Source organism: Streptomyces sp. NPDC005728 (assembly GCF_040630895.1).
GTDB lineage: Bacteria > Actinomycetota > Actinomycetes > Streptomycetales > Streptomycetaceae > Streptomyces.
This window is the reverse complement of sequence record NZ_JBEXYL010000010.1, coordinates 1-55,924: the sequence shown is the minus strand read 5'-3', so window position 1 is coordinate 55,924 and position 55,924 is coordinate 1. Positions and strand designations below refer to the sequence as shown.

General features: G+C 71.5%; 53 protein-coding genes (1 of these 53 cut by a window edge). 31 read left to right on the top strand and 22 right to left on the bottom strand.

The annotated features are described in order from the left end of the window. From ABZ471_RS10070 to ABZ471_RS10060, 3 genes are all read right to left on the bottom strand, one after another. Nucleotides 1-434 carry the 5' portion of a nuclear transport factor 2 family protein gene (locus ABZ471_RS10070; protein ID WP_359064433.1) on the bottom strand. It extends 106 nt beyond the left edge of the window, so 434 of the gene's 540 nt are visible here — the first part of the coding sequence; its start codon is at nt 432-434; the stop codon falls past the left edge of the window. Next, the gene (folP, locus tag ABZ471_RS10065) at nt 431-1,351 is read right to left on the bottom strand and encodes a dihydropteroate synthase (protein WP_359064431.1); all 921 of its coding nucleotides are present in this window, start codon (nt 1,349-1,351) and stop codon (nt 431-433) included. Before folP ends, ABZ471_RS10070 begins: the two co-directional genes overlap by 4 nt. 126 nt (nt 1,352-1,477) lie before the next feature. Then, a complete protein-coding gene (locus ABZ471_RS10060) occupies nt 1,478-3,292 on the bottom strand; it encodes a phosphatidylglycerol lysyltransferase domain-containing protein (protein ID WP_359064429.1) in 1,815 nt (604 codons plus the stop codon). 228 nt (nt 3,293-3,520) lie between these two features. On the opposite strand from ABZ471_RS10060, the gene ABZ471_RS10055 reads away from it, so the two are divergent. Then, on the top strand, nt 3,521-4,645 hold the full coding sequence (locus tag ABZ471_RS10055; RefSeq protein WP_359064427.1) for an alpha/beta hydrolase-fold protein: 1,125 nt from the start codon (nt 3,521-3,523) through the stop codon (nt 4,643-4,645). Nucleotides 4,646-4,742: 97 nt separating this feature from the next. Beyond that, a complete protein-coding gene (locus tag ABZ471_RS10050) occupies nt 4,743-6,047 on the top strand; it encodes a hypothetical protein (RefSeq protein ID WP_359064425.1) in 1,305 nt (434 codons plus the stop codon). 55 nt (nt 6,048-6,102) lie between these two features. Here ABZ471_RS10050 and ABZ471_RS10045 read toward each other — a convergent pair whose 3' ends face one another. Continuing rightward, nucleotides 6,103-7,428, bottom strand: a complete 1,326-nt coding sequence (locus tag ABZ471_RS10045) for a PH domain-containing protein (protein ID WP_359064423.1) — start codon at nt 7,426-7,428, stop codon at nt 6,103-6,105. After that, the gene (locus ABZ471_RS10040) at nt 7,425-7,928 is read right to left on the bottom strand and encodes a PH domain-containing protein (RefSeq protein WP_359064421.1); all 504 of its coding nucleotides are present in this window, start codon (nt 7,926-7,928) and stop codon (nt 7,425-7,427) included. Before ABZ471_RS10040 ends, ABZ471_RS10045 begins: the two co-directional genes overlap by 4 nt. Nucleotides 7,929-7,959: 31 nt before the next feature. Between ABZ471_RS10040 and ABZ471_RS10035 the strand changes: the two genes are divergently transcribed. Beyond that, entirely contained in the window at nt 7,960-9,108 is a 1,149-nt protein-coding gene (locus ABZ471_RS10035) for an NADH-quinone oxidoreductase subunit D (RefSeq protein ID WP_359064419.1), read from the top strand. 11 nt (nt 9,109-9,119) lie between these two features. Here ABZ471_RS10035 and ABZ471_RS10030 read toward each other — a convergent pair whose 3' ends face one another. Next, entirely contained in the window at nt 9,120-10,220 is a 1,101-nt protein-coding gene (locus tag ABZ471_RS10030; protein WP_359064417.1) for an SAM-dependent methyltransferase, read from the bottom strand. A 118-nt stretch (nt 10,221-10,338) separates the two neighbouring features. Here ABZ471_RS10030 and ABZ471_RS10025 point away from each other — a divergent pair, with 118 nt between their 5' ends. Continuing rightward, complete coding sequence (locus ABZ471_RS10025) at nt 10,339-11,544, top strand: sensor histidine kinase (protein WP_359064415.1); 1,206 nt, start codon at nt 10,339-10,341, stop codon at nt 11,542-11,544. Nucleotides 11,545-11,639: 95 nt separating this feature from the next. Continuing rightward, a complete protein-coding gene (locus tag ABZ471_RS10020) occupies nt 11,640-12,311 on the top strand; it encodes a response regulator transcription factor (protein ID WP_359064413.1) in 672 nt (223 codons plus the stop codon). A 40-nt stretch (nt 12,312-12,351) separates the two neighbouring features. Here ABZ471_RS10020 and ABZ471_RS10015 read toward each other — a convergent pair whose 3' ends face one another. Beyond that, entirely contained in the window at nt 12,352-13,458 is a 1,107-nt protein-coding gene (locus ABZ471_RS10015) for a DUF5937 family protein (RefSeq protein WP_359064411.1), read from the bottom strand. A gap of 160 nt (nt 13,459-13,618) precedes the next feature. On the opposite strand from ABZ471_RS10015, the gene ABZ471_RS10010 reads away from it, so the two are divergent. Beyond that, nucleotides 13,619-13,825 carry a hypothetical protein gene (locus ABZ471_RS10010; protein ID WP_359064409.1) on the top strand — a complete coding sequence of 69 codons (207 nt, stop codon included), beginning with the start codon at nt 13,619-13,621 and terminating at the stop codon, nt 13,823-13,825. 72 nt (nt 13,826-13,897) lie between these two features. Here ABZ471_RS10010 and ABZ471_RS10005 read toward each other — a convergent pair whose 3' ends face one another. Continuing rightward, nucleotides 13,898-15,070 (bottom strand): beta-eliminating lyase-related protein, encoded by a 1,173-nt coding sequence (locus tag ABZ471_RS10005; RefSeq protein WP_359064407.1) that lies wholly within the window; start codon nt 15,068-15,070, stop codon nt 13,898-13,900. Nucleotides 15,071-15,242: 172 nt separating this feature from the next. Between ABZ471_RS10005 and ABZ471_RS10000 the strand changes: the two genes are divergently transcribed. From ABZ471_RS10000 to ABZ471_RS09955, 10 genes are all read left to right on the top strand, one after another. Continuing rightward, nucleotides 15,243-16,196, top strand: a complete 954-nt coding sequence (locus tag ABZ471_RS10000) for a DUF2520 domain-containing protein (RefSeq protein ID WP_359064405.1) — start codon at nt 15,243-15,245, stop codon at nt 16,194-16,196. After that, on the top strand, nt 16,196-17,197 hold the full coding sequence (panC, locus tag ABZ471_RS09995) for a pantoate--beta-alanine ligase (RefSeq protein WP_359064403.1): 1,002 nt from the start codon (nt 16,196-16,198) through the stop codon (nt 17,195-17,197). The genes ABZ471_RS10000 and panC overlap by 1 nt, the downstream gene beginning before the upstream one ends. After that, nucleotides 17,194-18,924, top strand: coding sequence for an L-aspartate oxidase (locus ABZ471_RS09990; protein WP_359064401.1), 1,731 nt, complete (start codon nt 17,194-17,196; stop codon nt 18,922-18,924). Before panC ends, ABZ471_RS09990 begins: the two co-directional genes overlap by 4 nt. A gap of 4 nt (nt 18,925-18,928) precedes the next feature. Further along, nucleotides 18,929-19,906, top strand: a complete 978-nt coding sequence (gene nadC, locus ABZ471_RS09985) for a carboxylating nicotinate-nucleotide diphosphorylase (RefSeq protein WP_359064399.1) — start codon at nt 18,929-18,931, stop codon at nt 19,904-19,906. A gap of 5 nt (nt 19,907-19,911) precedes the next feature. Continuing rightward, a complete protein-coding gene (locus ABZ471_RS09980) occupies nt 19,912-20,709 on the top strand; it encodes a type III pantothenate kinase (protein WP_359064397.1) in 798 nt (265 codons plus the stop codon). A gap of 167 nt (nt 20,710-20,876) precedes the next feature. Then, a complete protein-coding gene (locus ABZ471_RS09975) occupies nt 20,877-21,548 on the top strand; it encodes a hypothetical protein (RefSeq protein WP_359064586.1) in 672 nt (223 codons plus the stop codon). A 58-nt stretch (nt 21,549-21,606) separates the two neighbouring features. Beyond that, nucleotides 21,607-21,786 carry a hypothetical protein gene (locus tag ABZ471_RS09970; protein WP_270082353.1) on the top strand — a complete coding sequence of 60 codons (180 nt, stop codon included), beginning with the start codon at nt 21,607-21,609 and terminating at the stop codon, nt 21,784-21,786. 155 nt (nt 21,787-21,941) lie between these two features. After that, nucleotides 21,942-22,373, top strand: coding sequence for a BlaI/MecI/CopY family transcriptional regulator (locus tag ABZ471_RS09965; protein ID WP_359064394.1), 432 nt, complete (start codon nt 21,942-21,944; stop codon nt 22,371-22,373). A gap of 9 nt (nt 22,374-22,382) precedes the next feature. Continuing rightward, nucleotides 22,383-22,916: an amino-acid N-acetyltransferase gene (locus ABZ471_RS09960; RefSeq protein ID WP_359064393.1), complete on the top strand. Its 534-nt coding sequence runs from the start codon at nt 22,383-22,385 to the stop codon at nt 22,914-22,916. 202 nt (nt 22,917-23,118) lie between these two features. Then, on the top strand, nt 23,119-23,454 hold the full coding sequence (locus tag ABZ471_RS09955) for an Lsr2 family protein (RefSeq protein ID WP_359064391.1): 336 nt from the start codon (nt 23,119-23,121) through the stop codon (nt 23,452-23,454). Here ABZ471_RS09955 and ABZ471_RS09950 read toward each other — a convergent pair. After that, the gene (locus ABZ471_RS09950) at nt 23,433-24,107 is read right to left on the bottom strand and encodes an SCO3374 family protein (RefSeq protein WP_359064389.1); all 675 of its coding nucleotides are present in this window, start codon (nt 24,105-24,107) and stop codon (nt 23,433-23,435) included. The genes ABZ471_RS09955 and ABZ471_RS09950 overlap by 22 nt on opposite strands. A 430-nt stretch (nt 24,108-24,537) precedes the next feature. Between ABZ471_RS09950 and ABZ471_RS09945 the strand changes: the two genes are divergently transcribed. Beyond that, a complete protein-coding gene (locus ABZ471_RS09945; protein ID WP_359064387.1) occupies nt 24,538-27,063 on the top strand; it encodes an ATP-dependent Clp protease ATP-binding subunit in 2,526 nt (841 codons plus the stop codon). 83 nt (nt 27,064-27,146) lie between these two features. Here ABZ471_RS09945 and ABZ471_RS09940 read toward each other — a convergent pair whose 3' ends face one another. Beyond that, nucleotides 27,147-27,770, bottom strand: a complete 624-nt coding sequence (locus ABZ471_RS09940) for an HAD family acid phosphatase (RefSeq protein WP_359064385.1) — start codon at nt 27,768-27,770, stop codon at nt 27,147-27,149. Between the two features lie 453 nt (nt 27,771-28,223). Here ABZ471_RS09940 and ABZ471_RS09935 point away from each other — a divergent pair, with 453 nt between their 5' ends. Continuing rightward, a complete protein-coding gene (locus ABZ471_RS09935; protein WP_359064383.1) occupies nt 28,224-28,775 on the top strand; it encodes a M23 family metallopeptidase in 552 nt (183 codons plus the stop codon). 13 nt (nt 28,776-28,788) lie between these two features. Here the strand turns inward: ABZ471_RS09935 and ABZ471_RS09930 are convergent, their stop codons facing one another. After that, nucleotides 28,789-29,388 carry a TetR/AcrR family transcriptional regulator gene (locus ABZ471_RS09930; RefSeq protein WP_359064381.1) on the bottom strand — a complete coding sequence of 200 codons (600 nt, stop codon included), beginning with the start codon at nt 29,386-29,388 and terminating at the stop codon, nt 28,789-28,791. A 124-nt stretch (nt 29,389-29,512) separates the two neighbouring features. On the opposite strand from ABZ471_RS09930, the gene ABZ471_RS09925 reads away from it, so the two are divergent. Next, nucleotides 29,513-31,105, top strand: a complete 1,593-nt coding sequence (locus tag ABZ471_RS09925; RefSeq protein ID WP_359064379.1) for an MDR family MFS transporter — start codon at nt 29,513-29,515, stop codon at nt 31,103-31,105. A gap of 165 nt (nt 31,106-31,270) precedes the next feature. On the opposite strand, the gene cseC is transcribed toward ABZ471_RS09925, so the two are convergent. The 5 genes from cseC to ABZ471_RS09900 all read right to left on the bottom strand — a co-directional run bounded on the left by cseC (nt 31,271) and on the right by ABZ471_RS09900 (nt 35,789). After that, nucleotides 31,271-32,674, bottom strand: a complete 1,404-nt coding sequence (gene cseC, locus ABZ471_RS09920; protein WP_359064378.1) for a two-component system sensor histidine kinase CseC — start codon at nt 32,672-32,674, stop codon at nt 31,271-31,273. An 11-nt stretch (nt 32,675-32,685) separates the two neighbouring features. Further along, a complete protein-coding gene (gene cseB, locus ABZ471_RS09915; protein WP_359064376.1) occupies nt 32,686-33,390 on the bottom strand; it encodes a two-component system response regulator CseB in 705 nt (234 codons plus the stop codon). A gap of 69 nt (nt 33,391-33,459) precedes the next feature. Then, nucleotides 33,460-34,113, bottom strand: coding sequence for a hypothetical protein (locus tag ABZ471_RS09910; protein WP_359064374.1), 654 nt, complete (start codon nt 34,111-34,113; stop codon nt 33,460-33,462). Then, a complete protein-coding gene (locus tag ABZ471_RS09905) occupies nt 34,101-34,640 on the bottom strand; it encodes a SigE family RNA polymerase sigma factor (protein ID WP_067006350.1) in 540 nt (179 codons plus the stop codon). The genes ABZ471_RS09910 and ABZ471_RS09905 overlap by 13 nt, the downstream gene beginning before the upstream one ends. A 273-nt stretch (nt 34,641-34,913) precedes the next feature. Further along, nucleotides 34,914-35,789: an A/G-specific adenine glycosylase gene (locus ABZ471_RS09900; RefSeq protein ID WP_359064371.1), complete on the bottom strand. Its 876-nt coding sequence runs from the start codon at nt 35,787-35,789 to the stop codon at nt 34,914-34,916. Nucleotides 35,790-35,979: 190 nt separating this feature from the next. On the opposite strand from ABZ471_RS09900, the gene ABZ471_RS09895 reads away from it, so the two are divergent. Then, nucleotides 35,980-36,789 (top strand): hypothetical protein, encoded by an 810-nt coding sequence (locus ABZ471_RS09895; RefSeq protein ID WP_359064369.1) that lies wholly within the window; start codon nt 35,980-35,982, stop codon nt 36,787-36,789. A 236-nt stretch (nt 36,790-37,025) separates the two neighbouring features. On the opposite strand, the gene disA is transcribed toward ABZ471_RS09895, so the two are convergent. After that, on the bottom strand, nt 37,026-38,150 hold the full coding sequence (gene disA, locus ABZ471_RS09890; RefSeq protein ID WP_359064367.1) for a DNA integrity scanning diadenylate cyclase DisA: 1,125 nt from the start codon (nt 38,148-38,150) through the stop codon (nt 37,026-37,028). 81 nt (nt 38,151-38,231) lie between these two features. Continuing rightward, nucleotides 38,232-39,641, bottom strand: coding sequence for a DNA repair protein RadA (radA, locus tag ABZ471_RS09885; protein WP_359064365.1), 1,410 nt, complete (start codon nt 39,639-39,641; stop codon nt 38,232-38,234). Nucleotides 39,642-39,838: 197 nt separating this feature from the next. Here radA and ABZ471_RS09880 point away from each other — a divergent pair, with 197 nt between their 5' ends. Further along, nucleotides 39,839-41,524, top strand: a complete 1,686-nt coding sequence (locus ABZ471_RS09880) for a hypothetical protein (protein WP_359064363.1) — start codon at nt 39,839-39,841, stop codon at nt 41,522-41,524. Nucleotides 41,525-41,611: 87 nt separating this feature from the next. Here ABZ471_RS09880 and ABZ471_RS09875 read toward each other — a convergent pair whose 3' ends face one another. Then, the gene (locus tag ABZ471_RS09875) at nt 41,612-42,460 is read right to left on the bottom strand and encodes a hypothetical protein (RefSeq protein WP_359064361.1); all 849 of its coding nucleotides are present in this window, start codon (nt 42,458-42,460) and stop codon (nt 41,612-41,614) included. Between the two features lie 71 nt (nt 42,461-42,531). Here ABZ471_RS09875 and ABZ471_RS09870 point away from each other — a divergent pair, with 71 nt between their 5' ends. The 4 genes from ABZ471_RS09870 (at nt 42,532) to ilvD (ending at nt 47,038) form a co-directional block, all read left to right on the top strand. After that, nucleotides 42,532-43,464 carry a Ppx/GppA phosphatase family protein gene (locus ABZ471_RS09870; RefSeq protein WP_359064359.1) on the top strand — a complete coding sequence of 311 codons (933 nt, stop codon included), beginning with the start codon at nt 42,532-42,534 and terminating at the stop codon, nt 43,462-43,464. Between the two features lie 162 nt (nt 43,465-43,626). After that, nucleotides 43,627-44,445 carry a sugar phosphate isomerase/epimerase gene (locus ABZ471_RS09865; RefSeq protein WP_359064357.1) on the top strand — a complete coding sequence of 273 codons (819 nt, stop codon included), beginning with the start codon at nt 43,627-43,629 and terminating at the stop codon, nt 44,443-44,445. Then, entirely contained in the window at nt 44,442-45,047 is a 606-nt protein-coding gene (locus tag ABZ471_RS09860) for a TetR family transcriptional regulator (protein WP_359064355.1), read from the top strand. Before ABZ471_RS09865 ends, ABZ471_RS09860 begins: the two co-directional genes overlap by 4 nt. A gap of 137 nt (nt 45,048-45,184) precedes the next feature. Next, complete coding sequence (gene ilvD, locus ABZ471_RS09855; RefSeq protein ID WP_359064353.1) at nt 45,185-47,038, top strand: dihydroxy-acid dehydratase; 1,854 nt, start codon at nt 45,185-45,187, stop codon at nt 47,036-47,038. A 79-nt stretch (nt 47,039-47,117) separates the two neighbouring features. Here ilvD and ABZ471_RS09850 read toward each other — a convergent pair whose 3' ends face one another. Then, complete coding sequence (locus ABZ471_RS09850; protein WP_359064351.1) at nt 47,118-49,205, bottom strand: serine/threonine-protein kinase; 2,088 nt, start codon at nt 49,203-49,205, stop codon at nt 47,118-47,120. Between the two features lie 182 nt (nt 49,206-49,387). Between ABZ471_RS09850 and ABZ471_RS09845 the strand changes: the two genes are divergently transcribed. After that, complete coding sequence (locus ABZ471_RS09845) at nt 49,388-49,705, top strand: SH3 domain-containing protein (protein ID WP_359064349.1); 318 nt, start codon at nt 49,388-49,390, stop codon at nt 49,703-49,705. Between the two features lie 55 nt (nt 49,706-49,760). Beyond that, entirely contained in the window at nt 49,761-50,285 is a 525-nt protein-coding gene (locus tag ABZ471_RS09840) for an EamA/RhaT family transporter (RefSeq protein WP_359064347.1), read from the top strand. Between the two features lie 10 nt (nt 50,286-50,295). Here the strand turns inward: ABZ471_RS09840 and ABZ471_RS09835 are convergent, their stop codons facing one another. Next, nucleotides 50,296-50,784: an SAM-dependent methyltransferase gene (locus ABZ471_RS09835; protein WP_359064345.1), complete on the bottom strand. Its 489-nt coding sequence runs from the start codon at nt 50,782-50,784 to the stop codon at nt 50,296-50,298. A 130-nt stretch (nt 50,785-50,914) separates the two neighbouring features. On the opposite strand from ABZ471_RS09835, the gene ABZ471_RS09830 reads away from it, so the two are divergent. The 4 genes from ABZ471_RS09830 to proC all read left to right on the top strand — a co-directional run bounded on the left by ABZ471_RS09830 (nt 50,915) and on the right by proC (nt 54,299). After that, complete coding sequence (locus ABZ471_RS09830; protein WP_359064343.1) at nt 50,915-51,694, top strand: class I SAM-dependent methyltransferase; 780 nt, start codon at nt 50,915-50,917, stop codon at nt 51,692-51,694. Nucleotides 51,695-51,810: 116 nt separating this feature from the next. After that, nucleotides 51,811-52,644: an ABC transporter ATP-binding protein gene (locus ABZ471_RS09825; protein WP_359064341.1), complete on the top strand. Its 834-nt coding sequence runs from the start codon at nt 51,811-51,813 to the stop codon at nt 52,642-52,644. Then, nucleotides 52,641-53,423, top strand: coding sequence for an ABC transporter permease (locus ABZ471_RS09820; RefSeq protein WP_359064339.1), 783 nt, complete (start codon nt 52,641-52,643; stop codon nt 53,421-53,423). Before ABZ471_RS09825 ends, ABZ471_RS09820 begins: the two co-directional genes overlap by 4 nt. Nucleotides 53,424-53,486: 63 nt before the next feature. Then, on the top strand, nt 53,487-54,299 hold the full coding sequence (gene proC / locus ABZ471_RS09815; RefSeq protein ID WP_359064337.1) for a pyrroline-5-carboxylate reductase: 813 nt from the start codon (nt 53,487-53,489) through the stop codon (nt 54,297-54,299). A 45-nt stretch (nt 54,300-54,344) separates the two neighbouring features. Here proC and trpS read toward each other — a convergent pair whose 3' ends face one another. Further along, complete coding sequence (gene trpS / locus ABZ471_RS09810; protein ID WP_359064335.1) at nt 54,345-55,370, bottom strand: tryptophan--tRNA ligase; 1,026 nt, start codon at nt 55,368-55,370, stop codon at nt 54,345-54,347. Nucleotides 55,371-55,924 lie beyond the last annotated feature (554 nt).

Genomic DNA, 55,924 nt, shown 5'->3' with positions numbered 1-55,924 from the left:
AGTTTCCAGCCGGTGGGTGTGCGCCGGAACACGTTCGTGGCGACGACGAGCTGGCCGACCAGGGGGCCGAGTTCCGAGCCGTCGTCGGGGGCGGGGCCGCCACTGAGGATGTTCTCGGTGCAGGTGACGAGGGCGGTGTCGCCGGTGACGGAGACGTGCACGTCGGTGAGGAAGAACTGGATGTAGTCGGTGTTCGCCATGATCAGCGCGTATGACCTCAGGACCTCGCTGCGGCCGGTGAGCACCGGCCAGCCGGGGTGGACGCAGGAGATCACGCCGGTGTCCGCCGGGTCGTGGTACTCCTCGTCGACGCCCAGGTCGGAAGGCGTGAGCCAGAGCGAGGACAGTTCCTCGAAGTCGCCGCGTTCCATCGCCTCGTAGAAGGCGGTGTTGGCGGCCTCCACCTGTTCGACGTCGGTGTGGGGGGCGCTCACCGGGTTCCTTCCGCGTGCGCTCCGCGCGTGCCTTCCGCGCCAGGCGCACGCTCCGCTGTGCGCGCCCCCTCCACGGCCCGTGCGACCCGTACCGCGTCCGCGGTGGCGCGTACCTCGTGCACGCGCACCGCCCATGCGCCGGCGTGCGCCGCGAGCGCGGAGACGGCGGCCGTGGCGGCGTCGCGCTCGCGGGCGGGCGGGGGTGCGCCCTCCGGGCCTGCGAGGACGCGGCCGAGGAACCGCTTGCGGGAGGCGGCGACGAGCAGGGGGTGGCCGAGGGTGCGCAGACGGTCGAGGTGGGCGAGGAGGGTCAGGTCGTGCTCGGCCTCCTTGGAGAAGCCGAGGCCGGGGTCGACGACGATGCGGTCGGGGGCGACGCCGCCCGCGAGAACGGCCTCCACGCGCGCGTGCAGTTCGTCCGCGACTTCGGAGACGACGTCCCCATAGACGCCCTTGACGGTGCCGCCTTGGAGGAAGCCGCGCCAGTGCATGACGACGAAGGGGGCGCCGGCGGCGGCGACCACGGGGATCATCGCGGGGTCGGCGAGGCCGCCGCTGACGTCGTTCACCAGGGAGGCGCCGGCCGCGAGGGCCTGTTCGGCGACGGAGGCGCGCATGGTGTCGACGGAGACGACCACGCCTTCGGAGGCGAGGCCGCGGACGACGGGGATGACACGCCTGAGTTCCTCGGCCTCGTCGACGCGGGTGGCGCCGGGGCGGGTGGACTCGCCGCCGACGTCGACCAGGTCCGCGCCCTCGGTGACCAGGTCCAGGCCGCGCTTGACGGCGACGGTCGTGTCGAACCAGCGGCCGCCGTCGGAGAAGGAATCGGGGGTCACGTTGACGACTCCCATGACCGCGCACCGGTCCCACGCCGGAAGGCCTGTCACTCGACCGCGTCCGCTGAGGTTGTTCATACGTTCAGCGTAGGCCCAGGGGGGCGCCCTCAACGCGCCGCGGCCCGGGCGGAAGCCCCGTGCTGGAGGGGGTGGAGCTTCCGCCCGGGCCAGTCGCGGCCGGGCATTGCGCGGGGCAGGACGGGGTCACGCGGCTCGGACGTCGCGTTCCGTGACGGCGTGCGCGCAGGGGCGCCCGGCGAGCGCCCTGCGCCGGCGCAGGAAGCGCGGCAGCGGCAGGGCGAGGTTGACGAAGCCCTCGGCCTGCATGGCCGCGAAGCCGATGCGCGGCAGGTCGGCGGAGGCGCGGTAGACGACGAAGCGCGGCTCCCAGCGCGGCTGGAACTTGGCGTTGAACTTGTACAGCGACTCGATCTGGAACCAGCGGGAGAGGAACACCAGCAGCCCGCGCCAGGCGCGCAGCACCGGCCCTGCTCCGATCTTCTCCCCGCGCGCGAGCGCGGAGCGGAACATGGCGAAGTTCAGCGAGACCCGTGTGATGCCGAACTTCGGGGCGGCCTGCAGGGCGGCGACGATGAGCAGTTCGTTCATGCCGGGGTCGGCGGTGCGGTCGCGGCGCATGAGGTCCAGGGAGACGCCGTCCTCGCCCCAGGGCACGAAGTGCAGGATCGCCTTCAGGTCGCCGTACTCGCCGGGCTGGTCGTCGGTCTTGTGGGCGGTGGCGATCAGACAGTCGGAGTCGGCGAGGTCGCCGATGCGGCCGAGTGCCATGGAGAAGCCGCGCTCGGTGTCGGTGCCGCGCCAGTCCTCCGCCGCCAGGCGGATGCGCTCCAGCTCGGCCTCGCCGAGGTCACGGATACGCCGTACCCGGGTTTCGTAGCCGGCTCGCTCGATGCGCTTGACCATCTGGCGCACGTTGCGCATCGCGCGTCCGGCGAGCGAGAAATCCGCCACGTCGACCACCGCCTCGTCGCCGAGTTCCAGGGCGTCCAGGCCGGTCTCGCGGGTCCACACCTCGCCGCCCGTCTCCGAGCAGCCCATGACGGCCGGGGTCCAGGAGTGTGCCTTGGCCTCGTCCATGAAGCGCTCGATGGCGCCGGGCCAGGCCTCCACGTCGCCGATCGGGTCGCCGCTGGCGAGCATCACACCGGAGACGACGCGGTAGGTGACCGCCGCCTTGCCGCTGGGCGAGAAGACGACCGCCTTGTCGCGGCGCAGCGCGAAGTGGCCGAGGGAGTCGCGGCGGCCGTGCTTGTCCAGCAGGGCGCGCAGGCGGGTCTCGTCGTCCTCGGTGAGGCGGGCGGCCGGGTGCTCGGGGCGGAAGGCGAAGTAGATGGTGGTGACCGCGGTCAGCCAGCCGAGGGCGCCGAGGGAGAAGGCGACCGTCCAGGAGGTGTTGCCGTCGTAGTCCAGGGGGCCCTCGAAGCCGAACAGGCCGTAGACCACGTGCGTCAGCCGGTCGGCCAGGCTCGGGTCGCCGAGCATGCGGTTCGGGTGGGCACTGACGATGACCAGTCCGAGGGCGAGCGAACCGGCGGCCATGAGGACGAAGTTGGCGAGCGCGCGCCAGCGGCTGCGTGGATCGGGCAGCGCCGCGAACTCGTCGCGGTGGCGCAGCAGCGGCACGAGGAGCGCCAGCGAGATGAGCATCCCGATGAGCGAGTGCCGGTACACGAACTGCGCGACGGCGCCGGCCGGCAGCAGCGCGACCGCGGCTCGCCACGCTCGGCGCTTGCGCCGTTTGAGCCCGTGCGCGAGCAGCAGCAACAGCACGCCGGCGCTGAGCGAGAGCGCCGCGGCGAAGGGCCCGAAGGAGCCGGGCAGCACCTCGGCGATGGCGTGCATACGGCTGCGACGGAAGCGAGGGAACACGCCCGCCGCAATGTCCACCACGCCCACGAGGGCACACGCCCTGGCGACCAGAGCGGGAACGGCCTCGGGGCGCGGGCCGCGCAGTATGCGCCGCACCCGGCTTGATCGGCTCGGAACCCCGCCCGACATTTCCCCATCTATCCTGACAGACATCGCATCCCGTAGTTCTGCGAGAGACCTTGAACCCGGTGCCGATCGGGGCATCCGGCGACATTGCGCCCTCTAGGACGGTGTCTCGGGGAGAGAGGTTCACTCCTCTTCGGAAAGTCGGGTCAAAGGCCAAGGAAAGCCCCGGGCAAGACCGCGCGACGATGCGTGAGCGGACCACGGGCAGAAAGCGCAGGCAGGTAACAGCCCATGGGTCTCACGAGCAACAAAGTGCTGGTGCTGGCGGTCGTGTTCGCCGCGATGCTGTTCGTCGCCACGGTATGGCTGTGGCCTCGGCTCGCCCGGCAGAACTGGCGGGCCGTCAGCGGGCGCGTCGGCCTGCTCCTCGCCACCCAGCTGGCGCTCTTCGCCTCCCTGGGCGTCGCCGCCAACCAGGCCTTCGGCTTCTACGCCAGCTGGGCGGACCTGTTCGGCAGGGAGACCGACCAGGGCGTCGTCGTCGACCACTCGGCGGGCGGCGGTGGCGGCCCGCTCCAGGTGCTGTCCACCTCCACGGTGCCGGGTGTGCACAGCTCGCGGCCGCAGGCGGCCGGGCAGGTCCAGAAGGTCGCCATAGCGGGCCGCAAGACCCACCTCACCACACCGGCGTACGTCTACCTGCCGCCCGAGTACTTCCAGCCGCAGTACCGCACGCGTACGTTCCCGGCGGCCGTCGTCCTGACCGGCTACCCCGGTACGGCCAAGGCGTTGGTGGACAAGCTTGACTACCCGCGTACGGTGCAGGAGCTGGCCAAGGACGGGCGGATGCAGCCGATGATCCTGGTGATGCTGCGGCCGACCGTGGCGCCGCCGCGCGACACCGAGTGCGTGGACGTCCCGGGCGGGCCGCAGGCCGAGACCTTCTTCGCCAAGGACCTGCCCGACGCCGTCCTCGCGCACTACAGGGTGGGCAAGAGGCCCGGCAGCTGGGGCATCATCGGCGACTCGACCGGCGGCTACTGCGCGCTGAAGATCGCCATGCACCACCCGAACGTCTACGCGGCCGGCGCCGGTCTGTCGCCGTACTACAAGGCGCCGACCGACCCCACGACCGGTGACCTCTTCCACGGCGACAAGAATCTGAAGAATCGATCCGACCTGTGGTGGCTCCTCAAGCACGAGCCCGCGCCCGACACCTCGCTGCTCGTCACCAGCAGCAAGGTCGGCGAACACAACTACAAGGACACGCTCAAGTTCATAAAGCGTGTGCAGGCCACCAACCTGACCCGGATCTCCTCGATCATCCTCGACAGCGGCGGGCACAACTTCAACACCTGGCGCCGGGAGATCCCACCGACGCTGCAGTGGATCAGCGGACGGCTGACCGACCGCTGATCCGACGGGCGCCTGATGTCCGGTGAAACCTTCGGTGTGGCCGTGTTTTTACGGGGCGGGGGTCCGCGATTCGCCTACGCGCGGTAAGTTTCTGGCCATGCCACGAGGACGCCACCGCCATTCACCGCCTCTGCACCGGCTGTTGCCTCCGTCGGCGATCGCCGGCGTCTCCGTCGTCTGCGCGCTGGGTCCCTGGGTGTTCTCCGAGGTCACGGTGTTGCGCACGCTGGCCGCGGCCGCCGCGGCGACAGCCGTCGTCGGCGCGGTCGTGATGCGCCACTGGGACTCCCAGGCCGGCAAGCAGGTCGCCGACCTTACGCGCGCGCGTGCCAGCGACGAGTGGCGCTACGACGAACGGGTCGCCGAACTGGAGACCGACCTCGAGGAGTCGCGCGAGCTGCGCACCAAGCTGGAGCAGCGGCTGCGCGCCAAGCGCGCGGAGCTGGCCGGGCTGCGCAACGAGCACGCGGCCCTGCTGCGCCGTTACGCCACGGCGGAGACCGAGCGTGCCACTGCCCTGGAGGGGCGCCGGCTGCTGGAGATCGAGGCGGCCGAGCCGTCCGGCGTGCCGGCGCTGCCGCCCGCGCGCAGTGCCGGGTCCGAGGACGCCGCCACGACGGCCGAGACTCCCGAGACCCCTGAGCCTGCCGAGGAGAAGCCCAAGGCTGGTCCGGCGTTCGCAGCCGAGGGTGCTCAGCTGTTTCTGAAGGCCGCGGTGGCGCTGGCCCGACTCGACCGTGACGGGGCATCGGCGAAGGCCGGGGACGAGGCCGTCAAGCCCGAGTCCGTCAAGGCCGAGACCCTCAAGGCCGAGTCCGTCAAGGCCGAGTCCGTCAAGTCCGAGACCCTCAAGTCCGAGACCCTCAAGGCCGAGCCCGTCAAGCCCGAGCCCGTCAGGGCCGGGTCCGTCGAGGCCTCGGGTGGTGGCCCTGGGGATGGGATGCAGCCCGTTCAGGCGGCCGCCCAGGCGCAGGAGGCCGGTCAGGAGGGCGAGGCGCAGGGGAAGCCCGAGGCGGCCGGCGAGCACACGCGCGCGGCCGCCACCTCGACGACGCCGGAGCAGCCCGCCAAGCCCGCGCAGCAGCCCGCCGGTCACTTCACGGTGCCGACCGCGGTGGCCGTCGTGCCGGCCACACCCGTGCGGCGCCCGGCGATCGAGGGCGGCTTCGACTTCTTCGGCACCCAGAAACACACGTCGTCCGCCGCGCTGGAGTCCGTACAGAACGAGGACCTCGCGGACGTCGTCGGCCAGGAGGCCCTCGCGCTGCACAAGGCCGAGGCCGAGGCCGAGTTCAAGCCCGCCGACGCGGAGTCGCGCGGTGTCGGCCAGGTGATCGACCTGACCGCGCACGACGAGACGGAGCAGATCGACCTCCAGGGGCTGCGCACCGCGGCTTCCTGAGACGTCACCAGGCACCAGCACCGGGCCCGGTTCACCCGCGGGGGGTGAGCCGGGCTCACGCCATCCAGCGGTCCGGGCGGGCGTCCCTGCGGCCGGTGCGGGACCGCTCGGCCTGGGCGCGCAGCAGCAGCGCCGCATCCTCGGCGTCCCGCAGGCGGGCGGTGACGGTCTTGTCGGCCCCGGTGTCCACGTGGACGTCGGCGAGCCGCCACAGGCGCCCCCAAGGCCCCTGGGTGAGCCGTACGCTCTGCACCTTGGCGTGCGGGACCAGGGACAGGCTGCGGCGCAGCAGGCCGTGCCGGGCGGTGAACACCGCGTCGGTGACCGCGAGGCCGTGCCCGCGCCACCACACCGGCACGGACCACCCGGCCCGCCGCGGCGGCCGCGCCGACGACGCCGGTACGGTCACGCCGGGCAGCACGCGCGCTATGACCGACTCGGCGACCGCGCGCGGGGCGACCGGCACCAGCACGGAGTTGTCGGATCCCGCCACGTCCAGTTCCACCCGCACCCAGCCCCGCCGTCGCCACAGCAGCGGCTCCACGATCCGCACGGTCTGCACCCGCCCCGGCGGCACCGTCTCGTGGGCGCGGTCGAGCAGACCGTGGTCGATGCGCAGACCGTCCGGGGACTCGCCCACGGTCCAGTCGTACTCGGCGACGAACCGCCCCGCGCTGCTCGCGCCCGCCGCGCCGAGCAACGGCAGGGCGGCGGCGAGGACCGTCCACACGCTGTGCGTGGCGAGCCACAGCACGGGCGGTACGACGAGGGCGGCGGTCAGGGAGCCCCAGGTGGCGCCCGTCAGCACGAGGGAGAGCGCCAGCTCGCGCGGGGGCACGTGCAGCAGCTCGTGCGCCGGCGCCTCGCCGACTTCGTGCGCCGTCTCGGGGGCGAAACCCGCAGCGCGCGCGAGCAGCTCCGCGCGCAGGGCGCGCGCCTCCTGTTCGCCCAGGAAGGCGAGTTCGTCCTTCTTGTCGGCCCCGACGACGTCTATCCGCAGCTTGGCGACACCCGCCACGCGCGCGAGGAGCGGACGCGTGACGTCGACCGCCTGGATGCGCTCCAGGCGGATGTGTGCGGTGCGCCGGAACAGCAGCCCGGTACGTATCCGCAGCTCGGTGTCCGTGACCGCGAAGTGCGTGAACCACCAGGACAGGAAGCCGTAGAGGCCGGCCGCAGGGACGAGTACGGCGAGCACGACCAGGAGCATCGTGGCGGTCAGCCTCTGCAGCTGTTCCTGCGCGCCGTTCGGGTCGTGCACGGCCCATCCGGCGAGTACGGCGACCGGCGCCCACGCCCGCCGGAAGGGCGTGACGGGGTGGAGCCGCCGTTCGGCGACAGGCGGGCGGGCCGTCGTGTCGTCGACGCCCGGCGTGGTCACAGGCCCGCCGATCGGGCCTCGCCCAGCTCGGTGAGCCGGTCGCGCAGCCTCTCCGCCTCGGCCGGATCCAGGCCCGGGATGGTCGCGTCGGTCGCGGCGGCCGCGGTGTGGAGCTGCACGCTGGCCAGCCCGAAGTAGCGCTCCACGGGCCCCGAGGTGACCTCCACCAGCTGCATCCGGCCGTACGGCACCACGGTCTCCTCGCGCCACAGGACACCGCGGCTGATCAGCAGGTCGTCGGCCCGCTCGGCGTACCGCCAGGAGCGCCAGTTGCGGCCCAGCAGCCGCCAGCCCCACGCGGCCAGGGCCAGCGGGAGCAGCGCGAAGGCCGCCCAGGCCGGTCCCGCGAGCAGGCCGGGCAGCAGCCCCGCCCCAAGGGCGAGCACGCCCGTCCACGTCACCAGCATCAGCCTGCGCATACGCAGCAGGCCGGACGGCAGTGCCCGCCACACCGGCTGGTCCCCCGCAATCCCGGTCTCTTCCGGGCTCCCCGTCTCCATGAGGCCAGCGTACGTAGGGGAAACTGGGTCCATGACTGCGACGGAGACCACGGTCGGCATCGGCGGCGCCGCCGAGAGCACCGACATGGTGCTCAACATCGGGCCCCAGCATCCGTCCACGCACGGTGTGCTGCGGCTCAAGCTCGTGCTGGACGGGGAGCGCATCCTGCATGCGGAGCCGGTGATCGGCTACATGCACCGGGGTGCGGAGAAGCTCTTCGAGGCGCGCGACTACCGGCAGATCATCATGCTCGCCAACCGGCACGACTGGCTGTCGGCGTTCTCGAACGAGCTGGGCGTGGTCCTCGCCGTGGAGCGGATGCTCGGCATGGAGGTCCCCGAGCGCGCGGTGTGGACCCGCACGCTGCTCGCCGAGCTGAACCGGCTGCTGAACCATCTGATGTTCCTCGGGTCGTACCCGCTGGAGCTGGGCGGGATCACGCCGGTCTTCTACGCGTTCCGGGAGCGTGAGGTGCTCCAGAACGTCATGGAGGAGGTCTCCGGCGGGCGGATGCACTACATGTTCAACCGCGTCGGCGGCCTCAAGGAGGACCTGCCGGCCGGGTGGACAGCGCGCGCGCGTGCCGCTGTCGCCGCTGTCCGCTCGCGCATGGACGTCTTCGACGACCTGGTGCTCGGCAACGAGATCTTCCGGGGGCGTACGCGGGGCGTGGGGGTGCTCGCGCCGGAGATCGTGCACGCCTACGGCGTGAGCGGGCCCATCGCGCGCGCCTCGGGTGTCGACTTCGACCTGCGCCGCGACGAGCCGTACCTGGCGTACACCGAGCTCCAGGACACGCTGAAGGTGGTGTCCCGCAGCGAGGGCGACTGCCTCGCCCGCTTCGAGTGCCTGCTGGAGCAGGCCCACAACACGCTGGACCTCGCCGACGCCTGCCTCGACCGGATCGCCGAGCTGCCGCCCGGTCCGATCAACCAGCGCCTGCCCAAGGTGCTGAAGGCGCCCGAGGGACACACGTACGCGTGGACCGAGAACCCGCTCGGGATCAACGGTTACTACCTGGTCAGCAAGGGCGACAAGACCCCGTACCGGCTGAAGCTGCGCTCGGCGTCGTACAACAACATCCAGGCGCTGACCGAGCTGCTGCCGGGGACGCTGGTGGCGGACATGGTGGCGATCCTCGGGTCGATGTTCTTCGTGGTCGGGGACATCGACAAGTAGGGCGGCCGACCCTAGGGCCTGTCCGGCTGGAGCGGGTCCGGGATGCCGACCGGCTGGAGGAGCCAGCCGAAGTCTCCGAGGCCGCCCGGGGCGGTGAGTTCGGCGGCTTCGCCGGCGCTCGCGAGGGCGCGTACGTAGGCCGAGGGGTCTGTGGAGGCCAGTGCGAGCGGGGGGCGTGCGCTGGTGAGGTCCAGGGCGCGCAGGGCGGCGCGTTGCGTGAGCAGGCGCGCGGGTGGGGGCATGCGCGCCGGACCGGTGGGCGTGCGCGCCGCATCAGGGGGCGTGTGCGCCGTGCGGGCCGCTGTGCGTTCCGCCGTGTGCGCCGCCGCGCACGCGTCCAGCGCGACGTGCGCCGTGATGTCGCACGAGCCGTCCGGCACGGGCGCCGTCTCGCGCCCCTCCCGGAAGCCGGTGAGAGTCCCGAACGGGGGGCGCGCGTCCGCGGTGTGTGCGTAGTCCACGGCCACCGCGAGCCCGCGGGCTACCCGGTCCACCGCCGTCGCCCACGCCAAGTCCCTGGGCCGCCCGATCTCCGCGCGCAGCCCCTCCTCGGCCGGCAGCGGCCACCACCGCGCCAGCCAGTCCGCGTCCGCGCCCCTCACCGGCTCCCCGAGCCGCTCGGTGCCGTCCGCCGCGACCAGCACCAGCCGGGGCACGCCCGCCGGGTCCACCTCGGCGACGTCCACGGGCACGTTGTCCAGCCACTCGTTCGCGAACAGCAGCCCGGTGACCGTCTCCGGGGGGTCGCTCAGCCAGGTGATCCGCTCGTCCAGGCCCGCCGGACGGCCGGCGATCTCGACGGCGTACCCGCGCGCGCGGGCGGCCACACCGGCCGGCAGGGCGGCGAGCACACCGGTGACCAGTTCCCCGCGCCCGGCGCCCATGTCGACGAAATCCAGCGCCGGGGGCCGCCCGAGGGCCTCGTCGACCCGGCACAGCAGCCGGGTCACGGCCTGTGCGAACAGCGGGGACGCGTGCACGGAGGTACGGAAGTGCCCGGCCGGGCCCTCGGGCCGCCGGTAGAAGCCGTCCGGGCCGTAGAGCGCCTCCTGGGCCGCCTCCCGCCAGCCCCGTCCCTCGGGGGACTTCTCCGCCGTCGCCTCATCCGTCACCGGGACAGACTAGGCGCACAGGTGATCACTGCCTCCACCTTGCGGAGTATGCGGCCCGGGTGCGGATCGGCCCTCCGGTTGACCCCTGCACGCATCTCGTTTACCTACTCTGGGTTACGTGCAGCGCCTCTATGACTTCCTCCGCAGGCACCCGACGTGGGTCGACAGCTTCTGGGCCGTCGTCCTCTTCGGGCTCTCCAGCGTGAGCGTGGTGAGTCTTGAGGGGGCGCCCGACCACCACATGCCGCTCGGCGGCGGGCTGGCCGTGTCCGTCGTCCTGTCCGTCGTCGTCGCGCTGCGCCGCCGTTACCCGGAACTGATGCTGCTGCTGGCGCTCGGGACCGGGCTGGCCCAGCTGGTCCTGAACATCGAGACGACCGTCGCCGACTTCGCCATGCTGGTGATCACCTACACGGTCGCCATGGTCGGCGCGCGCTGGGCGTCGCGGCTGGCGCTCGCGGTGAGCCTGGGCGCGGCGACCCTGTCACAGCTGCGCTGGCCGGAACATCAGACGAGCTTCCTGGGCCAGGTGGCGCTCGCGGTGTTCCAGACGGTGCCCTTCGCCCTCGCCTGGGTGCTCGGCGACTCCATGCGCACCCGCCGCGCCTACTTCGCCGAGCTGGAGGAGCGCGCCGCCCGCCTGGAGAAGGAGCGCGAGGCGCAGGCCAAGGTGGCGGTCGCCGCCGAGCGCGCCCGGATCGCGCGCGAGCTGCACGACGTCGTCGCGCACAACGTGTCGGTGATGGTGGTCCAGGCCGATGGCGCCGCCTACGTCCTCGACGCGGCCCCCGACCAGGCGAAGAAGGCCCTGGAGACGATCTCCTCCACCGGCCGCCAGGCCCTCGCCGAGATGCGCCGCCTGCTCGGCGTGCTGCGCACCGGCGAGCACCAGGAGAGCGGCGAGTACGTCCCGCAGCCGGACGTCGAGCAGATCGACGACCTCATCGAGCAGTGCCGCAGGTCCGGCCTGCCCGTCGACTTCAAGGTCGAGGGCACCCCGCGCCCGCTGCCCAGCGGGGTGGAGCTGACCGCGTACCGCATCGTGCAGGAGGCGCTCACCAACACGCGCAAGCACGGCGGGCCCAACACGGGTGCGAGCGTGCGGCTGGTCTACTTCGACGACGGGCTCGGTCTGCTCGTCGAGGACGACGGCAAGGGAGCCCCGCACGAGCTGTACGAGGAAGGCGGAGCCGATGGTCAGGGGCACGGTCTGATCGGCATGCGCGAGCGGGTCGGCATGGTCGGCGGCACCCTGGACGCGGGCCCGCGCCCGGGCGGAGGATTCCGCATCAGCGCGCTGCTCCCGCTGAAACCGGCGCACTGACGCCTCCGCACGCCCCCTGTTGACACCTGTAACACCCTTGCCGACGGCAACCGAAGCCGGCAGAGACGGCAACCGAAGAGACGGAAGAGGACCCGATGGCGATCCGCGTGATGCTCGTCGACGACCAGGTGCTGCTGCGCACCGGGTTCCGGATGGTGCTCGCCGCCCAGCCGGACATGGAGGTCGTCGCGGAGGCGGGCGACGGCGTCGAGGCCCTTCAGGTGGTGCGCTCCACCGCCGTCGACGTCGTCCTGATGGACGTCCGCATGCCGAAGCTGGACGGCGTGGAGGCCACCCGTCGGATCTGCGCCGAGCCCAACCCGCCGAAGGTGCTGATCCTGACCACCTTCGACCTGGACGAGTACGCCTTCTCCGGACTGAAGGCAGGCGCCTCCGGCTTCATGCTCAAGGACGTGCCGCCCGGCGAGCTGCTGGCGGCCATCCGCGCCGTGCACAGCGGCGACGCGGTGGTGGCGCCCTCCACCACGCGGCGCCTGCTGGACCGGTTCGCGCCGATGCTGCCCTCCGCCGGCAAGGAGCCCCAGCACAAGGAGCTGGAGCGGCTCACCGATCGGGAGCGCGAGGTCATGGTGCTGGTCGCGCAGGGCCTGTCGAACGGCGAGATCGCGGCCCGGCTGGTGCTGTCCGAGGCGACGGTGAAGACCCACGTGGGTCGCATCCTGACCAAGCTCGGCCTGCGCGACCGGGTGCAGGTCGTGGTGCTGGCGTACGAGACCGGGCTGGTGCGGGCCGGCGGTCACGGCTGACGCCGGACCACCGCGCTCCCGGTCCGCGGGCCTCGGCGGCTCAGCGCAGGACGCCCTCGATGAAGTCGCTGCCCAGGCGGGCCACCGCGGACAGGTCCAGCTGGTGCTGGACGTACCGGCCGCGGCGGCCGCTGGTGATCAGACCCGCCTTCTTCAGCACCGCCAGGTGCCGGGATATCTCGGGGGCGGACATGCCGTGCGCGTCCGCCAGCTCGCTGGTGGTGTGCTCGGCGCGGGCCAGATGGCGGCACAGCCGCATCCTCACCGGGTGGGCCAGCGCCTCCATGCGGCGCGTGAGCTGCTCGACGGAGGGCGCCTGCGGGCGGGGGCCGCTCGCGGGATAGGTGATCGTGGGCTGCCAGCCGTACCGGTGCAGGACCATCACGTGGGGCCAGCCGAGGCTGGTCGGCACCAGGACGAGGCCGCCGTCTCCGGTGGCCGTGTGGCCCACCAGGAGTTTGTCGACCGTGATGAGCCCGGCCCCCTCGTCCAGCGAGACGGCACCGGAGAGCGAGGCGAGGGCCTCGCCGAGGCCCTTGCGGCGCAGCAGTTCGGTCTTGTGCCGGGCGTCCGCCGCGAGTTGGGGCTGGAGCCGGGCCCAGGTGTCGGCGAAGAAGGCCTCGTCGCAGTCGAGCATGAGCTGCCGGAACCAGGCGCGGACGGCCGGCGGGTCCTCCAGGAGCCTGAGGGTGACCCGCTCCTGGACGGCACCGCGCGCGGCGGCCAGCTCCAGGGAGCGTCTGCGCAGCTCCGGGTCGTCGAGCGGGCCGGGCACGTCGGTGTCGTAGTAGCGCAGCTGGCAGGTGAACTCCAGGGCCGCGTGGACGAACTGCTCGTCCGTCAGCTCGTCCAGCTGGTCCAGTTCCTCGGCGAGGGTGGCGCCCGGTTGCGCGCGCCCGCCGGGGATCCCGGCGAACGGGGCGAAGACGTCGGAGAACGTCGTGCGCCACAGGAAGTCCGCCTCGCACAGCCGGTCGGCCAGGCCCGGGTCCAGCCGGGTCGACACCGCGGTCGCCCAGCCCTGCAGCTGAGGGTGGTGGCCGGGCTCGCTGAGCGCGTGCAGAGCCATTCCCAGCTCCGCCAGTGGTGAGGGCACGACGGAAATCCGCTCCGGCGGCAGTCCGGCGATGTCGATGGTCACGCTCATGCCCCCATGGTGCACCCGGCCACTGACAGCGGCCCGTGGATTGACGGCGGCCGTCAATCCACGGGACATCTGCTCTGAGCAGGAGCAATCTGAGAACACCGGGGCAGCCGCGGAGCCCGATCCATCACCGATCAGCCACGTCCCGAGAGGGCGATCCGCCATGAGCATCACCCAGCAGTACCAACTCGACGTCTACCGCGCCCGCCTGCACGGCGAGCCCGAACCGCCCGCGCCGGGCCTGCACGACGCCGACCTGTTGCGCGAGCTGCGCGACTACCGCCGCTTTCGCGCGGTCGTCGCCGAACGCCCCGCGCGCGGGCGGCTCCGCCAGGTCCTGCAACGCTGGCTGCGCCCCCGCGCGCTGTAGCGGGCACCGTTGCCGTGAGCCGGCATGATCGATCCCCGTCGGCCGGAGCCGGCCTGATCCGCCGGGCAGGCCTCAGTCCCTGCCGGGCAGTCGGCTCGCGAAGTCCGCGACGGCCGCCCGGACGTCGTCGGCCGTCCAGTCCAGGCCCGCGGAGCGGATGCCGACCTCGGTATACGCCAGGCCGGGCGCAGGGCCGTCCCAGCCGTTGGCGAAGAGCATCACCGACGTCTCCTCGGCCTGGCGCACCGCCGCCTCCGCCAGCACCTCGGGCTCGTACGGCAGCCAGACCTGGAACTCCTGGGTGTGCGGCACCTCGGGGTGCACGCGCGCCCACGGCAGCCCGGCCTCGGCGAACCCCTCGCGCAGCGCGGCGGCGACCACGCGCGCGTGGCGCACGTAATCGGGCAGCCGGGGCAGCTCCCGCTCCAGGCCGACGAGCGCGGACAGCACGGTCGGGAACTGCTGGAAGATCATGCCGCCGTAGCGGTGCCGCCAGGTCCGTGCCTCCTCGATCAGGGTCGTCGGGCCGGCCAGAGCGGCGCCGCCGAAGCCGCCGAGGGACTTGTAGAACGACACGTAGACGCTGTCCGCCAGGCCCGCGATCTCGTCCAGGGGGCGGTCGAGGTGGACGGTGCACTCCCACAGGCGTGCGCCGTCGAAGTGCACCACCGCGTCGCGCTCCCGCGCCGCCTCCACGACGTCGGTCAGCTCCTCCCAGGTGGGCAGCACGAAACCGGCGTCCCTCAGGGGAAGTTCCAGCATCAGCGCCCCGAAGGGTTCCGGGAAGTTGCGTATCTCGTCGGCCGTGGGCAGCCGGGGCTCGCCGGTCACCCGGACCGGACGCAGACCGCTGACCTGGCTGAACGCATGCCGTTCGTGCACCTCGGGGTGGGCCAGGGCGTGCAGGGCCACCGTGGGGTTGCCGGTGCGGGCCGCCCAGCAGCGCAGGGCCACCTGCTGGGCCATCGTGCCCGTCGGGAAGAACGCGGCGGCCTCGGTGCCGAGCAGAGCGGCGACCCGCTCCTCCAGGGCGGCCACGATCCGGTCGCCGTAGACGTCCGTCGGCTCGTCCAGGTCGTACACCTCGGGGGCCGCCTCCTGGAGCAGCGCAAGCCGTTCGCGGATCGTGCCCCGCCAGCCCGCGCGCGAAAGGGCCCGCCGCGCCTCCAGTTGGGCGGTCCTGCGCCGCTTGCGCAACAGCTCCGCCGCCGACCGTTCCCCGCCCTGCCCAGCTGTATCAGTCATGCCGTGGATCATGCCCCGCCCGCCTGCGCGCGGGCGCGGAATTTCCCTGCGGCGGGGGCGTGGCGAAACCCACAGCCTGTGGACAACCGGTCGCCGCCCGACCCGATAGCGTTAACATGACGAGAAATCGTCCGGTACCCAGAGCGGACTGGAACGGGAAGGCCGCTGTCGCGTGAGTACAGTCCACCAGCCAGATCTCAAGGACCGCCCCGCGCGGCTCACCGTCGGCGTCGTCGGCGCCGGACGCGTGGGCCCCGCCCTGGCCGCGTCCCTCCAGCTCGCCGGACACCGCCCGGTGGCCGTCTCCGGGGTCTCGGACGCCTCCCGCAGGCGTGCCGAGACGCTGCTCCCCGACGTGCCTCTGGTGCCGCCCGCCGAGGTCCTCCAGCGCGCAGACCTCGTCCTGCTCACCGTCCCCGACGACGCCCTGCCCGGCCTGGTCACCGGCCTCGCCGAGACCGGCGCCGTACGGCCGGGACAACTGCTCGTGCACACCTCCGGGCGGTACGGCGCGAAGGTGCTCGACCCCGCCACGCGCGCGGGCGCGCTGCCGCTGGCGCTGCACCCGGCGATGACCTTCACCGGCACCCCGGTGGACGTCCAGCGCCTGGCGGGCTGTTCCTTCGGCGTCACCGCGCCCGAGGAACTGCGCCTGGCCGCCGAGGCCCTGGTCATCGAGATGGGCGGCGAGCCCGAGTGGATCAGCGAGCAGAACCGCCCGCTGTACCACGCGGCCCTCGCCCTCGGAGCCAACCACCTGGTGACCCTGGTCGCCCAGTCCATGGAGCTGCTGCGCACGGCCGGCGTCGAGGCCCCCGACCGGATGCTCGGCCCGCTGCTCGGCGCCGCTCTGGACAACGCGCTGCGCTCCGGCGACGCGGCGCTCACCGGACCGGTCGCGCGCGGGGACGCCGGTACGGTCGCCGCGCACGTCACCGAGCTGCGCAGGCACGCCCCGCAGACCGTCGCCGGCTATCTGGCGATGGCCCGCGCGACCGCCGACCGGGCCCTCGCCCACGGCCTGCTGAAGCCGGAACTCGCCGAGGACCTGCTCGGCGTGCTGGCCGACGGAGCCACCGGCACGAACGGCATCAACGGTACGAACGGCACCGAGGGGAACGCCTGATGACCACCGCCCTGCTGAGCACCGCCGAAGAGCTGCACGCGCGCGTGCGCCACGGCCGCCGCGCCGTGGTGATGACCATGGGAGCCCTGCACGAGGGCCACGCCACGCTGATCCGCACCGCCCGCGAGATCGCCGGCCCGGGCGGCGAGGTCGTCGTCACCGTCTTCGTCAACCCGCTGCAGTTCGGCGCCGGCGAGGACCTGGACCGCTATCCGCGCACCCTCGAGGCCGACCTGAAGCTCGCCGAACAGGCGGGCGCCGACGTCGTGTTCGCGCCCTCCGTGGACGAGGTGTACCCGGGCGGCGAACCCCAGGTGCGGATCTCCGCGGGCCCCATGGGCGAGCGCCTGGAGGGCGCGGCACGGCCCGGGCACTTCGACGGCGTGCTCACCGTCGTCGCCAAGCTGCTGCACCTCAGCCGCCCCGACGTGGCCCTGTTCGGGCAGAAGGACGCCCAGCAACTGGCCCTGATCCGGCGCATGGCGCGGGACCTGAACTTCGGCATCGACATCGTCGCCGTACCGACCGTGCGCGAGGACGACGGGCTCGCCCTGTCCAGCCGAAACCGCTACCTCTCGCCGGAGGAGCGACGCACCGCGCTCGCCCTGTCCCACGCCCTGTTCGCCGGCGGCGACCGGCACGCCGCGCAGGAGGCGCTGCGCGCGCGGGCCCGCGAAGTGCCCTCCACGCACGCGCGCGCCGAGGCGCTGAGCGCCATAGGGGAGTCCCGCGCGGCGGCCGACGCGCACGCCGTGGCCACGGCCGTGCCCGGCGGCCCGGCGGCCGTACGCGCGGCCGCCCGCCAGGCACTGGACGAGGCCGCCCGCTTCGACCCGCCGCTCCGGCTGGACTACCTCGCTCTGGTGGACCCGTCCGACTTCACCGAGATCGGCGACGACTTCACCGGCGAGGCCGTCCTCGCCGTGGCCGCCCGGGTCGGCACCACCCGGCTGATCGACAACCTCCCTCTCACCTTCGGATCCCTCGGAGCCGCCTCGTGACCAGGACAGGCATACGACTGCACGCGCCCGCCCCCGGGTGGTCCATCTCCGCGGACGTGATCGTCGTCGGCTCCGGAGTGGCCGGCCTGACCGCCGCGCTGCGCTGCGAGGCCGCCGGCCTGACGACGGTCGTCGTCACCAAGGCCCGCCTGGACGACGGCTCCACACGCTGGGCGCAGGGCGGCATCGCGGCCGCCCTCGGCGAGGGCGACACCCCGGAGCAGCACCTCGAGGACACCCTGGTGGCGGGTGCGGGCCTGTGCGACGAGGACGCCGTACGGATCCTCGTCACCGAGGGTCCGGACGCCGTACGGCGGCTGATCTCCACCGGCGCCCACTTCGACACCGACGAGGAGGGCGACATCCAGCTCACCCGCGAGGGCGGCCACCACCGGCGCCGTATCGCGCACGCGGGCGGGGACGCGACCGGCGCGGAGATCTCCCGGGCCCTCGTGGAGGCCGCACGCGCGCGTGGGGTGCGCATGATCGAGAACGCGCTGGTCCTGGACCTGCTCACGGACGCCGACGGCAGCACCGCGGGCGTCACCCTGCACGTGATGGGCGAGGGCCAGCACGACGGCGTGGGCGCCGTGCACGCCCCCACGGTCGTCCTCGCGACCGGCGGCATGGGCCAGGTGTTCTCCGCGACCACCAACCCGTCCGTGTCGACCGGCGACGGCGTGGCGCTGGCGCTGCGTGCGGGCGCGGAGGTCAGCGACCTCGAGTTCGTGCAGTTCCACCCGACCGTGCTCTTCCTCGGCGCGGACGCCGAGGGCCAGCAGCCGCTCGTCTCCGAGGCGGTGCGCGGCGAGGGCGCCCACCTGGTCGACGGGGACGGCGTGCGCTTCATGGTCGGGCAGCACGAGCTGGCCGAGCTGGCGCCCCGGGACATCGTCGCCAAGGGCATCATGCGGCGGATGCAGGAGCAGGACGCCGAGCACATGTTCCTCGACGCCCGGCACTTCGGCGCCGACATGTGGGAGCACCGCTTCCCGACCATCCTGGCCGCCTGCCGCGCCAACGGCATCGACCCGGTCACCGGGCCCATCCCGATCGCCCCGGCCGCCCACTACGCCTCCGGCGGCGTGCGCACCGACGCGCGCGGACGTACGACCGTCCCCGGCCTGTACGCGTGCGGCGAGGTCGCCTGCACCGGCGTGCACGGCGCCAACCGGCTCGCCTCCAACTCCCTCCTCGAAGGCCTGGTCTACGCCGAGCGCATCGCCGCGGACATCGTGGCGGCCCATGCCGGAGACGGCCTCCACGCGCGCGTGCCCGAGCCGGTCCCGCACCCCGAGAAGCCGGCGTACCCGCTGCTCGTCCCGGAGGCCCGGTTCGCCGTCCAGCGGATCATGACCGAGGGTGCGGGCGTGCTCCGCTCGGCGGACTCCCTGGAGAAGGCCGCGGACCAGCTCCAGCGGCTGCACAGCGAGGCCCGCGACGCCCTGGAGGAAAACGGCAAGACCGCCGAGCCGGGCGTCGACACCTGGGAGGCCACCAACCTCCTGTGCGTGGCCCGCGTCCTGGTCGCCGCCGCCCGGCTGCGCGAGGAGACCCGCGGTTGCCACTGGCGCGAGGACCGCGCCGAGCGCGACGACACGAACTGGCGGCGTCACATCGTCGTACGGCTCAATCCCGACCGGTCGCTGGCCGTACGGACCACGGACACCGCAGACTTCCCCCCGACCCGGCCTTCCCGCCACCACCAGCGCCCCCAGGAGCAGTGAACACGTGAGCACCGACGACCTTCCCCTCGCCCCGACCGGCGGCTGCGGTGACGGCTGCGCCTGCGGCGCCGAGGGTGACGAGGAGTACCTGGAGAGCGGGCTCGACCCCGCGCTCGCCGAGCTGCTGGCCGCTGCCGGGCTCGACCCCATCGAGGTCGAGGACGTCGCCAATGTCGCCATCCAGGAAGACCTGGACGGCGGCGTGGACGTGACGACCGTCGCGACCATCCCCGAGGACGCCGTGGCCACCGGCGACTTCACCGCGCGTGAGGCCGGTGTGGTGGCGGGCCTGCGGGTGGCCGAGGCCGTGCTCTCCGTGGTCTGCACGGACGAGTTCGAGGTCGAGCGGCACGTCGAGGACGGCGACCGCGTCGAGGCCGGGCAGAAGCTGCTGTCGGTCACCACGCGCACGCGTGACCTGCTCACCGCCGAGCGCAGCGCCCTCAACCTCATGTGCCGCCTGTCCGGCATCGCGACCGCCACGCGCGCGTGGTCGGACGTGCTGGAAGGCACCGAGACACGGGTGCGGGACACCCGCAAGACCACGCCGGGGCTGCGCTCCCTGGAGAAGTTCGCGGTGCGCTGCGGCGGCGGCGTCAACCACCGCATGTCGCTCTCCGACGCGGCCCTGGTGAAGGACAACCATGTGGTGGCCGCCGGTGGCGTCGCGCAGGCCTTCAAGGCCGTACGGGAGGCCTTCCCGGAGGTGCCGATCGAGGTCGAGGTCGACACCCTGCACCAGCTGCGCGAGGTCGTCGACGCGGGCGCCGACCTGATCCTGCTGGACAACTTCACGCCCGGGGAGTGCGCGGAGGCCGTCGGGATCGTCGGCGGGCGGGCCCTGCTGGAGGCCTCCGGGCGGCTCACGCTCGACATCGCGCGCGCGTACGCCGACACCGGCGTGGACTACCTGGCCGTCGGCGCCCTCACCCACTCCTCGCCGATCCTCGACATCGGCCTGGACCTGCGCGAGGCGGAGTAACGGCCATGCTGCTCACGATCGACGTCGGTAACACGCACACCGTGCTCGGCCTGTTCGACGGCGAGGACATCGTCGAGCACTGGCGCATCTCCACGGACGCGCGCCGCACGGCGGACGAGCTGGCGGTGCTGCTCCAGGGCCTGATGGGCATGCACCCGCTGCTCGGCGAGGAGCTGGGCGACGGCATCGACGGCATCGCGATCTGCGCGACCGTGCCGTCGGTGCTGCACGAGCTGCGCGAGGTCACCCGGCGTTACTACGGCGACGTGCCCGCGGTGCTGGTCGAGCCCGGTGTGAAGACCGGCGTGCCGATCCAGTTCGACAACCCCAAGGAGGTCGGCGCCGACCGCATCATCAACGCGGTCGCGGCGAACGAGCTGTACGGCGGTCCGGCGATCGTCGTCGACTTCGGCACGGCGACCACGTTCGACGCGCTCTCCGCGCGCGGGGAGTACGTCGGCGGGGTCATCGCCCCCGGCATCGAGATCTCGGTCGAGGCCCTCGGAATCAGGGCCGCGCAGCTGCGGAAGATCGAGGTGGCCCGGCCCCGGAACGTGATCGGTAAGAACACCGTCGAGGCCATGCAGTCGGGCGTCGTGTACGGCTTCGCCGGGCAGGTCGACGGAGTGGTGAACCGGATGGCCCGGGAGCTGGCCGACGACCCCGACGACGTCACGGTGATCGCCACGGGCGGCCTTGCGCCGGTGGTGCTGGGCGAGTCCTCGGTGATCGACGAGCACCAGCCGTGGCTGACCCTGATCGGTCTGCGCCTGGTGTACGAGCGCAACGTGTCGCGGATGTGAGGACCGGCGCCCGCACCGGGCGCCGGTGAGCGCGGTCCACGCGCGCGTGACCCCGGTCGGGGGAAACCTGGCAGCGACACGCGCCGACATCCCATTCCGATTCGTCGCTTTTGTCTGATTAGCGGTAGCGTCGCCGCATGCCCACGCCATACGGATCCCGCGGCGGCATGGCGTTCGGCGCGGAGGAGCTGCGTGTGCTCCGCCGCGCTCTCGCCCTCGCCCTTCACCCCGGCCGAGCGTCCGCCGAGGACGTCAAGGACTGCTATCGCCTCGCCGAGACCCTCGACGAGGCGATGCGCGAGGGGGCCCGACTGCGCGCCTTCCTGGTGGCCGACCTCGGCCGGTACCGCGCCGCCCTGCCGGGTACCGCCGCCGGCTACCTCGCGCTCCTCGAGGAGGCGCTGGGCGCCGGGCACCGGCCGACGCCGGACGACCTCGCCGCGCTCAGGGCGCTGCGCGGCAACCCCGTGGCGGCCGCCCTGCTGGACCGCTGCCAGGCGCTCGCCGAGCAGGACGTGAGGGCGCGCTTCGCCCAGGGCGCCCGCAAGGTCCCCGCCCCCGCCGTACCCCCCTGCAGGACGCGCCTGCTGGCCCTTCCCGGCGGTGCGGACGGGTCCCCGGCCGCTCAGGCCGCGGACCCGGAGAAACCCGCTCAGAAGCCCGCTCAGAAGCCCGGCCAGGTCCCTCCTGGACGTCCCGCCGAGCGCCCGGCCGACGAGCCGGCCGCCCCGAAGCGCCCCATCCCCACGCCGGGTGAGGTCTTCCCCCGGCGCAAGCCGCCCGAGCCGCCGGCCGCCCCGGCGGAGCCGGCCGGGTCGCGGCAGCTCGCCGCCGGCTGACGGGCCGGATCGCCCACCCCGCCCGATTCGCCCCGGCCCGCGTGGCTACCCTGGAGCCATGGACTACGTCTCCGCACTCGTGCCTCCGGTCGTCATGGCCGTGTTCTTCATCGGTGTGGTCAGGGTGATCGTGAAGACCCAGGGCGGGGCTGCGAAGGCCAAGGAGGACGCGGCCGTGGATGCCGCCCTCGCGCGCGCCGAGGGCGCACGACAGGCCTCCGCAGGCGGCGACGCCTGAACGGCGACGCCTGAACCGTACGGCGTACGACTCCTCGCACCCGGGGCCCCTGCATCGCGGTGCTTTCCGAGTCGTGCGCCCTTTTTGTTCGCTTTTGTAGCCTAAGTGCCCGTCCGGCACGCCAATGCCGGGATCTCCCACTATTGTTCTGAGCTGTGCCTCGCCCATTGGGAGAACTCGAAGACGCGGTCATGACGCGGGTGTGGAAGTGGAACCGCCCGGTGACCGTTCGAGAAGTCCTGGAAGACCTGCAGCAGGAGCGGTCCATCGCGTACACCACCGTGATGACCGTTCTGGACAATCTCCATCAGAAGGGCTGGGTACGCCGAGAGGCCGAAGGCCGTGCCTATCGATATGAGGCCGTCTCGACGCGGGCCGCGTACGCCGCCGCCCTGATGAACGACGCCTGGTCGCAGAGTGACAACCCGGCCGCCGCTCTCGTCGCCTTCTTCGGGATGATGAGCGAGGAACAGCGCCAGGCCCTCCGGGACGCCGTACGCATCGTCCAGGGTCCGGAAACCCAGGAAGCCCCGCAAGCCCCGCAAGAGGAGAACCCCGGCGCGGCGGGGGAGAGCGCCGGGCGATAGCGTCCGCTCATGTCAGCAGAGCGTCCCGAAGCGACCGCAAAAGCCATCACCGTCCGGCGGGCCCGGACCAGCGATGTCCCGGCCGTGCGCCGCCTCCTCGACGCCTACGTCCGCGACCGCATCCTGCTCGACAAAGCCACGGTCACGCTTTACGAGGACATCCAGGAGTTCTGGGTCGCAGAACGCGACGACAACGCCGAGGTGGTCGGCTGCGGCGCGCTGCACGTCATGTGGGAAGACCTCGCGGAAGTCCGCACTCTCGCGGTGAAGCCCGGCCTCAAGGGCGCAGGCGTGGGGCATCGGGTGCTGGAGAAGTTGCTGCAGACCGCGCGCTGGCTCGGCGTTCGCCGCGTTTTCTGTCTGACCTTCGAAGTGGACTTCTTCGGGAAGCACGGGTTCGTCGAGATCGGGGAGACGCCGGTCGACACCGATGTGTACACGGAGCTGTTGCGTTCCTATGACGAGGGCGTCGCGGAGTTCCTCGGTCTCGAACGAGTGAAACCGAACACCTTGGGCAACAGCCGGATGCTTCTGCATCTGTGATCGTCATTGCCCGGTTCCCTATGTCCGAAACGCGCATGTTTCCGGACGGGGGCGGCCCCCCGGGTCTCTCCCGGGGGTTTGTGTTTTTCCGGCAAAAGCGGTTTGCTTTCCGACGTACTGCAGTACTGCATATAACAGGGGCGGCGAAACGGCGGACGCCGCACACCCCCTGACCCTCACGTTATCGATGAAAGGAAATCCGGTGGCACAGAAGGTTCAGGTCCTTCTTGTCGACGACCTCGACGGCGGCGAGGCGGACGAGACCGTGACGTTCGCGTTGGACGGCAAGACGTACGAGATCGATCTCACGACCACCAATGCGGACAAGCTCCGCGGCCTTCTCGACCCCTATGTGAAGGGTGGTCGTCGTACCGGAGGCCGTGCGTCTGGTGGACGTGGAAAGGCGCGTGCCGCTTCCGGTGGCAGCCAGGACACCGCGCAGATCCGCGCGTGGGCGAAGGACAACGGCTTCGAGGTCAACGACCGCGGCCGCGTTCCCGCGTCCATTCGCGAGGCCTACGAGAAGGCCAACGGCTGATTTCGCCGGAAGGCGGGCGGCCGGGCGCTCGCGCGCCGCAGCCGGACCCGGTGGCACTGCGCTGCCACCGTGTCCACCACTCGTACGAGATCGGGGGCGCCGTTCAGGCCCCCCATGGCCGGCAGAGCCGGCAGCGAGGCCTCGGCCTCGCCCCCCGGCCCGGGGGGCCGCAGCCATACGGCGGCCCCCTGCACGGGACCGGCGGGCAGCCGGTCGCCGAGAAGCGGCCGAGCTCCGCCACGGGCCCGTTCGGGCGGAACCGGCGCCTCCATCAGGCCGTCCGCGCCCAGGGCCCGCAGGTCCAGTGCCAGCGGCCCCCATTCCAGCCAGTCCAGCAGCTCCGGCAGTTCCTCCGTGCTGCCCGCGGCCACCAGCAGCCGCATCCGGTCCCCCCGCAGGGCCACCGGAGAGCCCGGCGCGAGGTGCCTGAGCGCCGCGGCGCCCGCCTCGGCCGGCACGTCCAGAACATCGAACCGCAGCCCCGTGACCAGCCGCAAAGGCCGTCCGGGCACTGTCGGCCAGCCCAGATCGTTCTCGTACCAGTCCCGGGCCCGGGCGTCCGGGCCGGCCGGGCAGTCCGGAGGTCCGGCGGCGTTCGAGTCGAAGGGACGGCGAGGAAGGGGGACAGTGGAGGTCGGGACCGAGCCAGCCATGCCAAGTGCAACAGCCGAACCGGAGCGCGAGTTACGCTGGGTGTTCTGTCGATTGCGCAGAGTGCCTGAAAAGGGAGCGCGTGGGGGTTCGGAGAGGCGCAAGGTTGTTCGCCCATAGCGGAGTGAACCGGTGCGCGCGGCATGGAGTGTCAGTCCCTGCGGGTAAGACATGCCTAGTGGGAGGGGGCGACGCGCAGAAAGGGCCGTCTCACGTTCGCCATCGGCGTAGTGGCGAGTGGGGTAACTGCCTGGCCTGCGGGAACATCGTCTCGCACCATCGGGTTGGAGCAGATGTCGGCGTTCGGGGTCAGGAGGCCAAGGACGGTGTCGGCAGTTGGAATGAGCGGTCCCCGCTTGCGGGACTAAGCTGCGGAAGGACAGGGAGGGGAAGTTCCCCCCACTGCCTGACCGCTCTGAGGAGCGATTAACGATGTTCGAGAGGTTCACCGACCGCGCGCGGCGGGTTGTCGTCCTGGCTCAGGAAGAAGCCCGGATGCTCAACCACAACTACATCGGCACCGAGCACATCCTCCTGGGTCTCATCCACGAGGGCGAAGGTGTCGCCGCTAAGGCCCTGGAGAGCCTCGGCATTTCGCTTGAGGCGGTCCGCCAGCAGGTGGAGGAGATCATCGGCCAGGGCCAGCAGGCCCCGTCCGGCCACATCCCCTTCACCCCCCGTGCCAAGAAGGTCCTGGAGCTGTCGCTCCGCGAGGCTCTTCAGCTGGGCCACAACTACATCGGCACGGAGCACATCCTGCTCGGCCTGATTCGTGAGGGCGAGGGCGTCGCCGCCCAGGTCCTGGTCAAGCTGGGCGCAGACCTCAACCGGGTGCGGCAGCAGGTCATCCAGCTGCTCTCCGGTTACCAGGGCAAGGAGACCGCCACCGCCGGCGGCCCGGCCGAGGGCACGCCCTCGACCTCCCTCGTCCTGGACCAGTTCGGCCGGAACCTCACCCAGGCCGCTCGTGAGTCCAAGCTCGACCCGGTCATCGGGCGCGAGAAGGAGATCGAGCGGGTCATGCAGGTGCTGTCCCGCCGTACGAAGAACAACCCGGTCCTGATCGGTGAGCCCGGCGTCGGCAAGACCGCCGTCGTCGAGGGTCTCGCCCAGGCCATCGTCAAGGGTGAGGTGCCCGAGACGCTCAAGGACAAGCACCTCTACACGCTGGACCTCGGCGCCCTGGTCGCCGGCTCCCGCTACCGCGGTGACTTCGAGGAGCGCCTGAAGAAGGTGCTCAAGGAGATCCGCACCCGCGGCGACATCATCCTGTTCATCGACGAGCTGCACACGCTGGTCGGTGCGGGTGCCGCCGAGGGCGCCATCGACGCCGCTTCGATCCTGAAGCCGATGCTGGCCCGCGGTGAGCTGCAGACCATCGGTGCGACGACGCTGGACGAGTACCGCAAGCACCTGGAGAAGGACGCGGCCCTCGAGCGCCGCTTCCAGCCCATCCAGGTCGCCGAGCCGTCCCTGCCGCACACGATCGAGATCCTCAAGGGTCTGCGTGACCGGTACGAGGCCCACCACCGCGTCTCCATCACGGACGAGGCCCTGGTCCAGGCGGCCACTCTGGCCGACCGCTACATCTCGGACCGCTTCCTGCCGGACAAGGCGATCGACCTGATCGACGAGGCCGGTTCCCGGATGCGTATCCGCCGGATGACCGCGCCGCCGGACCTGCGCGAGTTCGACGAGAAGATCGCCGCCGTCCGCCGGGACAAGGAGTCCGCGATCGACTCGCAGGACTTCGAGAAGGCCGCCTCCCTGCGCGACAAGGAGAAGCAGCTCCTGGCCGGCAAGGCGAAGCGGGAGAAGGAGTGGAAGGCCGGCGACATGGACGTCGTCGCCGAGGTCGACGGCGAGCTGATCGCCGAGGTCCTCGCCACGGCCACCGGCATCCCGGTCTTCAAGCTGACCGAGGAGGAGTCCAGCCGCCTGCTCCGCATGGAGGACGAGCTCCACAAGCGGGTCATCGGCCAGGTCGACGCCGTCAAGGCGCTGTCGAAGGCGATCCGCCGTACGCGTGCCGGTCTGAAGGACCCGAAGCGTCCGGGTGGTTCGTTCATCTTCGCCGGCCCGTCCGGTGTCGGTAAGACCGAGCTGTCCAAGGCGCTCGCCGAGTTCCTCTTCGGCGACGAGGACGCGCTGATCTCCCTCGACATGTCGGAGTTCAGCGAGAAGCACACGGTCTCGCGTCTCTTCGGTTCGCCCCCCGGCTACGTGGGCTACGAAGAGGGCGGCCAGCTGACCGAGAAGGTCCGCCGCAAGCCGTTCTCCGTCGTCCTGTTCGACGAGGTCGAGAAGGCCCACCCGGACATCTTCAACTCGCTGCTGCAGATCCTGGAGGACGGTCGCCTGACCGACTCCCAGGGCCGGGTCGTGGACTTCAAGAACACGGTCATCATCATGACGACCAACCTCGGCACGCGGGACATCTCCAAGGGCTTCAACCTGGGCTTCGCGGCCACGGGTGACACGAAGTCGAACTACGAGCGCATGAAGAACAAGGTCTCGGACGAGCTCAAGCAGCACTTCCGCCCCGAGTTCCTCAACCGCGTCGACGACGTGGTCGTCTTCCCGCAGCTGACCCAGGAGGACATCCTGCGGATCGTCGACCTGATGGTCGGCAAGGTGGACGAGCGCCTGAAGGACCGGGACATGGGCATCGAGCTGTCCCAGTCCGCCAAGGAGCTGCTGTCCAAGAAGGGTTACGACCCGGTGCTGGGCGCGCGTCCGCTGCGTCGCACGATCCAGCGCGAGATCGAGGACACGCTCTCGGAGAAGATCCTCTTCGGCGAGCTGCGCCCCGGTCACATCGTGGTCGTGGACACCGAGGGCGAGGGCGACGCCGTCACCTTCACCTTCCGGGGTGAGGAGAAGTCGGCGCTGCCGGACGTCCCGCCGATCGAGCAGGCGGCCGGCGGTGCCGGGCCGAACCTGAGCAAGGACGCGTAAGCGTCACGGTCGACGAAAAGGGGCCGGTGCTTTCGAGCACCGGCCCCTTTCGCATGCGCTCTCGCGAGCGCCGAACTCAAGGGTTACGACAACTGCCCGTTGTAGTCCGGCAGTTTGAACGTCTTCTCGGCGTGGCCGCCCGACAGGTCGGTGGCGCTGTTGCCGACGTTCGCGATGATCGTGTAGCCCTTGTTCTCGATGTCGACGCGCTGGGCGGTCTTGTAGGCGGCGACATCCTTGAAGAGGTCGAACAGGCCTCGGACGTAGAGGCCGGAGACGTCGTAGCCGTCGTGCTCGAGGTTGTACTCGGTGGGCCAGTAGATGATGCCCGGACGCGCCGTGACGAAGAACAGCGAGACGCCGTGCTCCTGGGCGTACTCGGCGACGTCCAGCACCGGCTGGTTGGCCGGCTGCGGGTAGCTGAAGCCGAAGTCGGTCTCCAGCGTGGTGTTGTCGATGTCGAAGACGATCGCCTGCTTCTCGCCGGGCTTGGCGGCGGCGATGCGGGCCTTCAGGTACGGCAGGGCCTGGCCCATCACCGACTGGCAGTCCTTCTGCCAGGTGGCGTAGTCGACCTTGGCGGCGGCCGTGGCGGAGGTGCTGCTCGCGGTCGCGTCCGCGGCCTCGGCGGGAGCGGCCAGTGCGGTGAGCGCGGCCACGGCGACGGCGGTGGCGGCTGTCCGGCGCGCCCAGGGGCGTCTGGTCATCGGTGGGGGTCCTCTCACGTCCGTACGCTGCACGGCCTGAACGGTGAACTGTCAGGGGCATGATCTTTGGTGAGGATGGCGCGTGGGGAACCGTAGGGTTACCGATGGGTAGGTGCCTAGAGGCGTGCGTCACATTTCTCTGGTCGGCTGTTTAGTGGGCCGGTGATATGGCGCACAGGCGATATGTCCGTTACTAGCCACGATAGTGGGATTCTATATAGGGACAAAAGGGAACGTCCACCCCAGACCGTGCGTGAAATGCCGACGTCGTCGGGGTGATGTCCGGGGTGGGAGATGTGTCAAGGAATGGGCGATTTTTTGGCTATCCACTACCTGGCGCCGTAGATGGGGGGCATTGAGCGTGAATGGGGTCGGGGGTTACCAATGAATGGCCCGTCCGGCGAACGTCAGTGCGCCGGGTGGTGATTCTGTCCCCGAGCCCACGAGGTCTCCATGTTCCAGCGCTTCACGTCCCGTTCTGCCCGCACGTCCTCGCTCCGCACCCGCGTAACCGTCCTGGCCGCCGGAGTGGGCGCCGCGGCCGTGCTGGGGTCCGGGGTCGCGAGCGCCGCCGCGCCGTCGGCCGCCTCCTGGGTCGACCCGGTGAAGACGTACACGCTCTCTGCCGGCTTCGCGCAGGCCGGCAGCCACTGGGTCGCCAAGCACAGCGGTCAGGACTTCGCCGTGCCGACCGGTACCGACGTCGTCGCCGCGCACGGCGGCACCGTCGTCAAGGCCGGCCCCAACGGCGCCGGTGACGGCCCCGCGTACGGCAACGCCGTCGTCATCAAGCACGGCAGCGGCACCTACTCGCAGTACGCGCACCTGTCCCGGGTCGACGTCAAGATCGGTCAGGTCGTCAAGACCGGCCAGCACATAGCCCTTTCGGGCAGCACCGGTAACTCGACCGGCCCGCACCTGCACTTCGAGATCCGTACGACCCCGAACTACGGCTCCGGAATCGACCCGGTCTCCTTCCTGCGCGCCGAGGGCGTGAAGGTCTGAGCCCGGACAGGCTCTAGTCCTCCGTGCGGGAGCCCTTGTGCCCCTGCGTGACGAGGTCCACGGCGACTTCGAGAACGGCCGCGCGCTTCTTCTCGGGGTCGCCTTCCAGGTCCTGCATCACGAACATCCCGGCGTGCAGCGTGAAGAGCGCGCTGATGGAGCGGACCTGGTCGACCAGGGGGGCGTCGCGGTCGATGATGATGTCCCTGAGGCCGGTCATCCGGTCCTTGAAGGACTCGCCGATGCGCAGTTCCCGTACCGTCGCCTGGTTCTCCTGCATGAACCGGAAGAGCGGTTCCGCGCCGGCCAGGGCCTGGCTGTAGCGCCGTACGATCTCCTGCTTGGTCTCCAGGGTGTGCGGCTGGCTCCGACCCCACTCGATCAGGTCCTCGATCGGTTGCGTCAGGTCCTCGAAGAGGCTGACGATGATCTCTTCCTTCGTCTTGAAGTGGTAGTACAGGGCCGCCTTCGTGACGTCGAGACGCTCGGCGATCTCGCGCAGAGAGGTCTTCTCGTAGCCCTGCTCCGCGAAGAGTTCGAGCGCGACGTCCTGGATGCGCTGGCGGGTGTTTCCGCGGCGCTGCTGCTTCGTGCCGTCCATGGTGACGCCCATCCTCGTACTCCTCGCGCTCCCGCGGAAACTTACTTGACGCCCGGCTAGTTACAGGTCTACCTTCACAGTGTAGTGATAACTAGCCGGGCGGCAAGTAAGTTGATGCCGTAAGGGGGAGTGGAAGATGGCGGACACGGAAGCTGCCGTGGCGGCCCAGGGGATACCGGACCAGCCGGAGAAACAACCGAAGAGCGTGCGGGTGGTCCTGCTCGCGCTCATGATCGCGATGATGCTCGCGATGCTCGACAACATGATCGTGGGTACGGCGATGCCGACGATCGTGGGCGATCTGGGCGGCCTGGAACACCTGTCCTGGGTGGTGACCGGGTACACCCTGGCGACCGCGGCCTCGACCCCGGTCTGGGGCAAGATCGGCGACATGTACGGCCGCAAGGGCGCCTTCCTCAGTTCGATCGTGATCTTCCTGATCGGCTCCGCGCTGAGCGGCATGGCCCAGGACATGGGCCAGCTGATCGGGTTCCGGGCCGTTCAGGGACTCGGAGCCGGCGGTCTGATGGTCGGTGTCATGGCGATCATCGGCGACCTCATCCCGCCGCGGGAGCGCGGCAAGTACCAGGGCATGATGGCCGGCGTCATGGCGCTGGCGATGATCGGCGGCCCGCTGGTCGGTGGCACCATCACCGACAACTGGGGCTGGCGCTGGGCCTTCTACATCAACCTGCCGCTCGGTGCCGTGGCGCTGGCGCTGGTCTCCGCCGTGCTGCACCTGCCGAAGAAGCGGGCCAAGGCGGGCATCGACTACCTCGGCGTCGTCCTGCTGACCGTCGGCATCACCTCCATCGTCCTGGTCACCACCTGGGGCGGCAGCGAGTACGCCTGGACGTCCGCGCGGATCATGGAGCTGATCGGCATCGGCGTGGCCGCGCTGGTCGGGTTCGTGTTCTGGCAGACCAAGGCCTCCGAGCCGGTGCTGCCCCTGCACATCTTCCGCAGCCGCAACTTCACGCTGATGTCCATCATCGGCTTCATCACCGGCTTCGTGATGTTCGGCGCCACGCTCTTCCTGCCGCTGTACCAGCAGTCGGTGCAGGGTGCCTCCGCGACCAACTCGGGCCTGCTGCTCCTGCCGATGCTCGGCGCGATGCTGGTGACCTCGATGATCGCCGGCCGGGTCACCACCAACAGCGGCCGCTACAAGGTCTTCCCGATCGTCGGCGGTGTGCTGATGATCGTCGGTCTGTACCTGCTGTCGCTGATGGACACCGACACCACGCGGCTGACCTCCGGCATCTACATGGCCGTGCTCGGCGCCGGCATGGGCTGCCTGATGCAGATCACCATGCTGGTCGCGCAGAACAGCGTGCAGATGAAGGACATGGGCGTGGCGTCCTCGTCCGCCACCCTGTTCCGTACGCTCGGCTCCTCCTTCGGTGTGGCCATCATGGGCGCGCTCTTCAACCACCGGATCCAGGACGTCATGGCCGAGCGGGCCGGTGCGCTGGGCTCGAAGATCACCGAGCGGTCGGCCCAGCTGGACGCGGCGAGCCTGGCCAAGCTGCCGGCGCAGGCGCGGGAGGCCTATCAGCACGCGGTGTCCGCGGGTACGCACTCGGCGTTCCTGCTGGGCGCGGTGATCGCGGTGCTCGTGCTGATCGCGGCGGTGTTCGTGAAGGAGGTGCCGCTGAAGGGCGGTGCGCAGAAGCCCTCGGCGGAGAGCGCGGATGCCGCTCCGGCGCCGATGATCGAGGCCGTCTGAGCACGTCCCCGAGCTGAAGGCCCCCCGGCTGGTGTCCGCCCCGGGGGGCCTGCCCCTTTCCGGGCCCGAAATTTCTGGGCCCGAACCGGCGCGGCTCTCGCGGTCCCGGCTGATCGCCGTCGTGGTTCTTCGTTGCCGGACTTCTTGAACGACGGGGCCCGAGCCTCAGCGGCTGTTCCGGCCGGAGCCCCCGGACGGCGGCAGCATCGTCCGGCCGGAGCCCCCGGACGGCGGCAGCATCGGATAGCTGCCGGTGTTCGTGGGGGCGTGTTCCGGGAGCCAGAGGACGGCGACCGCGCCCTCCGCGGGGACGTGGTCGGGGGCGCCGGCGGGGCGCACGTTGCGGAAGGTCAGGCGGGCGCCCAGCACCCGGGCCTGGCCGGCCGCGATGGTCAGGCCCAGGCCGTGGCCCTTGCCCGCGCGGTCCATGCTGCCGGTGCGGAAGCGGCTCGGGCCCTCGGCGAGCAGTGCCTCGGGGAAGCCGGGGCCGTGGTCGCGGACCCGGATGACCCGGCCCTCGACCGTGACCTCGATCGGCGGCTTGCCGTGCCGTGCGGCGTTGGCGAGCAGGTTGAACAGCACCCGCTCCAGGCGGCGCGGGTCGGTGGTGACCTCCGACTCGTGCACCACCCGTACGGCGACCTGCGGGTCCTTGACGGCCACGCGCCGGGCCACGAACTCGCCCAGCATGATGTCCTGCAGCTCGGCCCGCTCGGAGGCGCTGTCGAGCCGGGCCACCTCCAGGACGTCCTCGACGAGGGTGCGCATGGCCTTCGCGCGGTCCAGGACCAGTTCGGTGGGGCGGCCGGGCGGCAGCAGTTCGGCGGCGGTGAGCAGGCCGGTCACCGGGGTGCGCAGCTCGTGCGCGATGTCGGCGGTGACCCGCCGCTCGGCCTCCAGGCGCTGTCGCAGCGCGTCCGCCATGGCGTCCACCGCGCGCGCGAGATCGTCGGTCTCGTCCCGTACGACCCCGCCGATGGCCTCCCGCACCCGTACGTCGGTCTCGCCGTTGGCGACCTGGCCCGCGGCGGCCGCCGCCTTGCGCAGCCGCCCCGACAGCTGCCCGCCGATCAGCACGCCGAGCGCGCTGCCGCCGAACACGACCGCGATGGACCCTATGATCAAGGCCTGGTCGAGGTCCTTCATCACGTCCGTGGAACGGTCCGGGAAGTGGCTGTGCATGGACAGCACGTGCCCGTCCTTGAGCGGTACGGCCGCCCAGATGTCCGGCACACCCCCGCCGTGATCGCTGACGTAGGTGGCCCGGCGGCCCTCCTCGACCTTCTCCCGCAGCGCGGGCGGCAGCTCGGGGTCGTCGATCTTGACGCTGGGGAAGTTCGGTCGCCCGGACAGTTCGTAGTTGCGCTGGGCGATCTGGACGCGCTCGTTCGCGAGGTCGCGGGCGTTGTCCAGCATGGAGACGCGGGCCGCGTTGTGCACGACCAGGCTCAGCGCGATCGCCACCAGCCCCGCCACCAGCGCGATCGCCGCGCTGAGTTTCCATCTGAGTCCGGTCCGCAGACCCGCGCGCTCCGCCCACCCCACCGGGCGCCGAATGATCCCCCGCATGACCGCCTCGCTCAGGCCTTCAACTTGTAGCCGAAGCCGCGGACCGTCTCGATCCGGTCCTGGCCGATCTTCTGGCGCAGCCGCTGCACATGGACGTCGACGACCCGGGTGTCCCCGCCCCAGCCGTAGTCCCACACCCGCTCCAGCAGCTTGTCGCGGGAGAGGACGGTGCCGGGCGCGGTGGAGAACTCCAGCAGCAGACGCATCTCGGTCGGGGTCAGCGCCACCGGCTGCCCAGCCCGCCGCACCTCCATGCCCTCGGTGTCGATCTCCAGGTCACCGAAGGCCAGCGGGCCGCCGTTCACCTGCGCGGGGGCACCCTCGGCGTGTGCGGAGCCGCCGGCGTGGCCGAAGCGGCGCAGCACCGCGCGGATCCGGGCGACCAGGACGGCACCGTCGAACGGCTTGGTCACGTAGTCGTCCGCGCCCGCCTCCAGGCCGAGGACGACGTCGATGGAGTCGGCGCGCGCCGAGAGCATGATCACCGGAACGGTCGACTCGTCCCGGATGCGACGGCACAGGCTGACCCCGTCCAGACCCGGGACCATGACGTCCAGCAGCGCGATGTCGGGACGGTTCGCCCGGAACGCCTCCAGGCCCGACAGCCCGTCGGGCATGGCGGTGACCGCGAAGCCGTCCCGCTCCAGGGCGAGCTGGGTGGCCTCGCGGATGACGTCGTCGTCCTCGACGAAGAGGACGTGGGTCTGGTCTGCCATCCCGCTGCTCTCAGTTCTCGGTGATGTTCTCGGTGACGTGGTCGGTCATATGGCCGATGGTGTGGTCCGTCAGGTGTCCGGCTCGGGCGTGACCTCGTCGCCGACGCCGCTGCCGTACTCGGTGTGGACGGGACGCCCCTGGACGAACCGTCCCGCCTTCCAGCTGTAGGGGATCACGTCCTCACCGGACGGGCTCGAGATCGGGTCACTCTTCCGGTACGTCTGTTTGGTCACGGTCAGGACGCCCTGGTCGATCTCCGCGTAGACCGGCGACTCCTCGGTCTTGAAGACGTTCTCGAAGGTGCCGCTCTCGTCCCGGTACACATACGAGCCGATGCCGACCCAGTCGGCGCACGTGAGCACGTTGACGACGACGTCGTCCACTGCGCCGCCGGTCAGGTCGCCGTAGGAGACGTCGACCGGATAGTCGTCGTCGTTGCACGGCTTCAGGTCGCGCTTGACGGCCGCCGAGACCGACGGGTCCTTCCTGAGCAGCGCCACGGCGTCCACGCGCCGGTAGGTCTCGGCGGGACTCGGCGCCGGAGAGGCAGCGGCGCCCGCCATCGCGGAGGCGTGCGCCGGACCCTCGTCCCGCGCGCCCGTGCCCCCGGTGCCGCACGCGGCGACGAAAAGGGCGAGGGCGGCGAGCGCGGCCGCCGCCGCGATCACCGCCTGCGTACTGCTTCGGGCCTCGGTGGGCCCGGCCCCGGTCAGGCCGCGCAACGCTCCCGCTCCTCACGCTCCAGCGCGCGTGCGTCCAGATCGCGGGCCTCCAGCTCCTCGCGGAGCCGGGCGAGCGCCCGGTGCAGCGTGCTCTTGACCGTACCGGCCGACATGCCGAGGGCCGCGGCCGTCTCCTCAGTGGACATCTGCTCCCAGTGTCGCAGCACGACGACACTGCGCTGCTTCGGTGCGAGCACCTTCATGATGTCCATCAGCAGCGCCCGGTCGGCGTGCTGCTCGGTGGAGTCGTCCACGGACGCGTCCGGCAGCTGCTCGGTCGGGACCTCCTCCAGCTTGCGCGCCCGCCACCACTCGGTACGGGTGTTGATCATCACCCGGCGCAGGTAGGCGTCCGCGAGCCGCTTGTCGGCGATGCCCTCCCAGCGGCCGTAGGTCCGCACCAGCGCGGTCTGCAGCAGGTCCTGGGCATCGACCGGGTCCGGGACCAGCCGGCGGGCGCTGCGCAGCAGCGCGTCCTGCCGGGTGCGGACGTACTCCTCGAACTCGAGCACCTCGCCCTGCGCCATGATCAACCGCCTCCGATTCCCCGTGTGCTCCGGTCTGTGTCCGAAGTCCCGCTGTACCGCTGCCCCGTGGTCTGCCGGGCACAGGAAGAAAACTACGGAGCGGTTGTCACGGGGCTGTGCGAAGCAGCCTTCGGCTAGCAATCGGCTGTCCGTCGGTTGTGTAACGGAAGTAGGTGCGGGGTATGGGGGGTGACTCTTATGTCCCTTTATGGGGCGCTTTGTCGGGCTGGGTGGTCCGTAACGAGGGCCCCCGCGCTGTGATGTGGCTGTGTGTCAGGTCAGCGGAAGCCGGTACAGACCGCCGGGCAGCGGCTCCACCAGACCGTCCGTGACGAGCCCGTCGAGGGCGCGGGCGCGCTGCACCGGCTCGTGCCACACCCGGTCCAGCGCCGCCTGCGGCACCGGCGTGTGTGCCTCCCGCAGCACGGCCAGCAGCTTGCCGCGCACCTGACGGTCCGTGCCGGCGTACGTCTGCCCGCGGCGCGGCGGCCCCTCGTGCTCCGGCTTGCCCGCCAGCCGCCAGGCGCACTGCGCGGCGATCGGACAGCGGTGGCAGCCCTCGTTCTTCGCCGTGCACACCAGCGCGCCCAGTTCCATGGACGCGGCGGCCCAGCGGGCGGCGGTCTTCTCGTCCTCGGGCAGCAGCTCGCGGGCCAGACGGCGCTCGGCGGCCGTGGTGGCGTTCGGCGGGTACTGCATCCCGGTCACCGCCCGGGCGAAGACCCGGCGCACATTGGTGTCCAGCACCGCGTGCCGCTGCCCGTAGGCGAAGGAGGCCACCGCCGCGGCCGTGTACTCGCCGATGCCGGGCAGCGCCAGCAGCTGCGTGTGATCCGTCGGTACGTTCCCACCGTGCCGTTCCGTTATGGCGACCGCGGCGCCGTGCAGACGCAGGGCGCGGCGCGGGTAGCCGAGCCGGCCCCAGGCGCGCACGGCCTCTCCGGGGGCCTCCTCGGCGAGGTCGGCGGGGCGCGGCCAGCGGGCCAGCCACTGTTCGTAGACCGGCAGGACCCGGCTCACCGGGGTCTGCTGGAGCATGAACTCGCTGACCATCACGCCCCACGGGCCCGCTTCCGGGCGGCGCCAGGGGAGGTCGCGGGCGTGGATGTCGAACCAGGCGATCACGGGGGCGTGGAGCTTCTCAGTCATGGCCTTCCGATCCTGCCACGGGTCGGGCGGGCATGGCCGGTCGCGCCGCGGTTGCGGAGCGTTGCGCCAGGTCGCGGTGTGTGAAGGACCCTTTTTCCCGTGGCAGTTGCCGGGATGATGATCCGGAAAAGTTGACCCCGGGCGGCGGGTGGGGCAAGCAAGCGCGCCGATCTCTCGTACAGTTTGCGCCGTGGGATCTCTGCGCAATCCGGTCGGGCCGCTTCCCTCCTCCATCTACTGGCGACGGAGGGTCGTACTGGCGTCTGTGGTCGCCCTGTTGGCGTTGCTGACCACCTGGATCGTCACGTCCGGCGGCGGGGGCGGCAAGAAGAACTCCGCGGGGTCCAACGGCAAGGATCCCGTGTCCACGATCACGCCGGGGCCCTCCGCGTCCGGGCCCGCGATCAGTCAACACCCGGGCGGGCGCGACGAGTCGGGCGGCGGGAGCTCCGGTGGGAGCGGTTCCGGGTCGGGTGACGGATCCGGTTCGGACGGCAAGGGCGGCTCCGGCTCGTCGGGGTCCGCCGGCGGTTCGGGCTCGGGGTCCGGCAGCGGCCAGGTCGGTACGGGCGACACGCTGCCGGCGTCCTCCTCGCTGCCCAACTGCACTGCCGGAGCGGTCACGTTGACCCTGCGCAGCCGGCACAACTCGTACTCGCCCGACCAGACGCCGTCGTTCGAACTCACCGCGAAGAACACATCGGCCGCCGACTGCAAGGTCGATCTCGGGCCGAAGAACGCGGTGTTGACGATCACGCCGGCGGACAGCAGCGACGCCTACTGGTCCTCGGCCGACTGCCCGAAGGGGGCGGCGAGCCTGGTGTTCCGGGTGGCTGCGGGGCAGAGCATCACGTACACCGTGGAGTGGGACCGCAAGCCGAGTGCTCCGCAGTGCGCGACTCCTCCGGCGGGCTCGGCGAAGACGGGCACGTACTTGCTGGAGGCCGAGGCGCCGGGGTTCGCGAAGACCCAGGCTTCCTTCGTGCTGACGGCGGACTAGCAACTGCCGGTCCGCCCACAGCTGCGTCGAGCAGGGGTGCGGGGAACCGCGCGACAAGCCACGACGGACCCGCGGTCGACGACGGACCAGTACGACGGAGATCCGCGGTCGACGACGGACCGGCACGACGGAGATCCGTGGTCGACGACGGACCGGCACGACGGAGATCCGTGGTCGACGACGGACCGGCACGACGGAGATCCGTGGTTGACGACGGACCGCGCCGCCCCGGAAACTCAGACGTAGCGCTCCAGGATGGAAGACTCCGCCAGTCGCGACAGACCCTCCCGCACGCTCCTCGCCCGGGCCTCGCCCACACCGTCCACCGTCTGCAGGTCATCGACGCTCGCAGCCAGCAGCTTCTGCAGGCCCCCGAAGTGCTCCACCAGGCGATCGATGATCGCGCCCGGCAGACGCGGCACCTTGGCCAGAAGCCGGAAGCCCCGCGGGGACACCGCCGAGTCGAGGGTCTCGGGGGAGCCGGTGTAGCCCAGCGCGCGCGCCACCGTGCCCAGTTCCAGCAGTTCCGCGTGGCTGAGGGCGTCCAGCTCCGAGAGCGCCTCCTCGACCGTGCGGGAGCGCTTCGCCGTGGGCTCGGGGACGTAGTCCCGGACCACCAGCTCACGGTCCGGCTCGACCCCGGCGATCAACTCCTCCAGCTGGAGCGACAGCAGACGACCGTCCGTGCCCAGTTCGACCACGTATTCGGCGATTTCGGTGGCGATGCGCCGGACCATCTCCAGCCGCTGGGCGACCGCCGACACGTCCCGGACCGTCACCAGGTCCTCGATCTCCAGCGCCGACAGCGTGCCCGCGACCTCGTCCAGCCGGAGCTTGTACCGCTCCAGGGTGGCCAGCGCCTGGTTCGCGCGGGACAGGATCGCCGCCGAGTCCTCCAGCACGCGCCGCTGCCCGTCGACGTACAGGGCGATCAGCCGCATCGACTGGGAGACCGACACCACCGGGAAGCCGACCTGCTTCGAGACCCGGTCCGCCGTCCGGTGCCGCGTGCCAGTCTCCTCCGTCGGGATCGTCGGGTCCGGCACCAGCTGCACGCCGGCCCGCAGGATCTTCGACAGGTCGGAGGAGACCACGATGCCGCCGTCCAGCTTGCACAGCTCCCGCAGGCGTGTGGCCGTGAACTCGACGTCCAGGACGAATCCGCCCGTGCACATCGTCTCGACGGTCTTGTCGGAGCCGAGCACGATGAGCCCGCCGGTGTTGCCGCGGAGAACCCGCTCGAGGCCGTCCCGCAGGGCCGTGCCCGGAGCCACCGCGCTCAGCGCGGCGCGCATCAGGCCCTCGGCACCGGAACTCCCACCGGACTTTCCGGGAGCTGCCGCCCGGTCGTTGGCTGCCACTGCACTCCTCCGGTCGCAGGTTCTGGGGCGCTCCCGTTTCGCGCACTCGGTTCGTACGGACGGGCGAGACCTGGGCAAAGTCTACCGGCGCTCCTCAGCCTCCTGTGGGGCCTCTCGGCGACGGGAGCGCGGCAGGACCCTGAGCGCGTCCCCCATGTCGGCGACTTCCAGGACCTTCATCCCGGGCGGGACCTTGCCAGGATCGCCCGGCACGAGCGCGTGCGTGAAGCCCAGCCGGTGCGCCTCGGCGAGCCTGCGCTGCACGCCGGTGACCCGTCTGACCTCGCCCGCCAGGCCCACCTCGCCGATCGCGACGAGGTTCTTGGGCAGCGGGGTGTCACTGGCGGCGGAGGCGAGCGCGAGCGCGATGGCGAGGTCCGCGGCGGGCTCCGACAGCTTCACGCCGCCGACGGTCGCCGAGTAGATGTCCCGCTTGCCGAGCGCGCTGATCCGGCCGCGCTGCTCGAGCACCGCCAGCATCATCGACACCCGGGAGGTCTCCAGGCCCGAGGTGGTCCGGCGCGGGGAGGGGATCTGCGAGTCCACGGTCAGCGCCTGCACCTCCGCCACCAGCGGGCGGCGGCCCTCCAGGGTGACGGTCAGGCACGTACCCGGGACCGGTTCGTCACGGCGGGTCAGGAAAAGTCCGCTTGGGTCGGCTAGTCCCGTAATGCCCTCGTCGTGCAGTTCGAAGCAGCCGACCTCGTCCGTGGCCCCGTAGCGGTTCTTCACCCCTCGCACCAGGCGCAGGCGCGCGTGCCGGTCGCCCTCGAAGTGCAGGACGACGTCCACCAGGTGCTCCAGCAGACGGGGGCCGGCGATCGCGCCGTCCTTGGTGACATGGCCCACCAGCAGGGTGGACATCCCGCGCTCCTTGGAGGCCCGGATCAGGGCGCCGGCCACCTCGCGGACCTGGGCCATGCCGCCGGGCGCGCCGTCGATCTCCGGGGAGGCCACGGTCTGTACCGAGTCCAGGATCAGCAGGGACGGCTTCACCGCGTCCAAGTGGCCGAGGACGGCCGCCAGGTCGGTCTCGGCGGCCAGATACAGGTGGTCGTCGAGGGCGCCGATGCGATCGGCGCGCAGCCGGACCTGGCTCGCCGACTCCTCGCCGGTCACATAGAGGGTCGGGTGCTCCTCGCTCGCGGACTTGGCCGCCACGTCCAGCAGCAGCGTGGACTTGCCGACCCCGGGCTCGCCCGCGAGCAGCACGACCGCGCCGGGCACGAGACCGCCGCCGAGCACCCGGTCCAGCTCGGGCACGCCGGTCGGGCGGGCGGTGGCCTGGCGGCCGTCGACCTGGCCGATGGGCAGTGCGGAACTGGTGACGCGGCCCGGTGCCGTCGTACGGACCGCGGGCGCGCCGTACTCCTCGACCGTCCCCCAGGCCTGGCACTCGGGGCAGCGGCCGAGCCACTTGGCCGTCTGCCAGCCGCACTCGGTGCAGCGGTAGGACGGTCGGTCCTTGGTGGTCTTGGTACGGGCAGCCATGCGGAAACCGTAGCCCGCGGTACTGACAACGTCCGTCCGGGGCGCACATGGGTGGCCCGGTATCGGCCATGACCCATCGGGTTCGAGCCACGGAATCAGAGGTTCCTGTCCCCTTATGAGGGATCGTTTCACCCGTACGGATTAAAAGTGCTCAAGGTGCAAGATGGGGCACTCTGCCGCCGCCTACGGTCGCACGGGTGATGAGCAGCAGTCCTCAGACCACGACCCGCACCCCCGGAGCGCACCGCGCGCATCGCGAGGTGCGCGACCGAGCCGCCGCGCGCACGCTCGCCCAGCGGCCGCCCGCGCGCTACGAGCCGTACCTGGACGGTCTGTTCACCTACTGCCTGTCGGTGCTGTGCGACCACGACGCGGCCACCGCCGCCCTCGGGAACGTCCTGGCGCTGGCGGAGCGGCGCGGTCAGCGCGTCCCGGAGGCCGCCGCGGACCGCAGGGCGTGGCTGTACGCGCTGGCCCGCTGGGCGTGCCTGCGCGGGCTCGCCGAGGCCAAGCAGAAACGTCAGGCCACCCATGCGGTGGGGCGCCCCGCGGTCGGCAAGCAGGTACCCGATCCGCCGGTCGCCCCGCAGGTCCAGGAGCAGCGGCGGAGCGAACTCGCCCTGCTCGCCTGGCCGGAGGCGGCCGGCACCACGCCCGAGCAGCGCGAGTCCCTCGAACTCGCTGTCCGCCACCACCTCGCCGCCCACGAGGTCGCCGCCGTCCTCGGCATGGAGACCGCCACCGCGCGCGAGCTGCTGGCCTCAGCGGCCTGCGAGGTCGAGCGCACCCGCGCCGCGCTCGCCGTGGTGGAGACCGGCGGCTGTCCGAGCGTGGCCCACCTCACCGGAGACAGCCGCCTGGTCCTCAGCGCGGCCCTGCGCCGCGAGCTGGTCCGGCACGTCGACGACTGCCCGCGCTGCCGCCGCACCGCCGAGCGCGCGGTGCCCGGCCACTGGCCCGGCGCCGCGGTCACCCCGGCCGAGCTGCCTGTCCTGGAGGCGCCCCGCGCGGCCCTGCACGTCGCCCTCGCGCACCACTCGCGCGCGCGGGGCGCGGCCGTGCCCCGCTTCGACCGGCGCGGCTTCCCGATGGACCCCAAGGACCGCGCGGCCCGCCGGGACCGCCTACGCGCGCGTGCCGTCACCACGACCGTCGTCGCCACCGTCGTCGCGGCCCCCGTCCTCGCCCTGTGGGCCGCCTACCGGGGCACGCCGACCGCCGACGAGGACGGCCGCGCGGCCACCGCACGTGAGGCTCAGGGTCCCGACGCGCTCGGTGCCGACACCGCCGGCGGCTACGAGAACGCGGGAAACGCCCGCGTGAAGCCCGGCGTCGGCCCGGGCCGGAACGGCACGTCGGACGTCTCCGTGGAGGTCATCAGTGTCTCCGGAGGCGACAAGAAGGGCGCAGGGCGTCTCACGGTGAGCGCCGGCAACGGCGGCGACACCACGCTGATCTCCCTCACCGCCTCCGGTTCCGCCCCGGTCCACTGGTCCGCGTCCACCTCGGCGGCCTGGCTCTACCTCAGCCGGTCCACGGGAACCCTCGCCCCCGGCGAGACGTTGACGATCAAGGTGTACGTCGACCATCTGCACGAGCCGTCCGGCCACTGGCACGCCCAGGTGGCGATCTCACCGGCCGGCGCCGTGGTCTCCATCGACGGCTACGGCACCGCCCCGAGCGGTCCCTCCGCCCCGCCCTCGCCCCCCACCGGCAGCCCGGACCCGACGTCCTCGCCCTCGGCCCCTACGGACCCGCCCTCCAGTCAGTCCCCGTCCCCGACCGACCCGAGCCCCAGCCCCACGGACCCGACCCCGTCCGATCCGCCGAGTTCGTCCCCGCCGCCGAGCGACGACGGCAGCCCGAGCCCGTCGGACAGCTAGGACCTGATCCGCCGGACAGGCGGAGCTCCGGACAGGACCTGTCCGCCAGAAGGCGCTCCGGGCGGGACCCGATCCGCCGGACAGGCGCTAGCGGGCTTCCGCCGGATCCGCCGGATGCGGTGCCACCAGGGGAAGCTGCGACGCCAGTCGCTGTTCGCACAGCTCGACCAGGCGGTCGTAGCCGGCCTTGCCCATCAGCTCGGTCAGCTCGGCCCGGTAGGAGACGTACACCGGGTCGCCCGCGCCGTGCGCCGAGGTCGCCGACGTGCACCACCAGTGCAGGTCATGGCCGCCCGGACCCCAGCCCCGGCGGTCGTACTCGCCGATCGACACCTGCAGCACGCGCGTGTCGTCGGGCCGGTCGATCCAGTCGTACGTCCGCCGGATCGGCAGCTGCCAGCACACGTCCGGCTTGGTCTCCAGCGGCTCCCGCCCCTCCTTCAGGGCCAGGATGTGCAGCGAGCAGCCCGCGCCGCCGGCGAACCCGGGGCGGTTCTGGAAGATGCACGAGCCCTGGAAGGGCCGGGTCTGCCGGGACCCCTCGTCGTCCTCGGAGATCCAGCCGTCGCGTGTGCCCTCGGCGTGGTGCTGCCAGATCTCCGGGGTGAGCCTCGCCACGTGCTCGGCGACCCGCTTCTCGTCGTCCTCGTCGGAGAAGTGGGCGCCCAGCGTGCAGCACCCGTCGTCGGCGCGGCCCGCCTGGATGCCCTGGCAGCCGCTGCCGAAGATGCAGTTCCAGCGCGAGGTCAGCCAGGTCAGATCGCAGCGGAAGATCTGCTCGTCGTCCGCCGGATCAGGGAACTCCACCCATGCGCGCGCGAAGTCGAGCCCCTTCTCGTCGCTCGGCTTCTGGGCCTTCCGGGGGCTCTTGGCGGATTTCGCACCCTTTTCTGCCTTGGCAGCTTTGTCGGGTTTCGCCTTCTTCGTCTTTGGCACGCGTCCAGAGTAAGTGGCCGAGGGCCGATCGGGGGACCGAGGACTGTGGTTCTGGCAGTAGCGTTCCGTACATGAGACTCGGTGTCCTGGACGTGGGTTCGAACACGGTGCATCTGCTGGTGGTGGACGCTCACCCCGGCGCGCGCCCGCTGCCCGCGCATTCGCACAAGGCCGAACTGCGGCTCGCCCAACTGCTCGACGACAGCGGCTCCATCGGTGACGACGGTGTCCAGAAACTGATCGCCGTCGTGCGCGATGCGCTCCAGGCCGCCGAGGACAAGGGCGTGGAGGACCTGCTGCCGTTCGCTACCTCCGCGGTCCGCGAGGCCACCAACGCCGACGACGTCCTCGCGCGCGTGGAGGAGGAGACCGGCGTACGACTCCAGGTCCTCACGGGCCCGGAGGAGGCCCGGCTCACCTTCCTCGCCGTCCGCCGCTGGTACGGCTGGTCCGCCGGAAAACTGCTGGTCCTGGACATCGGCGGCGGCTCCCTGGAGATCGCCTACGGCATCGACGAGGAGCCGGACACCGCCGTCTCCCTGCCGCTCGGCGCCGGCCGCCTCACCGCCGGATGGCTGCCCGGCGACCCGCCCGACGCCGACGCCGTCCGCGCCCTGCGCCGCCACGTCCGCGCGCAGATCGCCCGGACCGTCGGTGAATTCAGCCGCTTCGGCGCCCCCGACCACGTGGTCGCCACCTCCAAGACCTTCAAGCAGCTGGCCCGCATCGCCGGCGCCGCCCGCAGTGCCGACGGCCTCTACGTCCAGCGCGAACTCAAGCGCGAGTCCCTGGAGGCCTGGGTCCCGCGTCTGTCCGGCATGTCCGCGGACCAGCGCTCCGAACTCCCCGGCGTCTCGGAGGGCAGGGCGGGCCAGCTCCTGGCGGGCGCCCTGGTGGCCGAGGGCGCGATGGACCTGTTCGGCGTGGAGAGCCTGGAAGTCTGCCCGTGGGCCCTGCGCGAGGGCGTGATCCTCCGGCGCCTCGACCACATGGGAAGCGCCTAGGCACGCCGGAGCGGGGCCTGTATCGGCAGGGGCGGGGGCCGTGTCGACATGCGGCTCCGCCGCGTGGGTGCGACCGGCCACCCCGCACCCGCAAATGACGCATCTCACAACGGCGAACAGGCACCCCACGCCCTCACCACTCCACCCCGTAAGGTGACGGACGTGGTTGAAGCAAGGGACGTGCCCGTGAGCGTCGCGCTGTCCACGGCCTCCGTCTACCCGGAGTCGACGGCGACGGCCTTCGAGATCGCCGCGCGCCTCGGGTACGACGGCGTCGAGGTCATGGTGTGGACCGACCCCGTCAGCCAGGACATCGAGGCCCTGCGCCGTCTGTCCGACTACCACGGCATCCCGATCCTGGCCGTTCACGCCCCCTGTCTGCTGATCACCCAGCGGGTCTGGTCCACCGACCCCTGGATCAAGCTCCAGCGAGCCCGGGCGGCTGCCGAGAAGCTGGGCGCCGACACCGTCGTCGTGCACCCGCCCTTTCGCTGGCAGCGGCAGTACGCCCGCGACTTCGTCTCCGGGATCTGGCGGATGGCGCACGAGACGGACGTCCGGTTCGCCGTCGAGAACATGTACCCGTGGCGCTACCGCGACCGCGAGATGCTGGCCTACGCGCCCGAGTGGGACGTCACCAAGGACGACTACCGGCACTTCACGGTCGATCTCAGCCACACGGCCACGGCCCGCACGGACGCGCTGCACATGGTCGACCGCATGGGCGACCGCCTCGGCCACGTCCACCTCGCCGACGGCCGCGGCTCGGCCAAGGACGAGCACCTGGTCCCCGGCCGCGGCACCCAGCCCTGCGCCGAGCTGCTGGAGCGCCTCGTGCTCACCGGTTTCGACGGCCATGTCGTCATCGAGGTCAACACCCGGCGGGCGATGTCCAGCGCCGAGCGCGAGGCCGACCTCGCCGAGGCCCTGGCCTTCACCCGCCAGCACCTGACCTCCGCCGTGAAGGTGCCGCGGCGATGACCGGGACGACCTCACGCCGAAGGGGACGGCCGCCGCGCGCCGAGTCCGCCGACACCCGCGACCGCATCCTCGGCGCGGCCCGCGAGGAGTTCTCCGAACGCGGGTACGAGAAGACGTCCGTACGCGGTATCGCCAAGGCCGCCGGGGTCGACTCCGCGCTCGTCCACCACTACTTCGGCACCAAGGAACAGGTCTTCGAGGCGGCCATCGAGGTCGCCTTCGCACCCGCGCTCGACGCGCCGAACGCGCTGGCCGAAGGCCCGCTGGAGGGGGTGGGGGAGCGGCTGACCCGCTTCGTCCTCGGCGTCTGGGAGAACCCCACGACCCGTGCGCCCCTCCTCGCGATCCTCAGGTCCGCCGTCAACAACGAGACGGCCGCCGCAGTCTTTCGCCGGCTCGTCGCCACCCAGCTGCTGCGCCGCGTCGCCGCCCAGCTGGACCTGCCGGACGCGGAGCTGCGCGCCGAGCTGGCGGCCGCGCAGCTGGTGGGCGCGGCGATGATGCGCTACGTGATCAAGCTGGAGCCGCTGGCCTCGGCGGACCTGGAGCAGATCGTCGCGCGGGTGGCACCGGTGGTGCAGGGGCATCTGACGCAGCCCTGACAGCTGCGCCCGTGGAACACGCGTCCCGCATTCCGGACATCCTTGTCCAGCCCTTGGAGGGGCGGCGTACGCTCGTAGGGAGTCAGAACTCTCTGTCAGAACTCCCTGGCAGATGGTCTTCGAAGGAGCGAGCGACGATGCCCGAGCTGAGGTCCCGCACAGTCACCCACGGCCGCAACATGGCGGGCGCCCGCGCCCTTATGCGCGCCTCCGGTGTACCCGGTGCGGACATCGGCCGGAAGCCGATCATCGCGGTCGCGAACTCCTTCACGGAGTTCGTGCCGGGCCACACCCACCTCCAGCCGGTCGGCCGCATCGTGAGCGAGGCGATCAGGGAGGCGGGCGGCATCCCGCGCGAGTTCAACACGATCGCCGTGGACGACGGCATCGCGATGGGCCACGGCGGCATGCTGTACTCCCTGCCCTCCCGCGACCTGATCGCGGACAGCGTGGAGTACATGGTGGAGGCCCACTGCGCCGACGCCATGGTCTGCATCTCCAACTGCGACAAGATCACCCCGGGCATGCTGATGGCGGCCCTGCGCCTGAACATCCCGACGGTCTTCGTCTCCGGCGGCCCCATGGAGTCCGGCCGCGCCACGCTGGTCGACGGCACGGTCCGCACCCTCGACCTGGTCGACGCGATCTCCGACGCCGTCAACGACAAGATCTCGGACGAGGACATCCTCCGGATCGAGGAGAACGCCTGCCCGACCTGCGGCAGCTGTTCCGGCATGTTCACCGCCAACTCGATGAACTGCCTGACCGAGGCCATGGGCCTCTCCCTCCCCGGCAACGGCTCGGTCCTCGCCACCCACACGGCCCGCCGCGCGCTCTACGAGAACGCTGCCCACACGGTCATGGACCTGACCCGCCGCTACTACGAGCAGGACGACGACACGGTCCTGCCGCTCAACATCGCCACCTTCGCGGCCTTCGAGAACGCCATGGCGCTCGACATCGCCATGGGCGGCTCCACGAACACGATCCTGCACCTGCTGGCCGCGGCCCAGGAGGCGGGCGTCCCGTTCGGCCTGGAGCAGATCGACGCCGTCTCCCGCCGCGTCCCCTGCCTGGCCAAGGTCGCGCCCAACGTCGCGAAGAACCGCACGTACTACATGGAGGACGTGCACCGCGCCGGCGGCATTCCCGCCCTCCTCGGCGAACTGCACCGCGCCGGCCTGCTCAACGAGGACGTGCACGCGGTCCACAGCCCCTCCCTGGACGACTGGCTGAAGACCTGGGACGTCCGCGGCGGCTCCCCGTCCCCCGAGGCCGTCGAACTGTGGCACGCGGCCCCCGGCTGCGTCCGCTCCGCCGAGGCCTTCTCCCAGTCCGAGCGCTGGGAGGCCCTGGACGAGGACGCCGAGGACGGCTGCATCCGCAGCGCCGAGCACGCCTACTCCAAGGACGGCGGCCTCGCGGTCCTCAGGGGCAACCTGGCCGTGGACGGCTGTGTGGTGAAGACCGCGGGCGTCGACGAGTCCATCTGGACCTTCGAGGGCCCGGCCGTGGTCTGCGAGTCCCAGGAGGAGGCCGTCCAGCGGATCCTCACCCAGGAGGTCAAGGACGGCGACGTCGTCGTCATCCGCTACGAGGGCCCCAAGGGCGGCCCAGGCATGCAGGAGATGCTCTACCCGACCTCGTACCTGAAGGGCCGCGGCCTGGGCAAGAGCTGCGCCCTGATCACCGACGGCCGCTTCTCCGGCGGCACGTCCGGCCTCTCCATCGGCCACGCGTCCCCCGAGGCGGCCTCCGGCGGCACGATCGCCCTGGTCCAGGACGGTGACCGGATCCGCATCGACATCCCGAACCGCACGATCGAGCTGCTGGTCGACGAGGCGGAGCTGGCCCGCCGCGAGCAGGCCCTGGGCGGGGTCTTCGCCCCGAAGGACCGTGACCGGAAGGTGTCGGCGGCGCTGCGGGCCTATGCGGCGATGGCGACGAGCGCGGACAAGGGCGCGGTGCGCGACGTGAGCAAGCTGGGCTGAGCGGATCTTCGAGCGGGGCCGCCTCCGGTCGGGGACGGCCCCGTTCCGCTGCCCCGCGTGCCTGCCTCCCCAGGCCCCCTCACCAGGCGGACGGATCCCGTCCGTCGAGGGTGAAGACCGTGCCGTCGGGGGCGGTGGCGTAGACGCGGCCGTGGCTGAGCAGCGGTGCGGAGGGTGCCCCCATCACCTGGGTGGCCTGTGCGCCCAGGCGTGCCCGGGTCTGCCCGACGAGCGTTCCGCCGCGCGCGTCGACGGCGAGGAGCCGTCCGTCGCTCGCGGTGAAGAACACGTGCCGGCCGTCCGTGACGGGCGCCGAACCTCGGCTCACCGACGTCTCCAGACGCCACGGAAGGCGCTGGTCCGACATGTCCACGGCCTGGAGCAGGCCACCGGCGGCCAGGAGGTAGACCATGTCCCCGCGCACGGTGGCCTGAGCACCGTCCAGGGCCACCGGGAGGTCCACCCGGTGCGAGGACCGGGTCCCGGGAGTGAAACGGACGACCGCCTTCGCCGTGCCGTAGACCCGGTCGACGGAGAGGAAGAAGACGGCACCGTCCCCGGAACCGACGGGCTTCATGGTCCCGCTCAGCCGCTCCTGCCACCGTACGTGTCCGGTTTCCGGATCCACCGCGGTCACGAGCGTCTGCGACCCGTCGCCTGAGGTGCTGGTCGCGTAGGCCAGCGGATCGCCCGGGAAGGCGGCGAAGACCGGCCTGGCCTGCCCGCTGATCGGATGGCTCCACCGGGTCCCGCCCGTCGCGCCGTCCAGCGCGGTCACGGTTCCGTCGGCGCCCGTGAGCAGAGCCGTAGCCCCGACATACCGCACCATCGTGCCCGCCGGTAGTACCCGGTTCCAGACCGCCTCGCCCGAGGCGGGCCTGAGCGCGGCCAGCCGCGAACCCCCGCTGGTGTAGGGCTGCACCAGGCCGGCCGAGAGAACCGGCGCCCCGCTCATGGCCTGCAGGGCGACCGAACGCTGCCACAGCCGGGTGCCGTCGGCGGGGGAGAGCGCGTAGACCGCGCCGGACTGCACACAGAGCAACTTTCCGTCCCCGTAGGAGCATTGGGGCATTCCGCTGCTCTCGGGGGCGGCCTTCACGGCCCAGGGCCTGGCGGTCTGCGCGGTCGGCGTCCCGGACGGCGCAGGCGCGGGGTCGCCGCCGATGAACGGCAGCGACGCCAACCCGCCGACCAGGACGAGGCCGAGCGCTCCCGCACCCAGAACCGCCTTCCTGCCCATGCGCCTCCGCGCCGCCGGCGGTGCGTCCTCGGCGCGGGGCTCAGGGGCGGACACCTCACCCGTGCGCTGCGCCGGTATGAACGCCTGCGTGTCGTACGAGGCCGCCACCGACCGCAGTTCCCGCATCAGCTCGTCCGGAGTCGGCCGCTCCTCGGGTTCCTTGGCGAGACAGCGCAGCACCAACGGCGCCAGGCTCTCCGGCACCCCGGTCAGATCGGGCTCGTCGTGCACCACCTGGTAGGCGACGACGTACGGACTGTCGGAATCGAACGGGCCGCGGCCGGTCGCCGCGTGCACCAGCACCGAGCCGAGGGCGAAGATGTCCGCCGCCGGCCCCACCTCCCGCGGCCGCCGGAACTGCTCGGGCGCCATGAACGGCGGTGTGCCGATCAGCTTGCCCGTCTCGGTCCGCAGTTCGCTGTCCTTCGGCCGGGAGATGCCGAAGTCGATGACCTTCGGCCCGTCATCGGCGAGCAGCACGTTGCTCGGCTTGAGATCCCGGTGCACCACGCCCACCCGGTGGATGTCGCGCAACGCCTCGGCGAGCCCCGCCATCAGCCGACGCAACTGCGCGGCCGGCATCGGTCCGTTCCGCTTCACATGCTCGGAGAGCGTCGGACCAGGAATGAACAGCGTGGCCATCCACGGCCGTTCGGCCTCCGGATCGGCATCCACGACCGGCGCCGTGAAGGCACCGCTCACCCTCCGCGCGGCCGCCACCTCCTGCCGGAAACGGCCCCTGAACTCGGGATCCCGGGCGAATTCGGCGTGCACGACCTTCACCGCGAGCTTCATCCCCGAGGTGCTCCGCGCCAGGTGTACGACGCCCATGCCGCCCGAACCCAGACACGACTCCAGACAGTAGTGACCGGCGTATTCGGGAAGTTCCGCTTCCGCGCCCGCTCCGGTGCTGCGCTGTGGCGCCATGGACCAACCCCCGTGCTGTTCGACCGCGCGCGCGACGCACGGAGCCTAGTCGATGACTCGTACGAGACAGAGGCGGCTTGCTAACCTCCGCGTGCGAGTCGCGCACAGGTGTTTCGTGGCTCGATTCAGGGGAATCAACGAGGCCCCATGGCAGCCATGGGGTCACCGGGGGGAGACACGTCATGTCTGTCGAGCGCGTCGAAGAGCTGGGGAACACCGACGCCGCGGAGGCCGCGGTGGCAACGGAGGCCGTGCGCTACTACTCGGTCGCCCCGGGCGTCCGGCTGAACGTCCGCAGCGGCCCCGGCACCGACTACAACATCGTCCGGGTCCTGCCCTACGGCGCCAAGGTCCCGATCTACTGCCAGACGCCGGGCACGGCGGTGGCGGGCCCGTACGGGACGTCGAAGATCTGGGACAACATCAACAACGGAGAGTACGTCGCGGACGCCTACGTACAGACGGGCGCCGACGGTTACATCGCCGCGCGCTGCGGCTGAACGCCACGGCCGACCCGACGAGGAGCCCGTCACCGCCCGGCGCCATAATCGTCCCGTGAGCGACGAAACCGGCACCCCGGACACCCCGGCGGGCTCCGCGGGCGGCGCGGCCCCGAGCGGCGGTCCCCGCCCCGAGCCCCTCCGCTTCTTCGGCACGTCCTGGGTGAACCACGACAACGGGTACGCGGCCCGCCGGGCCGGCGTGGCCGTCGGCTCCCTCGCCGCGGCCGCGGTCTCCTGCCTGGTCCTGAACTTCGCCTACGAGGGCATCCGGATCGCCGACACCGGCGCCTTCGTGATCGTGCTGGTCGTCGCCATGTTCGCGATCTGCAGCGCGCTCGCCTTCCGCAACACCTGGGAGGGCTTCGGCAAGCGCCAGGACCCCCAGCGCCAGGCCTCCCTGCGCGGCCTGCTCGCGATCGGCTTCGTCGGCTCCCTGCTCGCCTACTTCTTCCGCTCCCTCACCGAGGCCCCGGGCGAGAAACTGCACCGCACGGAGTACGACAAGTCCCGCGAGGAGTACGACCGCCGGTCCTCCCGACGGACCGGCAACCCCTCGAAGAAGAAGCGGCACCGGTAGCCCGCAGCGGTCAGTAGTACCGGCTCATGATCGCCGTGGCCCACTCGGGCTGACTGGTCTCACCTTGCGGCCCGAATTCCGCCATGTACGGCTTGATGTCCAGCACCGGCGTCCCGTCCACGGCATCAAGTCCCGCGACCTGCACGTCCAGCCCGTCCACCCGCAGCACGCGGCAGCGCGAGACGCCGATCCGGTTGGGCCGGTTCTTGCCGCGCTGGGCGAAGATGCCGACCTTCGGCCAGTCGGTGTTGCCGCGCGGGTGCCGGGCCCCGGTCTCGATCTTCTCCTCCGGCACCCGGTCGAAGTGATAGACGACCTCCAGGTGGGAGAAGGAGTCCAGCCCGGCCAGCGCCTCCGCCGTGAACCGGTCGCCGTCGATGCGGATCACCGAGCGGACCTCCCCCCACTCGTCGTCCCGTACGTCCGCCCGCCCGCCGACCACCCGGCCGACCGGATACGCGATCACCGCGTCCCCGATGTCCCCGCCCTGCTCGGCCATGGCTCCCACCCTTCGCCAACACACCGGTGATCCAGTGAACTCGGGCCACGCTATCCGTGCCGCCCGGCGGCCGGTGCCCTGTCCCGTATATCCGCTGTCGCCGGCCCTGCCGCGTCAGCACCATGGCCTGGTGACCACAACACAACCGCCCTCGCCCGCCGCCCGTGCCCACTCCTTCAACGCCGCCGCGGCCCAGTACGCCGCGAACCGCCCCTCCTACCCGGCCGCCCTCTTCGACACCGTCGAGGAGCTGTCCGGCCGGCCGCTCTCCGGCGCACGAGTCGTGGACGTCGGCGCCGGGACCGGAATTGCGACCACCCTGCTGGCCGCCCGCGGCGCCGACGTCCTCGCGGTCGAGCCCGGTGACGGCATGGCCGCCGAGTTCCGCCGCGCACTGCCGCACATCCCGATCGTGCGGGGCAACGGCAACGCCCTCCCCGTCGCCGACGGCCAGGTCGACTTCCTCACCTACGCCCAGGCCTGGCACTGGACCGACCCGGCGCACTCGGTGCCGGAGGCACTGCGCGTGCTGCGGCCGGGCGGTGCGCTGGCGCTGTGGTGGAACGCCGACGCGCTCGACGTCGAGTGGATCGCCGAGTCGGCCGACCGCATCTACCGCTTCTTCGGCATCGACACCGCCGCCGAGAAGCGCAGGGCCGGTGACCGCACCGATCTCGCCGATCCCAGCGGCCGCCTCCGCTTCACCCGCCGCGAGGTTCGCTGGAGCCGGCGCATCCCGATCGACACCCACCTCGCCAACATCGGCAGCCACTCGGGCTTCCTGGTCACTCCCGAGGAGCGCAGGAACGCGTTCCTGGAGGAGGAGCGCGGCCATGTGCTGAAGGTCTTCCCGGACGGCATGGTCGAGGAGACGTACGACGTGCTCCTGCTCGTCGCGACCAAGCCCTGACCCCACGCCTCCCCAGCAGCGGCGGCCCGGTTTCCTCCCGGGCCGCCGTTTGCGTGTACGGCGCAGCGGCCCCCACCACTTGACGGCGCCGAGCTGCCGGACTAATTATTCATCGCATGATGAATTATGTGTCCGACCCACCCCGACCACCGGCACCGCACGCCGTCCACGCCCAGGACCTCACCGTCGTCCGCGGCCCCCGCACCGTCCTCCACCACCTCGGCTTCACCGTCCCCCGCGGCCAGATCACCGGCCTCCTCGGCCCCTCCGGATGCGGCAAGTCGACCCTGATGCGCTCGATCGTCGGCACCCAGGCCAAGGTCACCGGCACCCTCGAAGTCCTCGGCCGCCCCGCCGGCCACCCCACCCTGCGCAGCCGCATCGGCTACGTGACCCAGGCCCCCTCCGTCTACGACGACCTGACCGTCCGCCAGAACCTCGACTACTTCGCCGCGATCCTCGACCCCGGCCTCCCCCACGCTCGAATGCGCTCGCGCGGGGGGACCCCCATCGCCGCCGAACGCCGCCAGGACGTCGAACGCGTCCTCACCGACGTCGACCTCACCAGTCACGCCGACGCCCTCGCCGGCAACCTCTCCGGTGGCCAGCGCAGCCGCGTCTCCCTCGCCGTCGCCCTCCTCGGCGCCCCCGAACTCCTCGTCCTCGACGAACCGACCGTCGGCCTCGACCCCGTCCTGCGCCGCGACCTGTGGAACCTCTTCCACGACCTCGCGACCACCCGCGGCGCCACCCTTCTCGTCTCCTCCCACGTCATGGACGAGGCCGAGCGCTGCCACCGTCTCCTCCTCATGCGCGACGGCCGGATCCTCGCCGACGACACCCCGGACGCCCTCCGCACCCGCACCGGCACCGACACCGTCGAGGCCGCCTTCCTCCGCCTCGTGGACGAGGCCGCCGCCGCGGACCGCACCAAGGAGACGACCCGATGAGCACGACGACACACACCGCCCCCGCCGCACCCACCAGCGCCCTGAACGCCGCCCGCACCACCGCCACGGCGGCCCGCGTACTACGCCAGCTCCGCCACGACCCGAGAACCATCGCGCTGCTGATCCTCATCCCCTGCCTGATGCTGATCCTGCTGCGCTACGTCTTCGACGCCAGCCCGCGCACCTTCGACAACATCGGCGCATCCCTGCTCGGCATCTTCCCGCTGATCACGATGTTCCTGGTGACCTCCATCGCCACCCTGCGCGAACGCACCTCGGGCACCCTCGAACGCCTCCTCGCCATGCCCCTCGGCAAAGCCGACCTCATCGCCGGCTACGCCCTCGCCTTCGGCGCCCTCGCCATCGTCCAGTCGGCCCTCGCCACCGGACTCGCCGTCTGGCTCCTCGGCCTGGACGTCACCGGCTCTCCCTGGCTGCTCCTGCTCGTCGCCCTCCTCGACGCCCTGCTCGGCACAGCCCTCGGACTCTTCGTCTCGGCCTTCGCGGCCTCGGAATTCCAGGCGGTCCAGTTCATGCCCGCGGTGATCTTTCCCCAGCTCCTCCTCTGCGGCCTCTTCACTCCCCGCTCCGCCATGCACCCCGCACTCGAAGCCATCTCCGACGTCCTTCCGATGTCGTACGCCGTCGACGGCATGAACCAGGTCCTCCACCACACGGACATGACGGCCACCTTCGTGCGGGACGTCCTGATCGTGGCGGGCTGCGCCCTGCTGGTGCTGGGACTGGGGGCCGCGACACTGCGCCGACGGACCGCGTAGGCGACGTTCCGCCCACCGGACAACCCACCCGCCACCCTCCGCACCGGTGCGAAACTGAACCGCATGAGCCAGAAAGTCGCAGTCCTCGGCACCGGCAAGATCGGCGAAGCCCTGCTCAGCGGAATGATCCGGGCCGGCTGGGCCCCGGCGGACCTCCTCGTCACCGCCCGCCGCCCGGAACGCGCCGAAGAACTCCGCACCCGCTACGGAGTCACCCCGGTCCCCAACGCCGAGGCCGCCAAGACCGCCGACACCCTGATCCTCACGGTCAAGCCGCAGGACATGGGCACCCTCCTGGACGAACTCGCCCCGCACGTCCCCGCCGACCGCCTGGTCATCAGCGGAGCCGCCGGCATCCCCACCTCCTTCTTCGAGGAGCGCCTCGTCCCAGGCACCCCGGTCGTCCGCGTCATGACGAACACCCCCGCCCTCGTCGACGAGGCCATGTCCGTCATCTCCGCCGGCAGCCACGCCACCGCCGACCACCTCGCCACCGCCGAGGAGATCTTCGGTGCGGTCGGCAAGACCCTCCGCGTCCCCGAGAGCCAGCAGGACGCCTGCACCGCCCTGTCCGGCTCCGGCCCGGCGTACTTCTTCTACCTGGTCGAGGCCATGACCGATGCCGGCATCCTGCTCGGCCTGCCCCGCGACAAGGCCCACGACCTCATCGTCCAGTCCGCCATCGGCGCCGCAGTGATGCTGCGCGACAGCGGCGAGCACCCCGTCAAGCTCCGTGAGAACGTCACCTCCCCGGCCGGTACGACGATCAACGCCATCCGCGAACTGGAGAACCACGGAGTGCGCGCGGCCCTCATCGCCGCCCTCGAAGCCGCCCGCGACCGAAGCCGCGAACTCGCCTCCGGCAACAAGGACTGAATCCCACAGCACCCGAAGGCGGCGGGTCACCCCGCCGCCTTGTGGCTAGAGGGCGGCGCGCGACGCAGGCTCCGACACGGGCGGCAGCAGCCCGATCGCCCGATAAGCGGTATCGACGGTCGGCCGGGCCATCGCCCTGGCCTTCTCCGCACCGTCCCGCAGCACCCCCTCCACATATGCAGGCTCCGCGCACAACTCCCTGTGCCTGGCCTGCACGGGCCGGAGAACCTCCACCACGGCCTCCGCGGTGTCCTTCTTCAGGGCCCCGTACGACTCGTACACACCGGCGAGGGCCTCCGGGTTCCCACCCGTGCACGCGGCGAGGATCGCCAGCAGATTCGCGACCCCCGGCCGCGCCTCCCGGTCGTACTCCACCTCCCGCCCGCTGTCGGTCACGGCCCGCATGACCTTCCTGCGCACCGTGTCCGGCTCGTCCAGCAGATAGACGATCCCCGGCCCCGAGTCGTCGGACTTCCCCATCTTCGCCGTCGGGTCCTGGAGGTTCATCACCCGAGCGGCCGCCGCCGAACGAGTGGTCTTCGGCACCACGAACGTGTGCCCGTACCGCTGGTTGAACCGAACCGCCAGATCCCGCGTCAGCTCGACGTGCTGCGTCTGGTCGTCCCCGACCGGCACCTCGTCCGTCCCGTACGCCAGGATGTCCGCCGCCATCAGCGCCGGATACGTCAGCAGCGACAGCCGCACGCTCCCGCCGCGTTCCCGCTCCCGCACGGACTTCTCCTTGTACTGGATCATCCGCCGCATCTCGCCGTCGGTCGCCACGCACTCCAGCAGGTACGACAGCCGCGTGTGCTCGTCTACATGGCTCTGCAGGAACACCGTGCACAACTCCGGGTCGAGCCCCGACGCCAGCAGCAGCGTCGCCGCCTGCCGGCTGAGCCTGCGCACCCGCGCCGGATCGTGGTCCACGGTCAGCGCGTGCAGATCGACGATGCAGAACAGCGCGTCCGACCGGTGCTGGTCCACCTCGACCCAGCGCCGCACGGCCCCCAGGTAGTTCCCGAGGGTCAGGTGCCCGGTCGGCTTGATCCCGCTGAAGACCCGCGTCATCTCCACTCCACCTCCTGGTCGAGCCGCCGTCCCGGTGGGCCGGCCCCCGGAGTTCTGGAGGAGATACGAGAACGGCCGCCGAGGCGGCGGCCGTTGAGTGCATACGTGTGTACGGCCGCCGGTCAGGCGGCCCACCACTGCTGGGCACACGTACGCGTAGTCACGCCTGCAAGAGTACGCGCCCCGACGGAGCCCGAGGAGACGAGTTGACACGCCCCGACCCGATACGTAGTGTTCTCCGAGTTGTCCGACGTGAGCGCCGACTCCGGTCGGTCCCCGGACAGCCATTCCGCAAGTACCAGCCACTCCCCGACGCTTCGGCGCCGAGTGCTTTGGTGTGCGTAATTACGGAATGAGGAATCCGCGTTCGAAAGGACGCAGCCCCGATTAGCTCGGGAGCCAGGAATCCGCTAAAGTCTCACTCGTCGGAACGGCCCAGCGGCCGGGAAGACAAACCCCGCTGACTGGGGGTCAGGCCCGAAAGGATCTGATAGAGTCGGAACCGCCGGAAAGGGAAACGCGAAAGCGAGAACCTGGAAAGCACCGAGGAAATC

What these genes read in the sequence shown, in the direction of transcription:
- ABZ471_RS09905 (WP_067006350.1), bottom strand. Translation starts at nt 34,640, where the DNA reads ATGGCGCAGGGCGAGGTGCTCGAGTTCGAGGAGTACGTCCGCACCCGG.
- cseB (WP_359064376.1), bottom strand. Translation starts at nt 33,390, where the DNA reads ATGGCAGACCAGACCCACGTCCTCTTCGTCGAGGACGACGACGTCATC.
- ABZ471_RS09970 (WP_270082353.1), top strand. Translation starts at nt 21,607, where the DNA reads ATGGACTACGTCTCCGCACTCGTGCCTCCGGTCGTCATGGCCGTGTTC.
- radA (WP_359064365.1), bottom strand. Translation starts at nt 39,641, where the DNA reads ATGGCTGCCCGTACCAAGACCACCAAGGACCGACCGTCCTACCGCTGC.
- ABZ471_RS10020 (WP_359064413.1), top strand. Translation starts at nt 11,640, where the DNA reads ATGGCGATCCGCGTGATGCTCGTCGACGACCAGGTGCTGCTGCGCACC.
- ABZ471_RS09825 (WP_359064341.1), top strand. Translation starts at nt 51,811, where the DNA reads ATGATGAATTATGTGTCCGACCCACCCCGACCACCGGCACCGCACGCC.
- ABZ471_RS10010 (WP_359064409.1), top strand. Translation starts at nt 13,619, where the DNA reads ATGAGCATCACCCAGCAGTACCAACTCGACGTCTACCGCGCCCGCCTG.
- ABZ471_RS09900 (WP_359064371.1), bottom strand. Translation starts at nt 35,789, where the DNA reads ATGACTGAGAAGCTCCACGCCCCCGTGATCGCCTGGTTCGACATCCAC.
- ABZ471_RS10040 (WP_359064421.1), bottom strand. Translation starts at nt 7,928, where the DNA reads ATGGAGACGGGGAGCCCGGAAGAGACCGGGATTGCGGGGGACCAGCCG.
- cseC (WP_359064378.1), bottom strand. Translation starts at nt 32,674, where the DNA reads ATGCGGGGGATCATTCGGCGCCCGGTGGGGTGGGCGGAGCGCGCGGGT.
- ABZ471_RS09835 (WP_359064345.1), bottom strand. Translation starts at nt 50,784, where the DNA reads ATGGCCGAGCAGGGCGGGGACATCGGGGACGCGGTGATCGCGTATCCG.
- ABZ471_RS09945 (WP_359064387.1), top strand. Translation starts at nt 24,538, where the DNA reads ATGTTCGAGAGGTTCACCGACCGCGCGCGGCGGGTTGTCGTCCTGGCT.
- ABZ471_RS09870 (WP_359064359.1), top strand. Translation starts at nt 42,532, where the DNA reads ATGAGACTCGGTGTCCTGGACGTGGGTTCGAACACGGTGCATCTGCTG.
- proC (WP_359064337.1), top strand. Translation starts at nt 53,487, where the DNA reads ATGAGCCAGAAAGTCGCAGTCCTCGGCACCGGCAAGATCGGCGAAGCC.
- folP (WP_359064431.1), bottom strand. Translation starts at nt 1,351, where the DNA reads ATGAACAACCTCAGCGGACGCGGTCGAGTGACAGGCCTTCCGGCGTGG.
- ilvD (WP_359064353.1), top strand. Translation starts at nt 45,185, where the DNA reads ATGCCCGAGCTGAGGTCCCGCACAGTCACCCACGGCCGCAACATGGCG.
- ABZ471_RS10005 (WP_359064407.1), bottom strand. Translation starts at nt 15,070, where the DNA reads ATGACTGATACAGCTGGGCAGGGCGGGGAACGGTCGGCGGCGGAGCTG.
- ABZ471_RS09925 (WP_359064379.1), top strand. Translation starts at nt 29,513, where the DNA reads ATGGCGGACACGGAAGCTGCCGTGGCGGCCCAGGGGATACCGGACCAG.
- ABZ471_RS09940 (WP_359064385.1), bottom strand. Translation starts at nt 27,770, where the DNA reads ATGACCAGACGCCCCTGGGCGCGCCGGACAGCCGCCACCGCCGTCGCC.
- ABZ471_RS09950 (WP_359064389.1), bottom strand. Translation starts at nt 24,107, where the DNA reads ATGGCTGGCTCGGTCCCGACCTCCACTGTCCCCCTTCCTCGCCGTCCC.
- ABZ471_RS09930 (WP_359064381.1), bottom strand. Translation starts at nt 29,388, where the DNA reads ATGGGCGTCACCATGGACGGCACGAAGCAGCAGCGCCGCGGAAACACC.
- ABZ471_RS09960 (WP_359064393.1), top strand. Translation starts at nt 22,383, where the DNA reads ATGTCAGCAGAGCGTCCCGAAGCGACCGCAAAAGCCATCACCGTCCGG.
- ABZ471_RS10060 (WP_359064429.1), bottom strand. Translation starts at nt 3,292, where the DNA reads ATGTCGGGCGGGGTTCCGAGCCGATCAAGCCGGGTGCGGCGCATACTG.
- ABZ471_RS10035 (WP_359064419.1), top strand. Translation starts at nt 7,960, where the DNA reads ATGACTGCGACGGAGACCACGGTCGGCATCGGCGGCGCCGCCGAGAGC.
- ABZ471_RS10050 (WP_359064425.1), top strand. Translation starts at nt 4,743, where the DNA reads ATGCCACGAGGACGCCACCGCCATTCACCGCCTCTGCACCGGCTGTTG.
- ABZ471_RS09820 (WP_359064339.1), top strand. Translation starts at nt 52,641, where the DNA reads ATGAGCACGACGACACACACCGCCCCCGCCGCACCCACCAGCGCCCTG.
- trpS (WP_359064335.1), bottom strand. Translation starts at nt 55,370, where the DNA reads ATGACGCGGGTCTTCAGCGGGATCAAGCCGACCGGGCACCTGACCCTC.
- ABZ471_RS09975 (WP_359064586.1), top strand. Translation starts at nt 20,877, where the DNA reads ATGGCGTTCGGCGCGGAGGAGCTGCGTGTGCTCCGCCGCGCTCTCGCC.
- ABZ471_RS09845 (WP_359064349.1), top strand. Translation starts at nt 49,388, where the DNA reads ATGTCTGTCGAGCGCGTCGAAGAGCTGGGGAACACCGACGCCGCGGAG.
- ABZ471_RS09860 (WP_359064355.1), top strand. Translation starts at nt 44,442, where the DNA reads ATGACCGGGACGACCTCACGCCGAAGGGGACGGCCGCCGCGCGCCGAG.
- ABZ471_RS09980 (WP_359064397.1), top strand. Translation starts at nt 19,912, where the DNA reads ATGCTGCTCACGATCGACGTCGGTAACACGCACACCGTGCTCGGCCTG.
- panC (WP_359064403.1), top strand. Translation starts at nt 16,196, where the DNA reads ATGACCACCGCCCTGCTGAGCACCGCCGAAGAGCTGCACGCGCGCGTG.
- ABZ471_RS09850 (WP_359064351.1), bottom strand. Translation starts at nt 49,205, where the DNA reads ATGGCGCCACAGCGCAGCACCGGAGCGGGCGCGGAAGCGGAACTTCCC.
- ABZ471_RS09935 (WP_359064383.1), top strand. Translation starts at nt 28,224, where the DNA reads ATGTTCCAGCGCTTCACGTCCCGTTCTGCCCGCACGTCCTCGCTCCGC.
- ABZ471_RS10015 (WP_359064411.1), bottom strand. Translation starts at nt 13,458, where the DNA reads ATGAGCGTGACCATCGACATCGCCGGACTGCCGCCGGAGCGGATTTCC.
- ABZ471_RS10055 (WP_359064427.1), top strand. Translation starts at nt 3,521, where the DNA reads ATGGGTCTCACGAGCAACAAAGTGCTGGTGCTGGCGGTCGTGTTCGCC.